Annotated in this window: 51 protein-coding genes and 1 riboswitch (2 of these 52 only partly in view); of the genes, 15 read left to right on the plus strand and 36 right to left on the minus strand. The window is 72.8% G+C overall.

All coding sequences use genetic code 11. The annotated features are described in order from the left end of the window. The 3 genes in view from macS to OHB09_RS08460 are tightly spaced (at most 55 nt apart) and all read right to left on the minus strand, a layout consistent with a single transcriptional unit that may run on beyond the window. A protein-coding gene (macS, locus tag OHB09_RS08450) for a MacS family sensor histidine kinase (RefSeq protein ID WP_191890254.1) crosses the window boundary here: on the minus strand, positions 1 to 551 show its start. It extends 718 nt beyond the left edge of the window; 551 of the gene's 1,269 nt are visible here — the first part of the coding sequence; it begins with the start codon at positions 549 to 551; the stop codon falls past the left edge of the window. 55 nt (positions 552 to 606) lie between these two features. After that, the gene (locus tag OHB09_RS08455) at positions 607 to 1,452 is read right to left on the minus strand and encodes a lysophospholipid acyltransferase family protein (RefSeq protein ID WP_328921792.1); all 846 of its coding nucleotides are present in this window, start codon (positions 1,450 to 1,452) and stop codon (positions 607 to 609) included. Between the two features lie 53 nt (positions 1,453 to 1,505). Beyond that, a complete protein-coding gene (locus OHB09_RS08460) occupies positions 1,506 to 3,002 on the minus strand; it encodes an FG-GAP and VCBS repeat-containing protein (protein ID WP_328919056.1) in 1,497 nt (498 codons plus the stop codon). A gap of 372 nt (positions 3,003 to 3,374) precedes the next feature. On the opposite strand from OHB09_RS08460, the gene OHB09_RS08465 reads away from it, so the two are divergent. Beyond that, positions 3,375 to 4,175, plus strand: coding sequence for an alpha/beta hydrolase (locus tag OHB09_RS08465; protein WP_093595921.1), 801 nt, complete (start codon positions 3,375 to 3,377; stop codon positions 4,173 to 4,175). Beyond that, positions 4,168 to 5,010 carry a hypothetical protein gene (locus tag OHB09_RS08470; protein WP_191852887.1) on the plus strand — a complete coding sequence of 281 codons (843 nt, stop codon included), beginning with the start codon at positions 4,168 to 4,170 and terminating at the stop codon, positions 5,008 to 5,010. The genes OHB09_RS08465 and OHB09_RS08470 overlap by 8 nt, the downstream gene beginning before the upstream one ends. 37 nt (positions 5,011 to 5,047) lie before the next feature. Here the strand turns inward: OHB09_RS08470 and OHB09_RS08475 are convergent, their stop codons facing one another. The 6 genes from OHB09_RS08475 to OHB09_RS08500 all read right to left on the minus strand — a co-directional run bounded on the left by OHB09_RS08475 (position 5,048) and on the right by OHB09_RS08500 (position 10,512). Then, positions 5,048 to 5,806 carry an endonuclease/exonuclease/phosphatase family protein gene (locus OHB09_RS08475; protein WP_191852888.1) on the minus strand — a complete coding sequence of 253 codons (759 nt, stop codon included), beginning with the start codon at positions 5,804 to 5,806 and terminating at the stop codon, positions 5,048 to 5,050. 123 nt (positions 5,807 to 5,929) lie between these two features. Continuing rightward, a complete protein-coding gene (locus OHB09_RS08480; protein WP_006143627.1) occupies positions 5,930 to 6,883 on the minus strand; it encodes an ROK family glucokinase in 954 nt (317 codons plus the stop codon). A 55-nt stretch (positions 6,884 to 6,938) separates the two neighbouring features. After that, the gene (locus tag OHB09_RS08485) at positions 6,939 to 7,361 is read right to left on the minus strand and encodes a DUF5304 domain-containing protein (protein WP_191853215.1); all 423 of its coding nucleotides are present in this window, start codon (positions 7,359 to 7,361) and stop codon (positions 6,939 to 6,941) included. Positions 7,362 to 7,674: 313 nt separating this feature from the next. Further along, on the minus strand, positions 7,675 to 8,889 hold the full coding sequence (locus tag OHB09_RS08490) for an ArsA family ATPase (RefSeq protein ID WP_191852889.1): 1,215 nt from the start codon (positions 8,887 to 8,889) through the stop codon (positions 7,675 to 7,677). Between the two features lie 220 nt (positions 8,890 to 9,109). After that, positions 9,110 to 9,550 carry an SRPBCC family protein gene (locus tag OHB09_RS08495; protein ID WP_006143630.1) on the minus strand — a complete coding sequence of 147 codons (441 nt, stop codon included), beginning with the start codon at positions 9,548 to 9,550 and terminating at the stop codon, positions 9,110 to 9,112. A gap of 155 nt (positions 9,551 to 9,705) precedes the next feature. Further along, positions 9,706 to 10,512 carry a metallophosphoesterase family protein gene (locus OHB09_RS08500; RefSeq protein WP_093596058.1) on the minus strand — a complete coding sequence of 269 codons (807 nt, stop codon included), beginning with the start codon at positions 10,510 to 10,512 and terminating at the stop codon, positions 9,706 to 9,708. Between the two features lie 301 nt (positions 10,513 to 10,813). On the opposite strand from OHB09_RS08500, the gene OHB09_RS08505 reads away from it, so the two are divergent. Then, on the plus strand, positions 10,814 to 12,610 hold the full coding sequence (locus OHB09_RS08505) for an AMP-dependent synthetase/ligase (protein WP_328921793.1): 1,797 nt from the start codon (positions 10,814 to 10,816) through the stop codon (positions 12,608 to 12,610). A 160-nt stretch (positions 12,611 to 12,770) separates the two neighbouring features. On the opposite strand, the gene OHB09_RS08510 is transcribed toward OHB09_RS08505, so the two are convergent. Further along, positions 12,771 to 13,913 (minus strand): glycosyltransferase family 4 protein, encoded by a 1,143-nt coding sequence (locus tag OHB09_RS08510; protein WP_006143634.1) that lies wholly within the window; start codon positions 13,911 to 13,913, stop codon positions 12,771 to 12,773. A 156-nt stretch (positions 13,914 to 14,069) separates the two neighbouring features. On the opposite strand from OHB09_RS08510, the gene OHB09_RS08515 reads away from it, so the two are divergent. Continuing rightward, positions 14,070 to 15,368: a glycosyltransferase family 87 protein gene (locus tag OHB09_RS08515; RefSeq protein ID WP_191852892.1), complete on the plus strand. Its 1,299-nt coding sequence runs from the start codon at positions 14,070 to 14,072 to the stop codon at positions 15,366 to 15,368. Between the two features lie 82 nt (positions 15,369 to 15,450). Here the strand turns inward: OHB09_RS08515 and OHB09_RS08520 are convergent, their stop codons facing one another. Genes OHB09_RS08520 through OHB09_RS08535 form a run of 4 tightly spaced genes read right to left on the minus strand, consistent with a single transcriptional unit; the run spans position 15,451 to position 20,921 of the window. Beyond that, positions 15,451 to 17,844, minus strand: a complete 2,394-nt coding sequence (locus tag OHB09_RS08520) for a beta-xylosidase/alpha-l-arabinosidase (protein ID WP_006143636.1) — start codon at positions 17,842 to 17,844, stop codon at positions 15,451 to 15,453. Next, positions 17,841 to 18,659 carry a carbohydrate ABC transporter permease gene (locus OHB09_RS08525; protein WP_006143637.1) on the minus strand — a complete coding sequence of 273 codons (819 nt, stop codon included), beginning with the start codon at positions 18,657 to 18,659 and terminating at the stop codon, positions 17,841 to 17,843. The genes OHB09_RS08520 and OHB09_RS08525 overlap by 4 nt, the downstream gene beginning before the upstream one ends. Continuing rightward, a complete protein-coding gene (locus OHB09_RS08530) occupies positions 18,656 to 19,612 on the minus strand; it encodes a carbohydrate ABC transporter permease (protein ID WP_040896880.1) in 957 nt (318 codons plus the stop codon). The genes OHB09_RS08525 and OHB09_RS08530 overlap by 4 nt, the downstream gene beginning before the upstream one ends. A gap of 7 nt (positions 19,613 to 19,619) precedes the next feature. Continuing rightward, the gene (locus tag OHB09_RS08535) at positions 19,620 to 20,921 is read right to left on the minus strand and encodes an ABC transporter substrate-binding protein (RefSeq protein ID WP_006143639.1); all 1,302 of its coding nucleotides are present in this window, start codon (positions 20,919 to 20,921) and stop codon (positions 19,620 to 19,622) included. A gap of 130 nt (positions 20,922 to 21,051) precedes the next feature. On the opposite strand from OHB09_RS08535, the gene OHB09_RS08540 reads away from it, so the two are divergent. Both OHB09_RS08540 and OHB09_RS08545 read left to right on the plus strand, forming a co-directional pair. Continuing rightward, on the plus strand, positions 21,052 to 22,089 hold the full coding sequence (locus OHB09_RS08540; RefSeq protein ID WP_006143640.1) for a LacI family DNA-binding transcriptional regulator: 1,038 nt from the start codon (positions 21,052 to 21,054) through the stop codon (positions 22,087 to 22,089). A gap of 205 nt (positions 22,090 to 22,294) precedes the next feature. Further along, positions 22,295 to 23,245, plus strand: a complete 951-nt coding sequence (locus tag OHB09_RS08545; protein WP_328729540.1) for an alpha/beta hydrolase — start codon at positions 22,295 to 22,297, stop codon at positions 23,243 to 23,245. On the opposite strand, the gene OHB09_RS08550 is transcribed toward OHB09_RS08545, so the two are convergent. From OHB09_RS08550 to OHB09_RS08575, 6 genes are all read right to left on the minus strand, one after another. Continuing rightward, positions 23,214 to 24,359: a PucR family transcriptional regulator gene (locus tag OHB09_RS08550; RefSeq protein WP_328921794.1), complete on the minus strand. Its 1,146-nt coding sequence runs from the start codon at positions 24,357 to 24,359 to the stop codon at positions 23,214 to 23,216. The two genes, OHB09_RS08545 and OHB09_RS08550, sit on opposite strands and share 32 nt — an antisense overlap. A gap of 256 nt (positions 24,360 to 24,615) precedes the next feature. Beyond that, positions 24,616 to 25,785, minus strand: coding sequence for a hypothetical protein (locus OHB09_RS08555; protein ID WP_328922997.1), 1,170 nt, complete (start codon positions 25,783 to 25,785; stop codon positions 24,616 to 24,618). Between the two features lie 188 nt (positions 25,786 to 25,973). Then, positions 25,974 to 27,005 carry a C40 family peptidase gene (locus OHB09_RS08560; RefSeq protein WP_328921795.1) on the minus strand — a complete coding sequence of 344 codons (1,032 nt, stop codon included), beginning with the start codon at positions 27,003 to 27,005 and terminating at the stop codon, positions 25,974 to 25,976. A 282-nt stretch (positions 27,006 to 27,287) separates the two neighbouring features. Further along, the gene (locus tag OHB09_RS08565) at positions 27,288 to 28,328 is read right to left on the minus strand and encodes a C40 family peptidase (protein WP_040896881.1); all 1,041 of its coding nucleotides are present in this window, start codon (positions 28,326 to 28,328) and stop codon (positions 27,288 to 27,290) included. Between the two features lie 351 nt (positions 28,329 to 28,679). Beyond that, positions 28,680 to 30,029: an NYN domain-containing protein gene (locus OHB09_RS08570; RefSeq protein WP_006143646.1), complete on the minus strand. Its 1,350-nt coding sequence runs from the start codon at positions 30,027 to 30,029 to the stop codon at positions 28,680 to 28,682. Between the two features lie 64 nt (positions 30,030 to 30,093). After that, positions 30,094 to 30,333 (minus strand): hypothetical protein, encoded by a 240-nt coding sequence (locus OHB09_RS08575; RefSeq protein ID WP_006143647.1) that lies wholly within the window; start codon positions 30,331 to 30,333, stop codon positions 30,094 to 30,096. Between the two features lie 155 nt (positions 30,334 to 30,488). On the opposite strand from OHB09_RS08575, the gene OHB09_RS08580 reads away from it, so the two are divergent. Together OHB09_RS08580 and OHB09_RS08585 are read left to right on the plus strand one after the other, a co-directional pair. Continuing rightward, positions 30,489 to 31,220 carry a rhomboid family intramembrane serine protease gene (locus OHB09_RS08580; RefSeq protein WP_328919051.1) on the plus strand — a complete coding sequence of 244 codons (732 nt, stop codon included), beginning with the start codon at positions 30,489 to 30,491 and terminating at the stop codon, positions 31,218 to 31,220. Continuing rightward, a complete protein-coding gene (locus OHB09_RS08585; RefSeq protein WP_006143649.1) occupies positions 31,217 to 31,498 on the plus strand; it encodes an Lrp/AsnC family transcriptional regulator in 282 nt (93 codons plus the stop codon). The genes OHB09_RS08580 and OHB09_RS08585 overlap by 4 nt, the downstream gene beginning before the upstream one ends. A gap of 34 nt (positions 31,499 to 31,532) precedes the next feature. Here OHB09_RS08585 and OHB09_RS08590 read toward each other — a convergent pair whose 3' ends face one another. From OHB09_RS08590 to ctaE, 6 genes are all read right to left on the minus strand, one after another. Further along, positions 31,533 to 32,918, minus strand: a complete 1,386-nt coding sequence (locus OHB09_RS08590) for an aminotransferase class V-fold PLP-dependent enzyme (protein ID WP_328921796.1) — start codon at positions 32,916 to 32,918, stop codon at positions 31,533 to 31,535. 203 nt (positions 32,919 to 33,121) lie between these two features. Further along, a riboswitch (SAM riboswitch) is annotated at positions 33,122 to 33,237 on the minus strand. 88 nt (positions 33,238 to 33,325) lie between these two features. Then, positions 33,326 to 34,393, minus strand: a complete 1,068-nt coding sequence (gene trpD / locus OHB09_RS08595) for an anthranilate phosphoribosyltransferase (RefSeq protein WP_328921797.1) — start codon at positions 34,391 to 34,393, stop codon at positions 33,326 to 33,328. A gap of 152 nt (positions 34,394 to 34,545) precedes the next feature. Further along, on the minus strand, positions 34,546 to 36,186 hold the full coding sequence (gene qcrB, locus OHB09_RS08600; protein WP_006143652.1) for a cytochrome bc1 complex cytochrome b subunit: 1,641 nt from the start codon (positions 36,184 to 36,186) through the stop codon (positions 34,546 to 34,548). After that, a complete protein-coding gene (gene qcrA, locus OHB09_RS08605; protein ID WP_006143653.1) occupies positions 36,183 to 37,250 on the minus strand; it encodes a cytochrome bc1 complex Rieske iron-sulfur subunit in 1,068 nt (355 codons plus the stop codon). The genes qcrB and qcrA overlap by 4 nt, the downstream gene beginning before the upstream one ends. Next, on the minus strand, positions 37,247 to 38,059 hold the full coding sequence (gene qcrC / locus OHB09_RS08610) for a cytochrome bc1 complex diheme cytochrome c subunit (protein ID WP_006143654.1): 813 nt from the start codon (positions 38,057 to 38,059) through the stop codon (positions 37,247 to 37,249). Before qcrC ends, qcrA begins: the two co-directional genes overlap by 4 nt. Positions 38,060 to 38,131: 72 nt before the next feature. Further along, entirely contained in the window at positions 38,132 to 38,752 is a 621-nt protein-coding gene (ctaE, locus tag OHB09_RS08615) for an aa3-type cytochrome oxidase subunit III (protein ID WP_040896884.1), read from the minus strand. A 181-nt stretch (positions 38,753 to 38,933) separates the two neighbouring features. On the opposite strand from ctaE, the gene OHB09_RS08620 reads away from it, so the two are divergent. Next, entirely contained in the window at positions 38,934 to 39,332 is a 399-nt protein-coding gene (locus OHB09_RS08620) for a DNA-binding transcriptional response regulator (protein WP_006143656.1), read from the plus strand. A gap of 216 nt (positions 39,333 to 39,548) precedes the next feature. Here the strand turns inward: OHB09_RS08620 and OHB09_RS08625 are convergent, their stop codons facing one another. From OHB09_RS08625 to ctaC, 4 genes are all read right to left on the minus strand, one after another. Next, positions 39,549 to 40,805 (minus strand): L,D-transpeptidase, encoded by a 1,257-nt coding sequence (locus tag OHB09_RS08625; RefSeq protein WP_328921798.1) that lies wholly within the window; start codon positions 40,803 to 40,805, stop codon positions 39,549 to 39,551. A gap of 131 nt (positions 40,806 to 40,936) precedes the next feature. Then, the gene (locus OHB09_RS08630; RefSeq protein WP_006143658.1) at positions 40,937 to 41,335 is read right to left on the minus strand and encodes a cytochrome c oxidase subunit 4; all 399 of its coding nucleotides are present in this window, start codon (positions 41,333 to 41,335) and stop codon (positions 40,937 to 40,939) included. Then, complete coding sequence (ctaD, locus tag OHB09_RS08635; RefSeq protein WP_006143659.1) at positions 41,332 to 43,068, minus strand: aa3-type cytochrome oxidase subunit I; 1,737 nt, start codon at positions 43,066 to 43,068, stop codon at positions 41,332 to 41,334. Before ctaD ends, OHB09_RS08630 begins: the two co-directional genes overlap by 4 nt. After that, entirely contained in the window at positions 43,065 to 44,024 is a 960-nt protein-coding gene (gene ctaC, locus OHB09_RS08640; protein ID WP_006143660.1) for an aa3-type cytochrome oxidase subunit II, read from the minus strand. The genes ctaD and ctaC overlap by 4 nt, the downstream gene beginning before the upstream one ends. A 292-nt stretch (positions 44,025 to 44,316) precedes the next feature. Here ctaC and OHB09_RS08645 point away from each other — a divergent pair, with 292 nt between their 5' ends. Beyond that, on the plus strand, positions 44,317 to 45,735 hold the full coding sequence (locus OHB09_RS08645; protein WP_328921799.1) for a cysteine desulfurase/sulfurtransferase TusA family protein: 1,419 nt from the start codon (positions 44,317 to 44,319) through the stop codon (positions 45,733 to 45,735). Between the two features lie 72 nt (positions 45,736 to 45,807). On the opposite strand, the gene OHB09_RS08650 is transcribed toward OHB09_RS08645, so the two are convergent. Continuing rightward, positions 45,808 to 46,782 (minus strand): carbohydrate kinase family protein, encoded by a 975-nt coding sequence (locus tag OHB09_RS08650; RefSeq protein ID WP_040896886.1) that lies wholly within the window; start codon positions 46,780 to 46,782, stop codon positions 45,808 to 45,810. Positions 46,783 to 46,920: 138 nt separating this feature from the next. Between OHB09_RS08650 and OHB09_RS08655 the strand changes: the two genes are divergently transcribed. Both OHB09_RS08655 and OHB09_RS08660 read left to right on the plus strand, forming a co-directional pair. Next, entirely contained in the window at positions 46,921 to 47,145 is a 225-nt protein-coding gene (locus tag OHB09_RS08655; protein WP_006143663.1) for a hypothetical protein, read from the plus strand. Positions 47,146 to 47,277: 132 nt separating this feature from the next. Beyond that, on the plus strand, positions 47,278 to 49,074 hold the full coding sequence (locus OHB09_RS08660) for a hypothetical protein (protein WP_328921800.1): 1,797 nt from the start codon (positions 47,278 to 47,280) through the stop codon (positions 49,072 to 49,074). Positions 49,075 to 49,140: 66 nt separating this feature from the next. Here OHB09_RS08660 and OHB09_RS08665 read toward each other — a convergent pair whose 3' ends face one another. Then, a complete protein-coding gene (locus OHB09_RS08665; protein ID WP_006143665.1) occupies positions 49,141 to 49,497 on the minus strand; it encodes a HesB/IscA family protein in 357 nt (118 codons plus the stop codon). Positions 49,498 to 49,842: 345 nt separating this feature from the next. Between OHB09_RS08665 and nadA the strand changes: the two genes are divergently transcribed. After that, a complete protein-coding gene (gene nadA / locus OHB09_RS08670; protein WP_006143666.1) occupies positions 49,843 to 51,039 on the plus strand; it encodes a quinolinate synthase NadA in 1,197 nt (398 codons plus the stop codon). A gap of 117 nt (positions 51,040 to 51,156) precedes the next feature. Here the strand turns inward: nadA and OHB09_RS08675 are convergent, their stop codons facing one another. The 4 genes from OHB09_RS08675 to OHB09_RS08690 all read right to left on the minus strand — a co-directional run bounded on the left by OHB09_RS08675 (position 51,157) and on the right by OHB09_RS08690 (position 54,499). Continuing rightward, complete coding sequence (locus OHB09_RS08675; RefSeq protein ID WP_006143667.1) at positions 51,157 to 51,840, minus strand: response regulator; 684 nt, start codon at positions 51,838 to 51,840, stop codon at positions 51,157 to 51,159. Next, the gene (locus tag OHB09_RS08680) at positions 51,837 to 53,126 is read right to left on the minus strand and encodes a sensor histidine kinase (protein WP_191853216.1); all 1,290 of its coding nucleotides are present in this window, start codon (positions 53,124 to 53,126) and stop codon (positions 51,837 to 51,839) included. The genes OHB09_RS08675 and OHB09_RS08680 overlap by 4 nt, the downstream gene beginning before the upstream one ends. A gap of 211 nt (positions 53,127 to 53,337) precedes the next feature. Next, a complete protein-coding gene (gene pspAA, locus OHB09_RS08685) occupies positions 53,338 to 53,616 on the minus strand; it encodes a PspA-associated protein PspAA (RefSeq protein ID WP_006143669.1) in 279 nt (92 codons plus the stop codon). 76 nt (positions 53,617 to 53,692) lie between these two features. Further along, on the minus strand, positions 53,693 to 54,499 hold the full coding sequence (locus OHB09_RS08690; RefSeq protein ID WP_191852901.1) for a PspA/IM30 family protein: 807 nt from the start codon (positions 54,497 to 54,499) through the stop codon (positions 53,693 to 53,695). A 274-nt stretch (positions 54,500 to 54,773) separates the two neighbouring features. On the opposite strand from OHB09_RS08690, the gene OHB09_RS08695 reads away from it, so the two are divergent. Together OHB09_RS08695 and OHB09_RS08700 are read left to right on the plus strand one after the other, a co-directional pair. Continuing rightward, the gene (locus tag OHB09_RS08695; protein WP_006143671.1) at positions 54,774 to 55,418 is read left to right on the plus strand and encodes a DUF3043 domain-containing protein; all 645 of its coding nucleotides are present in this window, start codon (positions 54,774 to 54,776) and stop codon (positions 55,416 to 55,418) included. A gap of 83 nt (positions 55,419 to 55,501) precedes the next feature. Further along, a protein-coding gene (locus OHB09_RS08700; protein WP_328922998.1) for a class I SAM-dependent methyltransferase crosses the window boundary here: on the plus strand, positions 55,502 to 55,633 show its start. Its footprint extends 579 nt past the window's final position; only the first 132 of its 711 coding nucleotides appear in the window; it begins with the start codon at positions 55,502 to 55,504; its stop codon lies beyond the right edge, outside the window.

Below are 55,633 nucleotides of genomic sequence, written 5' to 3' on the forward strand. Positions count from 1 at the left end.
ATCTCCAGGGCGCGGGCGAGGGTCCGCTCGGAGGCGCGGGCGACCTCGACGACGTAGCCGATGGCGATGGCGGCGACCCAGACGAGGACGACGTTGTGCAGGGTGTCCCGGGTCGGGGCCCCGCGTTCGACGAGGTTGGCGGCGGCCACCAGCGTGGAGGCGAAGGCCGCCCAGCGCCAGCCGCCCTTGACGGCGTACGCCAGGACGGAACCCGCGGTCCATATCGAGGGCAGCGTCGGGCCGCCCTCGACGACCCGCTGGTGGGCGTCGGCCACGGGGGTGAGCAGGATGCCGGTGAGCGCGATGCCCAGGTCGACGGCGAGGAACGGTTTGGTGCAGTGCGCCGCCCCCGCGACCTTGGGCAGGGTGGCCAGGGTCCACACGACCAGGACGGCGAAGTAGCCGATCGCCACGCCGGGCCGTCGGAAGTCGCCGTACGCGCCGAGGAAGAGCCCCAGGGCGTACAGCATCGTCAGGACGCGGTAGGCGGTGAGCGCGCGCCACAGCGGCTGCTCGACCGACATCCTCATGACCTTCACGCGTTTCGGCATGTTCCCCCCGCCTCCGCCGTGCTCTCCGGCCGCGCGCCCCCGCGCCGGCCCCCGGTTACGCCCCGGTGCCCGGTGCCCGCTTCTCCGCCCGTGACTGCTTCTCCGCCTGTGACTGCTTCTCGGCCTCTGCCTGCTTGTCCGCCTGTGCCTGCTTGTCCGCCTTGGCGGCGTCCGCGAGCCGCCGCTTGGCGGCCGTCGCGTAGATGTCGACGTACTCCTGACCGGAGAGCCGCATGATCTCGTACATGACCTCGTCGGTCACCGCCCGGAGCACGAAACGGTCGTGCTCCATGCCCTGGTAGCGGCTGAAGTCCAGGGGCCTGCCGATGCGGATGCCCGGGCGCATCAGCTTGGGCACCACCTTCCCCGGCGGCTGGATCTTCTCCGTGTCGATCATCGCGACCGGGAGGACGGGCGCGCCCGTGGCCAGCGCCACCCGGGCGAGCCCGCCGGGCTTGCCCCGGTAGAGGCGGCCGTCGGGCGAGCGGGTGCCCTCCGGGTAGATGCCGAACAGCTCGCCGCGCCGCAGCACCTCGATGCCGCTGCGCACGGCCGCCTCACCGGCGCCGCGCGCGCCCGAGCGGTCGACGGGGAGCTGGCCCGCGCCCTTGAAGAAGGCGGCGGTCATCCGTCCCTTGACGCCGGGGGTGGTGAAGTACTCGGCCTTGGCGATGAAGGTGACCTTGCGGTCGAGCACCGCGGGCAGGAAGAAGGAGTCCGAGAAGGACAGGTGGTTGCTGGCGAGGATCGCCGGACCCTCGGCGGGCACGTGCTCCAGGCCCTCCACCCAGGGGCGGAAGGCGAGCTTCAGCGTGCCCCCGACGGTGACCTTCATCGCGCCGTACAACAACCGAGTGCCTCCCGTGTCCTCGGACAGACCATAGACGATGTCCCCGGACATGGCGGTGGGGCGGCACCAGGCCGCCCCACCGCACGTCACCGCCGTGCCCCGGCTCAGCGCAGGTACGCCCCGAAGTGGGCCTTCGTGGCGGGCGCCGAGAGGTCACCGGCGCCGAAGGCGAGGGAGGAGGTGGCGGTGAGGCCGGCCGCCGTGCCGGGCAGCACCCACACCGCGCCCTTCTCCTCGTTCTCGGCGGTGGAGCCGGCCGCGAGGTCGAGGCGGCCGTCGCCGTTCACGTCGAGGAGCGCGCTGCTCACGCCGAAGCGGTCGCCGGCCTCGGCGACCCCGGGGACCTCGGCGGTGTTCTGGTGGAAGGTCTGCGCGCCGGTGCCCGTCACCCCGGAGGCGGTACCGGGCACGAGGGCGACCGAGCCGGCGTCCTCGACGTCGCCGACGTCCTCGCCGGGCAGGCCGAGGGCGATGTCGGCGTAGCCGTCGCCGTTGACGTCGCCGACCGACACCGTGGTGCCGATCCCGTCGCCCTCCTCCTCTGCGCCGGGGAAGCCGGGCAGGTCCTGGTCGAAGGACTGCACGCGGCTCTCGGAGAGGCCGGAGGCCGAGCCGAAGGCGATGCGGACCTTGTCGTTCCAGCCGTCGCGGCCGACGACGACGTCGTCGTAGCCGTCGCCGTTGACGTCGCCGATGCCGGTGCCCGTCTCGCGGCCGGTGTCCTCCCCGGGCACCCAGCCGCGGGTGAAGCCGGAGGCGCCGCCGCCGAGGAGCAGCCGGTTGCCCCAGACGCCGTCGCCCGCGTAGACCCACTGGACGATGTCGTCCTTGCCGTCCCCGTTGACGTCGCCGACCCGGCCGGAGTCGACGGGGCCGGTGATCGAGGAGGCGCCGTCCTCGCAGCCGCCGTTGGTGGCGCAGGAGGCGCCGTCCGCGTCGTAGCCCCACCACAGGGACTTGTCGAGGAGGGGCAGCTTGGCGGCGGGGGTGCCGGCCCGGGAGACGGGGCCCTTCCACAGGGCGGCGGGGGCGCCCTCGGGGTCGTCGCCGCCGACGGACTGGGCGGAGAAGAGGGCGAGGTCGGTCTTCCCGTCTCCGTCGAAGTCGCCGACCTGCGGGGCGGCGCCGTAGCCGGCGAGCGCGGTGCCGCCGGTGAGTCCGGAGGCGGAGCCCCACAGGACGACGGAGCCGGCCTTGCCGCCCGCGATCACCAGGTCGCTGAAGCCGTCGCCGTCCAGGTCGCCCTTGGTGAAGGTGGCGCCGAAGCGCTGTCCGGCCGTCGCGGAGCCGGGGACACCGCTGGTGGAACGGCTGATGACCTTCTTGTCGGTGAGGGAGACGCCCTCGGCGGAACCGTAGGTGACGGCCACGTAGCCGGCCTTGGCGGCGCCGGAGACCGTGGCGTCCGGGGCGCCCACGACGAGGTCGGCGTAGCCGTCGCCGTTGAAGTCGTCCTGTGCGGCGGCGGTGCCCGCCCGGGGGGCCGCCTGGGCGGCGCCCGCCGAGAGCGCGACGGCGCCGAGCCCGCCGGCGAGCAGCGCGGCGGCGGCGAGGGGTGCGGTGAGGCGCGCGGTGCGGGTGCGGCGGTGCGGTCGGGTCATGTGGGGGGCCTTTCGACTCGGTCGGTGCGCGGCGCGGAATGCCGCGTTCAGTCAGTTCGACACGGACCCGTGGCCATGAGTTGTACGGACGAATGTCATGGGACGGTAACTGTGACGATCACCGGCCCCGATCCGAACTCTCGGTGCCCGTGGGCGAGTTCGGGCCGGGCGGGACGAGCGGGGGCACCGCCGCGGTCTCCGGCGCGGGGCCCGACGGCCCTGGTCGGTGTCGGTGGGGTCGCGTACGGTGAAGTACGCCGTCCGACCGCCGATCCGAACGGCCGGTCGCCGGTTTCCGTACTGCTGGGCACAGTCCTCACCACTGGGCGCAGCTTCCCCGCCGTACCGACTACTGACGAACAGGAGACCGACGTGCCGGTCCTCCCTGGAGCCGAGCCGTACCGCCACGAGGGCGGCCCGGTCGGCGTGCTGCTGTGTCATGGCTTCACCGGTTCCCCGCAGTCGTTGCGCCCCTGGGCGGAGTACCTGGCGCGGCGGCATCTGACCGTCTCCCTGCCGCTGCTGCCCGGGCACGGCACCCGCTGGCAGGACATGCAGCTCACCGGCTGGCCGGACTGGTACGCGGAGGTCGACCGCGAGCTGCGCGTCCTGCGGGAGCGGTGCACGCACGTGTTCGTCTTCGGCCTGTCGATGGGCGGGGCGCTGGCGCTGCGGCTCGCCGCGAAGCACGGGGACGCGGTGACCGGGATCGTGGTCGTCAACCCCGCCAACAAGGTGCACGGGCTCGCCGCGCACGCCCTGCCGGTGGCCCGGCACCTCGTGCCGAGCACCCGGGGCATCGTCAGCGACATCGCGAAGGAGGGCGCCGAGGAGGTCGGCTACGACAGGGTGCCGCTGCACGCGGCGCACTCCCTGCGGTCCTTCCTGCGCCGGGTGGACGGCGAGCTGCCGCAGGTCACGCAGCCGCTGCTGGTGCTGCGCAGCACGCGGGACCACGTCGTACCGGCCGCCGACCCGGCACGGGTGCTGAGCCGGGTGTCCTCCACGGACGTCACCGAGGTCCTGCTGGAACAGAGCTACCACGTGGCGACGTTGGACCATGACGCGGACCGGATCTTCGAGGAGAGTCACGCCTTCGTCGCCCGTCTCGCACCCGAGTCCGCTCCCGGGGAGGGGCACGACCACGAGGAAGGGACGGCCGTAGGTGGCTGAGCACGACTCCGACCACGAGCCGGAGGAGCGAGGGCTCCCCCTCGACGAGGACGCCGCGTGGGCGGCGATCGTCGCGGGGTACGGCGAGGAGCCGCCGGACCCGCCCGGCGCGAAACCGTTCAAACCGTTCCGGCCGGTGAGACCGGTCCGCCCGGTGGAGAACGTCCCCCTGCCGGAGCCGCCGGGCCCGGCGGCCGGGGCGGGGGCTGCGGAGGGAACGGGCGGGGCCGACGCGGCCGGCGGGACCACGGCGGCGACTGGGCCCGGTGCCTCGGGTGAGACTGCGGAGTCCGGCGGGCCCGGCGGGCCCACCGGCCCCGGCGCGGTCACGACGCCCGGCGGGATCGGCACGCCCGGCGTGGCCGGCCTCCCCGCCGGCGCCGGTGCGGCCGGCCCCGCCGGTCCGGGTGCGGGAAACGGTGAGGAACCGGACGGACCGGACGGCCGCGAGGCCTCCGCGGCGGGGGACGGCGGGCCGTCGCGTACCGGTCGTCCCGGCGCACCGCTGGGCGGTTCGATCTCCTTCGCGCCCGGTGTCGGGCCGCGGGACTACTCCCCTCCGGAGGGGCCCGGCGGGGAGGACGACGAGGGGCACTTCGTGCCGCCGGAGCCGCCGCCGCTGCCCGCCTCCGACGCCACGGCGCGGTTCGCCTGGCTCGGCGCGATCGGCGGCCCGATCCTGCTCCTGATCGCCGTGCTGCTCGGCTGGGACATGACCTGGTGGCTCACCACCGCCTGCATCGGCGGCTTCCTCGGCGGCTGCGCCACGCTGGTGATGCGCATGCACCCCGGCGACGAGGACGAGGACGACCCCGGCCGGGGCGCGGTGGTCTGACGGCGGGAGCCCTCCGGACGGCCCTCGCGCCGGGGGCTCAGCCGGTGGGCGGGAGCCGCAGGGCGGCGAGGACCGGAAGGTGGTCGCTGGCCGCCCTCAGGTCCCGCTCGCTCACCCCCGGGTGACCGAGCGGCACGCCGCAGCCGAGGACCTCCACGCCCTTGCTGGTGAAGAGCGCGTCGATGCGGCCGTGCGGTTCCGTACGGGTCCAGGTGTGCTCCTCGCCCCACGGCGCGACGGTCCGGCAGTCCCGCAGCTCGGCCGCGATACGGCGGAAGGTGCGGCCGGCGGGGTCCTCGTTGAGGTCGCCGCCGGCCAGGACGTGCGGGGTGCCGAGGGCGGCGACCCGGTCGAGGAGCAGGCCGCCCTGCTCGTACCGCTCCCGCTCCTGGAGCGAGAGGTGGCAGCTCAGGACGCCGAGCCGGGTGCCGCCGAAACGGACGACCGCGGTGGCCAGGCCGCGGCGGTGCTGCCCGGGGGTGAGCGGCAGCAGGACGTCCTCGGTGCGCTCGACGGTGGCGCGCAGGGAGCACAGCAGGGCCGGTCCCGCGGCGGTGCCGCCGCCGGAGAGCATGACGAGCCCGGAGGCGGCGGCCACGCGGGCCAGTTTCTTGCGCCAGCGGAAGAAGCGGGGGGCCTCCTGGAGGAGGACGAGGTCCGGGGCGCAGGCGGTGAGGACGCGGGCGAGGGCGTCGGTGTCGTCCTTGAGGGAGCGGACGTTGTAGCTGAGGGCGCGGATGACGGCGGTGCCGTCGGGGTCCGTGCCGGAGGCGGGCAGCGGGGCTGTGGTCGGCATGGTGATCAAGATACGCCGCGCCGGTCCGGGGCCGGAGACGTTCTCGCCCCCGCCGCCCCTGCCCTCCCCGGTCCGGCCGGGAGGGCAGGGGCGGCGGGGGGGGGAAGCCCTGCCGACGGCCCGTCACATGACGGGGTCGGGCTCCCGGGCGAGGTCGGCCGCGCCGACGAGGCCCGCCTTGTTGCCCAGTTGGGCGGCGATCACGTCGGCGACGGGGCGCCAGTTGCCGCCGACCAGCCAGCGCTTGTACGACTTGCGGATCGGGTCGAGGACCAGGTCGCCCTCGTCCGACAGGCCGCCGCCCACGATGAACGCCGAGGGGTCGAACAGCGAGGCCAGGTCGGCCAGACCCGCGCCCACCCAGCGGGCCAGCTCGCGGTAGGAGTCCACCGCCACCGGGCAGCCCTGCCGCGCGGCCACCGAGACGTGCTTGCCCTCGATGCCGTCGGGGGTGCCGTCGCCGAGGGCGAGCAGGATGTCCGCGCGCTCCGGCGTCGCGTTGGCCCGCTGCTTCGCGTACCGCACGAGCGCCCGCCCGGAGGCGTACTGCTCCCAGCAGCCCTGGCTGCCGCAGCCGCACAGCAGCCCGTCGGGCACCATGCGGATGTGGCCGAACTCGGCCGCCACCCCGAAGTGCCCGCGACGCAGCTTGTTGCCGATGATGATGCCGCCACCGAGACCCGTGCCGAGCGTGATGCAGATGACGTTGCGGTGGCCCGCGCCCGCCCCGAACTTGTACTCGCCCCAGGCCGCCGCGTTCGCGTCGTTCTCCACGACGACCGGCAGCCCGACCCGGGCCTCGACCTTCTCCTTGAGCGGCTCCTGCCGCCAGTCGATGTTCGGCGCGAAGTAGACCGTCGACCGCTGCCGGTTGACGTAACCGGCGGCACCGATACCCACCCCGACGATCTCGTGCCCGGCCCGCGCGCCCTCCACCGAGGCGGCGATGGCGTCCACGATGGCCTCGGGTGTGGTGGGGGTCGGCACCTTGAAGGTGGAAAGGATGTTGCCTTCCTCATCGACCACGCCGGCCGCGATCTTCGTGCCGCCGATGTCGACGCCGATGGTGAGTCCCATGAATCCCTCAGTTCCGGTCGAGCCCCGCTAGGGCCAACCGTACCCGAGGGCGGTGTCACTCCACGTCGATGTGCTCGCCGGGGCCGGGCCCCTCGTCGTCCTTCCGGAGGTCGGTTGCCTGGTCACGGGCGGTCCAGCGGCTCTCCTGCGCCTGGACGGCGCTGCGGTAGGCGGCGAGCAGCTCGGTGCCCGCGGCGGCGAGGTGGTCGAAGACGTCGGGGTTGCGCTCGATGACCGGTTCCACGACCGCGCGGGCCTGCCGCACCACCTGGCCGACCACCTGCTGGGCCGCGCCGGAGGCTGCGGCGCCGAGCAGCGGCGACTGGAGGCCGGAGAGCTTGTCGGCGACGGTGTCGACGAGCCGGCGCAGTTCCTCGGCGGCCGATCCGGGCGGGGCCCCGTACCGCTCCTTGCGGCGGGCCTTCTCCTCGGCGAGGTCCTCGGCGACGGCGGTGGCCCAGGCGTCGGCGTCGCTCACGCGCGGCCGGCCCGTCCCGCCGCCTGGGGCCGGCTCCCGCTCGGCCTCGCGGGCGGTGCCGTCGGTGTCGGCGGTGTTGCCTGCGTCGGCGGTGCCGTCGGCGTCGGCGGTGTTGCCTGCGTCGGCGGTGCCGTCGGCGTCGGCGGTGTTGCCTGCGTTGGCGGTGCTGTCGGCGTTGGCGGTGCTGTCGGCGTTGCCGCCCTTGACACCCTCGTCCCCCTTGTTGCCGTTGCCCTTGTCGGCATCGTCGGCCTCGGGAGGGCGGCGCTCATCGCTCATGGCGGACTCCTGACTGCGTCTCGTCCCTTCGACGTTACCCGAACCGCCCCGGCCACAACGCCGGATCGGGGGCGAACCGGACGCGCAGCTCGCCCTCGCGCAGGGCCGCGCCCACGACGGTGCAGCGGCGCAGCGCGGAGGGGAGCGGAACGATGCGGTCAAGGCGGCCGACGGTGAGGATCAGTTCGTCGCCGCGCCGGACCAGATCCAGTTCCTCCCGCACGGCACCGGGCAGCGGGAGGTGCCAGACGAGGAGGGGGCCGGCACCGTCCCCGTCCACGCCGGCCGGCTCCTCGGTGACGGGCCACTCGACGGCGCCCGGCGGCGCTTCCCGCGGCGCGGGCACGGGGAGGTCCAGCGCGCTCAGGTCCTCGGTGCCGCGCGGATCGCGCCCGAGGTGCGGGACGGCGTGGACGGCGGCGGTGCCGTACGTGTCCCCCCACTCCTCCAGGGTCTTGCGCTGCTGTACGGCGGGGCCGGCCAGCCAGGTGTCCGAACCGGGCTCGGGCAGCACCCGGTTGGCGAGCACGGCGTCCAGGCGCAGGGCGCGCAGGGCGAGCCCGGTGGTCGCGGCGCGCACCGCCTCGGCGCCGGCCGGGCCGGGTTCGGCCACCAGCCAGGCGGTGGTGCCGGGGTCGGCGAGCACGGCCTCGGTCGCGCCGAGGGCCGTGTCCCAGCGGGCGGCGGCCTCGTAGAGCCGCTCGGTGGGCACGGGGACGCCCGCGAGCCGGCCGAGCAACGGCCTCAGCGCGCGGGCGGCCTGCCGCTCCGGCGGCAGCAGCCGGCGCAGATAGCGGCGGAGCTGTTCGGGCAGGGCGAGCAGGGCCAGGGCGTCGGGGGCGGGCGGCAGGTCGACGACGACCAGGTCGTGGTCGTCCGCGTGCGCGGCCTCGCGGAGCGCGCTCAGCAGGGCGAGCGCGGTGGCGCCCGGCAGCGGGGTGAGTTCCTCGGCGTCCAGGCGGGCGGCGCCGAGCAGGTCGAGGGCGGAGGCGGCCCGGGTCTGCAGGGCGAGGAGGTCCTCGCGGAAGCGGGTGTCGGCATCGGGCCGCAGGACGGTGAGGTGCGGCACCCCTGCGACGGGTCGGGGGCTGGCGCCGGTGGCGGTGCCGAGCACGGCACCGGGGGTGTCGGCGGGGTCGGCGGACAGCAGCAACGTGCGGACGCCGAGGCGGGCGGCGCGCAGTGCGGCGCCGGCGGCGACGGTGGTCCGGCCGGAGCCGCCGGGGCCGGTGACGAGGAGGGTGCGCAAAGTGGGGCCCTCGGGCTCGGGACGGATGCGGGTGGCGGGTGCGGAGGGCGGGTGCGGAGGGCGGCTGCCCGGGCGGGTGCGGATACGGGAAGCCTGCCTCGCGCGGCTGCCGCGCACCGCCGGCGGCGGCGGGCGGGCCGCGCGGCGCACCCGCCACCGCGCCGCCCCGCGCGCCCGGCTACCGGCTACCGGCTACCGGCTACCGGCTACCGGCTACCGGCTACCGGCTGGATTCCACCCGCTTCTTGAGGCCGGCCAGGGCCCGGTCGATGATGACCTTCTCCGCCTTGCGCTTGATCATGCCGAGCATCGGGATCTTGACGTCCACGGTGAGCTGGTACGTCACCTCCGTGGCCCCCGTGCCGGCGGGCTTGAGGAGGTAGGAGCCGTCCAGCGAGCGCAGCATCTGCGACTTCACCAGCGTCCAGGAGACCTCGTGCTCGGAGCCCCAGGTGTACGCGAGCACCTGGTCGTCCTTGATCGCGCCCGCGTCCATCACGAGGCGCACCTGCTCCGCGCGCCCCTGTCCGTCCGTCGCGAGGACCTCCGCCTCCTTCACCTCACCCGTCCAGTCCGGGTAGCGGGCGAAGTCGGCGATCACCCCCATGACGTCGGCCGGTGCCGCCTCGATCGTGATGCTCGAGCTGGTGTGTTCCGCCATCGACGTGGCTCCTCCAGATGCGGTCCGGTGAGGGAGGGTGTGCGCGAAAGCGCACGTATGTGCAGCGGAAGGCTACCGCGCGGCGGCGATCTCGTTGCCACCGCGCCTCACGACCGGCCGCACCACCGCTCCCGCTACCGCTCCCACCACCGTCTTCACCACTGAAGGGCCCAGGGCCGTCCGGTCCGCGCGAAGTGGCCCACGTTCACGCATTCCGTGCCGCCGATCCGCATCCGCCGGGCCAGCGGCTGGTGGACGTGGCCGAAGAGCGCGTACCGCGGCCGGGTGCGCCGGATCGCGTCGAGCAGGGCCCGGCTGCCGCGCTCGAAGCGGCGCGCGACCGTGTCGTAGACGAGTTCGGGCACCTCGGGCGGGATGTGGGTGCACAGCACGTCCACCTCGCCCAGGGCCTCGACCTTCGCCGCGTACTCCTCGTCGCCGATCTCGAAGGGCGTCCGCATGGGGGTGCGCAGTCCGCCACCGACGAAGCCGAAGACCCGCCCGCCGATCTCCACCCGCTCGCCGTCGAGGACGCGGGTGCCGGGACCGGCGTATTCCGGCCACAGCGCGGGCATGTCGACATTGCCGTAGGTGGCGTACGTGGGGGTCGGGAAGGCGGCGAAGAGTTCGGCGTACTGCCGCCGGACCGCCGACTCGATGGCAGTGGTTCGGTCGACGTCGAGCGCCTGCCAGAGCGAGGCGCCGAACTCGCGGGCCTCCTCGAAACGGCGGGCGGTGCGCAGCGCGACGACGCGGTCGGCGGCCTCGACGCCGAAGAGGTCGGGGAAGATGCCGCGCGAGTGGTCGGCGTAGTCCTGGAAGAGGATGAGGTCACCCAGGCACACCAGGGCGTCCGCGCCCTCCCCCGCCCGGGCCAGGTCGCGCGCGTTGCCGTGCACGTCGCTGACCACGTGGATCCTGGTCTTGGGGGTTCTGTCGTCACCGCCGGGAGTCCGTGCCATGGTGATCAAGGGTAGGCGGAGCGGAACGCTTGTGAACAGTCCGGGCCGAACCGGCGGTTACTGGCCGGTTCTCTCCCGGCTGCACTACCGTGACCCCGGTGACGCCACGGCGTGTGACACACCGAACATCTCCCCGGGACCCCTGTCCCGGAACCATACCGACGGGTAACGTCCAGGCGGTCCAGTCGTGCACAGGTTTCCGGCCATCGCGTTCGCCGGGTCCCGCGCACCCGCCCCAGCCTTGGACCGCACCGTCGCAGCACGACGTCGTGGCGTCGGTGCCCTATGAGGAGCAGCAGTCTTGCGCGAGTTCAGCCTTCCGGCTCTGTACGAGGTCCCCGCGGACGGCAATCTGACCGACATCGTCCGCAGAAACGCCGCGCAGCATCCCGACGTGGCGGTCATCGCCCGCCGGACGGACAGCGGCTGGCAGGACGTCACGGCGACCGTGTTCCTCGACGAGGTGCGGGCGGCGGCGAAGGGACTGATCGCCTCGGGCGTGCAGCCCGGCGACCGGGTGGGCCTGATGTCCCGTACGCGCTACGAGTGGACGCTGCTGGACTTCGCGATCTGGAGCGCGGGCGCGATCACCGTGCCGGTCTACGAGACCAGCTCCGCCGAGCAGGTGCAGTGGATCCTCGGCGACTCGGGCGCCACCGCCTGCCTCGTGGAGAGCGCGGCGCACGCGGCGGCCGTGGAGTCGGTGCGCGAGGCGCTGCCCGCGCTCAAGCACGTGTGGGGCATCGACGCCGGCGGAGTGGCGGAGCTGGAGCGCCTGGGCCGGGACGTCAGCGACGCCACGGTGGAGGAGCGCTCCTCGCTGGCCCGGGCGGACGACCCGGCGACCATCGTCTACACCAGCGGCACGACGGGCCGCCCCAAGGGCTGCGTCCTCACCCACCGCAGCTTCTTCGCCGAGTGCGGGAACGTGGTGGAGCGGCTGCGCCCGCTGTTCCGCACCGGTGAGTGCTCGGTGCTGCTGTTCCTGCCCCTCGCCCACGTCTTCGGGCGGCTGGTGCAGGTGGCGCCGATGATGGCGCCGATCAAGCTGGGCTGTCTCCCCGACATCAAGAACCTCACCGACGAACTGGCCTCGTTCCGGCCCACGCTGATCCTCGGTGTGCCGCGCGTCTTCGAGAAGGTCTACAACTCGGCGCGCGCCAAGGCACAGGCCGAGGGCAAGGGGAAGATCTTCGACCGGGCGGCCGACACGGCGATCGCCTACAGCCGGGCGCTGGACAGCGCTTCAGGGCCCTCCCTCGGGCTGCGCATCCGGCACGCGGTCTTCGACAAGCTGGTCTACCGCAAGCTGCGGGCGGTGCTCGGCGGGCGCGGCGAGTACGCCATCTCCGGCGGCGCCCCGCTGGGCGAGCGGCTCGGCCACTTCTTCCGCGGCATCGGCTTCACGGTCCTGGAGGGCTACGGCCTGACGGAGTCCTGCGCGGCGACCGCGTTCAACCCCTGGGACCGGCAGAAGATCGGCACGGTCGGACAGCCGCTGCCCGGTTCGGTCGTCCGCATAGCGGACGACGGCGAGGTGCTGCTGCACGGGGAGCACCTGTTCAAGGAGTACTGGAACAACGAGGCGGCGACCGCGGAGGCGCTGGCCGACGGCTGGTTCCACACAGGCGACGTCGGCACCCTCGACGAGGACGGCTATCTGCGGATCACCGGGCGCAAGAAGGAGATCATCGTCACCGCCGGCGGCAAGAACGTCGCCCCCGCGGTGATCGAGGACCGCATCCGGGCGCACGCGCTGGTCGCCGAGTGCATGGTCGTGGGCGACGGGCGGCCGTTCGTGGGCGCCCTGGTCACCCTGGACGAGGAGTTCCTCGGCCGGTGGGCCGCCGAGCACGGGAAGCCCGCCGGGTCCACGGCGTCCTCGCTACGGGAGGACCCGGATCTGCTCGCGGCGGTGCAGAGCGCGGTGGACGACGGGAACGCGGCGGTGTCCAAGGCCGAGTCGGTGCGCAGGTTCCGTGTGCTGCCGGGGCAGTTCACTGAGGAGTCGGGGCACCTGACGCCCTCGCTGAAGCTGAAGCGGGGCGTGGTCGCGAAGGACTTCGCGAGTGAGATCGAGGAGATTTACGCGCGGTGACCCCGGCGGGAGACCGGTCGCGGTGACCGCGGCCGGACCCCGTTCGTGAAGGCCGTGCCCTGGCCGGAAACGGACGGCGGTGACCGCCGCTCCGTGACCGCCGCTCCGTGACCGCCGCTCCGTGACCGCCGCTCCGTGACCGCGGCTCCGGAGAACGGCCCTACAGCAGGGCCCTCAGACGCTCCGCCAGCAGGTCCCAGCGCCACTTCTCCTCGACCCACCGGCGGCCCCGTTCGCCCATGCGGCGCCGCAGTTCCTCGTCGGCGAGGAGCGCGTTGATCCGCTCCGCCGCCTCCGCCGGGGCGCCGCCCCGCACCACCCAGCCCGTCTCGCCGTCGAGCACGGCGTCGGGGGCCCCACCGGAGTCCCCGGCGAGGACGGGCAGGCCCGTCGCGGAGGCCTCCAGGTAGACGATGCCGAGGCCCTCCACGTCCAGTCCGCCGCGCCGGGTCCTGCACGGCATGGCGAAGACGTCGCCGGCGCCGTAGTGCGCGGGCAGTTCCTCCCAGGGCACGGAGCCGGTGAAGCGCACGGAGCCGGCGACGCCCGTCTCGCGCGCGAGGCGGCGCAGGTCCCGTTCGTAGGGGCCGCCACCCACGATCAGCAGCACCGCGTCCGGGTGGGCGGCGAGAACGCGGGGCAGGGCGAGGATCAGCGTGTCCTGCCCCTTGCGCGGCACCAGCCGGGAGACGCACACCACCACGGGCCGGTCGCTCAGCCCCAGCCGGGCCCGGACCTCGGCGCCGCCGGAGCCGGGGTGGAAGGTCTTCTCGTCGACGCCGGGCGGCAGTTGTGTCATCCGCTCCGCGGCGGCAGGGGTGAGCGCGGGGGCGATGCGGGAGCGGGTGTACTCGCCGAGGTAGGTGACCGTGTCCACCGAGTCGCCGATGCGGCGCAGCAGTTGCCGGGAGGCGGGGAGCCTGGCCCAGCCCGCCTCGTGACCGTGCGTGGTGGCCACCAGGCGCTCCGCCCCGGCGCGGCGCAGCGCGGGCGCCATCAGGCCGAGCGGTGCCGCCGCCCCGAACCACACCGAGGTGCAGCCGTGTTCGCGGAGCAGTCCGGCGGCCCTGCGGGTGACGGCGGGCGTCGGGAGCAGCATCGTCGTGCGGTCGCGCACGACGGTGAAGGGCTGCTCGGCGTCGAAGGCGGCCGTCGCCTCCGCCCCTTCCCGGCTCCGCTTCCAGGTGGAGGCGTAGACGACCAGCCGTTCGGGGTCGAGCCGCAGCGCCATGTTGTGCAGGAAGGCCTGGATGCCGCCGGGCCGGGGCGGGAAGTCGTTGGTGACGATCAGGGTCTTGTGCATCGCCGACGACAGTACCGAACGGGCCGTGCGGGGCCCGCCGCCCGGTCGTTTTCCCGCGGCCCCCGGCCCTGCCTCACGGCCGCACCACCGCCCGCCGCGCGATCATGCCCCGGACGGCGGCGGTGACGGACGGACGGGGACGGTGTCTCGGTGGGCATGGCGGGTACGCGGCGGATCACGGTGGCACTGTTCCTCGTCTGGGGTGCGAGCCGTTCCGCCCTGCTGCTGTGCCTGCTGAAGGTGTGGGTGTTCCCGGGCCCGGACGTCACCGGCGATGTGTCGGTGATCTACCGGGGCTGGTACGACGTGCTGCTGACCGGCGGTTTCCCGAGCGGCGACGTCTCCTGGCAGTACCCGCCCGGGGCCGCCCTCGCGGTCCTCTCCCCCGCGCTGCTGCCGTTCCTGTCGTACGCGCACGCCTTCTTCGCCCTCGCGCTCCTGGCCGACCTGGCGGTGCTGGCCCTGCTCCTGTACGCCGGGGCGCGGGACGGCGGCGGGGCGCGCGGGCCGTGGCTGTGGACGCTGGGGCTCGCGCTGCTGGGTCCGACGGTGTACGCCCGCTACGACGTGATGGTGACGGCGGTGGCGGTGGCCGCGCTGGTCGCGGGCGCCCGGCATCCGCGCGCGCTGGGGGTGCTGGCGGCGTGCGGGGCGCTGCTGAAGGTGTGGCCGGCGCTGCTGCTCGCGGGGGCGGTGCGGCGGCGGGCCTGGGGCGCGGCGGCGGTGACGGCGGGCGGGCTCGCCCTGGTGTGCGCACTGGCGATGCCGGGCGCGTTCTCGTTCCTGCGCGCCCAGGGCGGGCGGGGCACGGAGGTGGAGTCGCTCGGGGCGCTCGTCCTGCACGTGGCCCGGCACTTCGGGTGGCAGGGGGAGGTGCTGCTCCATTACGGCTCGGTGGAGTTCCTCGGGCCGTGGGTGGGGACGGTGAGCGCGGGGGCGCTGGGGCTGAGCGTGGCGGGCCTCGGCTGGCTGGTGGTGTGGCGGCTGGCCGCCCGGAGGTTCTCCCCGGCCACGCTCGCGGACGCGGGGTTCGTGGCGGTGCTGGTCTTCACGGTGACGAGCCGGGTGATCAGCCCGCAGTACCTGGTGTGGCTGGTGGGGCTCGCGGCGGTGTGCCTGGGCCGGCGGGGCGCGCGGATGACGGTGCCGGCGGTGCTGGTGCTGCTGGCGTGCCCGGTGACGGTGCTGGAGTTCCCGGTGTACTTCGGGCACGTGGTGGCGAGTGACGGGCTGGGGGTCACCCTGCTGGTGGTGCGCAACGGGCTGCTGGTGTGCGCGACGGTGGGCGCGGCCCGGAGGCTGTGGCGGGACACGGTGCCGGCCGACGAGCGGGTGCTCCCGCCCGCGCCGCGCTTCCCCGCCCTGCCCTCGAGGGACTCGACGGATTCGAGGGGCGCGACGGAATCGAGGGACTCGAGGGACTCCGTCGCCTCGTCCCCTTCGGGCGTCCGCTAGCCCGGTGGGGGGGCGGGTACGGCAAAGGGGGCGGGAGCGAGGAACCGTCCTCGCGCCCGCCCCTCCCCCGCCGTGCCGGCCCCTACTCCGGCGCGATCTCGGCGTGCAGGCGGCGGGTGTGGTCCACCCTCCGCGGCTCGCCCGTCAGGTGGACCGTGGCCGTCAGGCGCGCGTCGGCCGAGGAGGCCGACAGGCGCAGCTCCAGCTCGCCCGGCTCGACGACCCGGTGTCCGTCCCGCCCCGTGAAGGAGGCCACGTCCGCCGGGACGAGGGCCGTCAGCCGCCGGGACTCGCCCGGTGCCAGCGGCACCCGCGCGTACCCGATCAGCCGCTGCACCGGCTGGACCACCGAGGCCACCGGGTCGTGCAGATAGAGCTGCACGACCTCGGTGCCCTCCCGGTCACCGGTGTTGCGCACGGTGAAGGAGAGCCGGAACTCCCCGTCCGTGCCGGTCTCCTCGTTCTCGACGGTGAGGTCGCTCCACGCGAAGTTCGTGTACGACAGCCCGTGGCCGAAGGCGAAGGCCGGGCCGGGGTCGATCGCGGAGACCTCGCTGGCCTGGGCGAGCTTCGCGGCGAGGTAGGTGGAGGGCTGGACGCCCGGTCCGGCGGGGACGCTGACCGGGAGCCGGCCCGAGGGGTTGGTGCGGCCGCTGAGGACGCGGGCGATCGCGGCGGTGCCCTCCTCGCCGGGGAAGAAGGACTGCACGAGGGCGTCGGCCTCCGTGGTGGCCCGGCCGAGCGCGTACGGGCGTCCCGCGAGCAGCGTCAGCACGAGCGGCGTGCCCACGTCGAGCAGCCGGTCGAGGAGGGCCTGCTGCACGCCCGGCAGAGCGAGCGATTCGGCGTCGCAGCCCTCGCCGCTGGTGCCGCGGCCGAACAGCCCGGCGCGGTCGCCGAGCGCGAGGACCACGACGTCGGCCTCGCGGGCGGCGCGCACGGCCGCGGTGAACCCGGAGGTGTCCTCGCCGTCGACGTCGGCGCCGCGCACGGTGACGATCTCGGCGTTCGGGAACTCCCGCACGAGCGCCTCGCGCAGCGTGGGCAGTTCGATGCCGACGGGGGTGTCGGGGTGGTGGACGCCGACGTGCGCCGGGAAGGAGTAGCAGCCGAGCACGGCGTTCGGCTGGTCGGCCTGGGGGCCGATCAGGGCGATCCGGCGGGGCGCGGACAGCGGCAGGACGCCGTTGTTGCCGAGCAGGACGACGGCCCGGTCGGCGATCTCCGCGGCCAGCCGGTGGTTCTCGGAGGAGTCGAGGTCGACCGTGCCGCGCAGTGCCTCGGTGTCGTCGAGGGCGGCCCCGGCGAGGGCCGGCGGCACCGGGTCCCAGTCGGCGTCGAGCAGACCGAGTTCACCCTTCTGGGTGAGCACGCGGCGCAGGGCGCGGTCGAGGAGTTCCTCGGGGAACCTGCCCTCGGCGACGGCCGCGCGCAGCGGCTCGCCGAAGGTCTTGATGCTGGGCAGTTCGACGTCGACGCCGGCCCGCAGCGCGGTGCCCGCGGCCTCGGCCCAGTCGCCGACCGCGCCGTGCAGGGTCTTGAGGAAGGCGATGCCGAAGTAGTCGGCGACGACGGTGCCCGTGAAGCCCCAGGTGTCCCGCAGCAGGCCGGTGAGGAGTTCCTCGTCGGCCGCGGAGGGGATGCCGTCGATGTCGGTGTAGGCGGACATGACGGACCGTGCGCCGCCCTCGCGCAGGGCCATCTCGAACGGCGGCAGCAGCACGTCGGCGCGCTCGCGCGGCCCGAGGGAGACGGGGGCGAGGTTGCGTCCGGCGCGGGAGGCCGAGTAGCCGACGAAGTGCTTGAGGGTGGCGACGATGCCCGCGGACTCCAGGCCCTGGACGTAGGCGGTGGCCACGGTGCCCACGAGGTAGGGGTCCTCGCCGATGGTCTCCTCCACGCGGCCCCAGCGGGCGTCGCGCACCACGTCGAGGACGGGGGCGAGGCCCTGGTGGATGCCGACGGAGGCCATGTCGCGGCCGATGGCGGCGGCCATCTCCCGGATCAGACCCGGGTCGAAGGTGGCGCCCCAGGACAGCGGCACCGGGTAGGCGGTGGCCCGCCAGGCGGCGAAGCCGGCCAGGCACTCCTCGTGGGCGAGGGCGGGGATGCCGAAGCGGTTGGCGGCGGCGATGCGCTGCTGGGTGCGCAGCAGGGAGAGCGCGCCGAGCGCCGGGTCGACGGGGGCGGTGCCGAAGGGGCGGGTGAGCTGCCCGAGACCCGAGGGGAGCAGCGCGTCGAGGTCGACGGCCTCCTCCATGTCGTGCTGGTGCGGGGCGACTTCACCTCCCTCGTTGGAGGCACCGACCCAGACGCCCACGAGCTGGGCGATCTTCTCCTCGACGGTCATGGCCTCGATCAGGGCGGTGACCCGGGTGTCGAGATCCTGACCGCTGTCCTGCCAGACCGGCGGGGTGGGGGTGGTGGGAGTGGTCGGGGTGACGGGGGTTGTCTCAACAGCCACGTTGGCGGTCACTTTCCTCCGACGCCCATGAGGCCCTGGACGAGGGCCCGGCGGGCGAACAGGTAGACGAGCAGGATCGGCACCATGGACATGAACACCGCGGCGAGCGTGCCGGGGACGTTGATGCCGTGCTCGGTTTGGAAGTTGTACAGACCCAGGGTGATGACCTTGGTGGAGTCGGACTGGGTCAGTACGAGGGGGAACAGGAAGCCGTTCCAGGCCTGCAGCGCGGAGAACACCACGATGGTGGAGATGCCGCCCTTGGACAGGGGCAGCACCAGTTGCAGGAACATCCGGCGCGGCGAGGCGCCGTCCACGGCCATGGCCTCGAAGAGTTCGTGCCCGATGTCGCGCATCGCACCGCTGAGGATCAGCGTGGAGATGGGCAGGCAGAACGCGGCGGTGGGCAGGATGACACCGATCAGGTTGTCGTACAGCCCGGCCTCGCTGATCAGGTAGAACATCGGCACGATCACCGCCTGGGCGGGGATGGCGAGGCCCAGCAGGAACAGCCGGAAGACCCCCGAGGCGACGCGCGACCGGCTGCGGACGACGGCGTACGCGAGCGGCGGCACCAGCACGACGACGATGCCGACCACGGCCACGGTGACGATCAGCGTGTTGACGAAGAACTGTCCGAAGCCCTCGTCGAAGGCGCCCGAGTAGTTCTCGAAGGTGAAGTGCTCCGGCCAGGAGAGCGGGCTGCCCTTGGCGTAGTCGCCCTTGCTCTGCACGGTCGCGGACAGCATGACGTACAGCGGCAGGGCGACGATGATCAGCCATGCGACGGCGGCCACGCCGGCCAGGTAGTTGGGGCGTCGCCTCATGACACACCCTCCATGGTGGAGCGCATCTTGTCGTAGCCGGAGAGGCGCACGACGATCAGCGAGATGATCGTGGCCGCGACGACCAGGAGAAGCGCGATGACGGCGCCCGCACCGAAGTCGAAGCTCTTGAAGGCCTTTTGGTACATGTAGTAGGCACTGATGGTGGTGTCGGTGCCGGGTCCGCCCTGGGTCAGGATGAGGACGGTCTCGAAGGTGGTGAGGCCGCCGACGACCATGAGGATCATCGAGGTGATGATCGAGTTGCGCAGCTGGGGCAGCGTGATGTGGAAGAACTGCCGCACCCGGCCGGCGCCGTCGATCTCGGCGGCCTGGTAGAGCACCTGCGGGATGGCCCGTGCGGCGCCCTGGTAGATCAGGCTGTGCAGCGGGGTGAACTGCCAGGTGCTGACGAAGGCGAGGACACCGATGGCGGTGGTCTGCTTGCCGAACAGGTTGCCGTCGCCGAACAGCCAGGTCGCCTCGGAGGGGATGCCGAAGTTCGGGTCGAGCAGCGCCCGCCACAGCACCGAGACGGCGGTGGAGGACAGCAGCAGCGGCACGAAGTAGACGGCGGAGATCACGGCGCGGTTGCGCTGCGTGCCGGCCGCCCAGACGCCGATCAAAATGCTGAGCGGGGTCTGCAGGACCACGCCGAGCACGGTGAGCAGCAGGGTCAGCCAGATGCTCTTGATCATGACCGGGTCGTCGAAGACCCGGTTCCAGTTGTCGAGGCCGACCCACTCGGGGTCGCCGATGCCGCCCCAGCTCATGAAGGACAGGGCCGCCACGGCGAGCAGCGGGAGGATGGCGAAGAGGACGAAGAAGATCGTGGCGGGGACCGCCCAGGCGAAGCCCGGGCGGCCCACGTCCGCGCTCTGCGCGCCCCGGGCCCGGCCGCTCTTGCGGCCGGAGCTCTTCACGGGGGCGGCTGCGCGTGTCAGCTGTGTCGTCATGGTGTGCTCAGGCGGTCGGCAGGGCCTGCATGGCCTTGATGAATCCGTCGACGTCCAGCGATCCGTTGAAGAACTGCTGCACGGCCTGGTGCATCTGCTCGCTCGCCGACTGCGGGTACGCCTGGTCCCACGAGAGCTGGAAGGACGGGGCCTTCTTCACCAGGTCGAACTGGTAGCGCGCGTACTTCGGGTCGGCCGCGGTGTCGAGGAACTTCTCGGTGTTCGTCGTCGTCGGCAGGTTGCCGATGGCGAGCTGCTGCTTGATGAACTTGTCGGAGTACATCAGCTTGAGGAACTTGGCGACGGCCTCGGGATGCTTGGTCTTCTTCATCACCGAGTAGTAGTTGTTCGTGTTGCCGACGACGTTCGCCGGGTCGCCCTTGCCGCCGTCGATCGTCGGGAAGGAGTTGTAGCCGAGGTCCTTCTCGGCGAACTCCTTGGCGTTCTCCTGCTGCTGGGAGTAGTACCAGGAGCCCATCAGCTCGTAGCCGGCCTTGCCGCGCGCGACCAGCGCGGGCGAACCGCCGTCGGTGTACTTCACCGAGTCGTAGTTGGTGCCGAAGGCGCCGGTGTCGACGAGCTCCTTGAGCTTGTTGAGGGCCTTCTTGCTGTCCTCGCTCGCCCAGGCGTCCTTGTCGCCGCCGACGGCCTTCTCCAGCAGGTCGGGGCCGGCGATGCGGTCGTAGAGGTACTCGAACCACATCAGGGTCGGCCACTGGTCACCGCCGCCGAGGGCGATCGGGGTGACGCCCGACTTCTTCAGCTTCTTGACCGAGTCGATCAGCTCGTCCCAGGTCTTGGGGGCCTTCGTGCCGGCGTCCTTCAGCACCTTGTCGTTGCTGAAGAGCAGCACGGGCTGGGTGCCGCGCATCGGGACGCCGTAGGACTTGCCGTCGACCTGCGCGGCGTTGAAGACGCTCGGCAGGAAGGCCGACTTCAGCTTGGGGTCGTCCTTGATGAAGTCGTCCAGCGGCATCAGCAGGCCGGCCTTGACGAAGGGCTGGATGCTGCCGGCGCCCCAGTTGTAGAAGACGTCGGGGGCCTGCGGGGTGTTGATGATGGTCTGGAGCTTCTGCTGGTACGTCGCACCGGGGATGGTGTCGAGGACCGCCTTGACCTTGGAGGTCTTGTTGAATTCGGCGACGACCGCCTTCTCCACCTTGTTGGTGGCGTCCCCGTAGACCAGTACGTGGATCTTCCCGTCACTGGAACCCGAACCGCCGTCGTCCCCGCACGCGGAGAGTGAAAGCGCCATGCCCAAGGTCACACCGCCGACGAGCATGCGGGAGAACCGAGTACGTGTCCGCATCACCCACCCCTTTTCGAAAGTTTCGATTGAGCTACCGAAATTCGCTGTTGCCGGGACATTAGGCGAGTGTTTCCGCGCGGTCAACGGGGGTGTGCGGCCGCGACCGAACCGTTACCGGCCCCGTTGCCTTATGCTGCTGCCCATGCGCGTGACAGACGAGGACAACACGACCGGCAGGGTGACCCTCGCGGAGGTGGCCACACAGGCCGGTGTGTCCCTTTCGACGGTTTCGAAAGTCCTCAACGGACGGTCGGACGTGTCGGCGGCCACCCGGACCCGTGTCGAGCAACTCCTGGAGAACCACGGGTACCGGCGCCGGGCGGCGACGTCCTCCCACGCGCCGCTCATCGAGCTCGTCTTCCCCGAGCTGGAGAGCGTCTGGGCGATGGAGCTGATCCGCGGCGTGGAGAACGTGGCGAAGCAGCACAAGGCCAGCGTCGTGCTGAGCGAGAGCGGCGACCGGCACGCGCCCGGACGCGAGTGGATCGAGGGCGTGCTGCAGCGCCGCCCGCTCGGCGTGGTGCTGGTCTTCTCCTCGCTGCCCGACAAGGTCAAGCGCCAACTGCGCTCCCGTGCCGTGCCGTTCGTCATCATCGACCCGGCCGGGGACCCCGAGGCCGACGTGCCCTCGGTGGGCTCGGCCAACTGGGCCGGCGGCATGGCCGCCACCCGGCACCTGACCGAACTCGGCCACCGGCGCATCGCCATCATCACCGGCCCCACCGACATGATGTGCTCGCTCGCCCGGCTGGACGGCTTCCGCTCCGCGATGACGATGGCGGGCCTGGAGACCGACGAACGTCTGGTGCGCTACGGCGACTTCCACGTCCAGGGCGGCTTCGAGCAGGCCATGGACCTGCTGACCCTGCCCGACCGCCCCACCGCGATCTTCGCGGGCAGCGACCTCCAGGCGCTGGGCGTCCTGGAGGCGGCGCGCCGGCAGGGCCTGAGCGTGCCGGAGGACCTCTCGGTGGTGGGCTACGACGACGTGCCCCTCGCCCAGTGGTCGAGCCCGCCGCTGACCACCGTGCACCAGCCGCTGCGGCAGATGGCCGAGGAGGCGGCGCGCATGCTCCTCCAGCCCGCCGAGGCCGACCGCCCCGCCCTGCGGATGGAACTGGCGACGCGCCTGGTCGTCCGCCAGAGCAGCGCGACGCCCTCCGCGTAGGGGTACGCGGGGCGCCGTCGGGGGCGCGCGGAACCGCGCGACCGGCCACCGCGCGCCCGCACCCGCCGACGCACGCGCACCCCGGGCGCTCCCGCGCGCCACCACCCCGGCTCCGCCGCGACCCGCGCACCCGTCGGACAGCCACCCCCCGCCCCCCGACGCCTGTCGGCTGCCCCCGCCGCGCGAGCGGTGTCACCGTGTCCCCATGACGCACCCCCACCCCGGCCCCCACCCCCTCGACCCCGAGCTCGCCGCCGCGCTGGCGATGATGCCGCCCGTCGACATCTCCGACCTCGCGGCCGCCCGCGCCGCCCAGAAGGCCGAGACCTTCCTCCGCGTCACCGACACGGACACCACCGGTGTGACGGTGATGGACGTGCAGCAGGCCGGCGTCTCCCTGCGCGTCTACCGCCCGGAGGGCGCCACCCACCCCCTGCCCGCCGTGTTCCGCATCCACGGCGGCGGCTTCGTCCTCGGCAGCCCCGACGTCGACCACGAGGCCAACCTCCGCCTGTGCCGCGAACTGCCGTGCGTGGTCGTCTCCCCCGGCTACCGGCTCGCCCCGGAACACCCCTACCCGACCGGCCTGGAGGACTGCTACGCCGCCCTGTGCTGGACCGGGGAGAACGCGGTCGGACTCGGCATCCGGGCCGACCGCCTCGCCGTGGCCGGCGACAGCGCCGGCGCCTGTCTCGCGACGGCCGTCGCGATGCTGGCCCGGGACCGCGGCGGCCCGGAGCTCCGGCTGCAGTACCTGGACAGCCCGGCGCTCGACGACCGGCTGTCCACCCTCAGCGCCCGCCGCTTCACCGACACCCCGGTCTGGAACCGCCGCAACGCCCGGCTGAGCTGGACCGCCTACCTCGGCGAGGGCGTCCCCGGCTCGGCCGGTGTGCCGGTCACCGCCGCGCCCTCCCGGGCCGGCACCACCGACCTCGCCGGGCTGCCCCCGGCGCACGTGGTCGTCATGGCCTACGACCCGCTGCGCGACGAGGGCGTCGACTACGCCCGCGCGCTGCTGGACGCCGGGGTGGCCGCCGAACTGCACCTGTTCCCGGGCACGTTCCACGGCGCCGCGATGGTGCGGCACGCCGCGGTGGCACAGCGGATGACCGCGGAGGAGCTCACGGTGCTGCGCCGCGCCCTGGCGTGGTGAGCGCTTCACCCTCCTCCGCCCCGGCCAGCCGCCAGGCGTACAGCGCGAGCCGGGCCCGGAACCGGTCGCCGCAGTCGCGCAGCCGCCAGCCGGTGGCGGCCTCGACCCGCTCCAGCCGGGTCGCCACCGAGCTGTGGTGGAGGTGGAGTTCGGCGGCGGCCTGACGCAGCGAGCCGGTGCGGCAGAACGCGGACAGCGCCTCGATCCCCGCCGCGCCGCCCTCGCGTGCGGCGACCGCCGCGAGGAGCGCCACGTCGGGCAGCTCCCGCAGCCGGGCCGCCGGCAGCTCGGCCAGGACCGCGGCGGTGCCCAGTTCCTCGTGGTCCGCGACGGCCTCGGCCGGCACCCCGGGCACCGCGAACCGGAGGGCCACCACGGCCTGCTGCCAGGACTCCGCCGCCCGCAGGGCCCCGACGGCGCCGCCCACCCCGACCCGCGCGGTCCCGCGCAGCACCTCCCGCAGCTCCCCGGCCGGCGAGTCACCGCCGCCCGCGGCGGGCGGGGCGCCGGGCACCCGGGCCCGTTGCAGGAGCACGACCCCGTGCCCGCCGAGCCGGGCGGCGCGCACGGTGCCGGGCGCCCCGCCCCGGGCCAGCAGGGCCGGGGCGAGCGCCTCCGGTTCGCCGGGCGCGGCGACGACGACGGCGCGCAGCGGTGCCAGCGGGGCGAAGCCGAGCAGCCGCAGCGCCCGGGTGCGGTCGGCGACGGTCTCGCGGCCGGAGAGCACCACCTCGAGCAGTCCCGGATCGGCGGCGGGCGAGGGCTGCGCGAGGGTGCGGGCGGCGACGGCCAGCCATTCCAGGACCAGGTCGTCGAAGGGGCCCGGGGGTCCCGGCCGTTCCAGCCAGACCCGGCCCGCCGTGCCGAGGTCGGCGGCGCCCGACATCCGTCCGGGGCGGCCCGCCAGGGCGGTGCCGTCCGGTCCCGCGCGCAGCACGCGGCCGTCGGCCAGTTCCCATCCGGCCGGGCACTCGGCCAGGGCCGCGGTGGACCGCAGCAGGGCCGCCGGGTCGACGCGGTCGGCGGCGAGCAGCGCCTGGAAGTGCGCGATCACCCGTACCGCGGCGGTCGCGTCGGCGTCGAGCGAGGACAGCCGCAGCAGCAAACCCTTCACAGCCGCAAGTTTAGGAAACTTCCCCGAAACGAGCACCCCCTCGGAGGCCGGCCGGACGCTTCCCCCGGAAACATGTCCGAAAGGCGCCCGGCGCACGGACCACCCCGTGCCTCTCGGCCGATTCCGGATTCCCGGCCTCGCGCCGGTCGGCCGTCGTCAGGGGCGGTGAGGCACACCGCAGGACACCTCCGGACAGACCGAAACTTTCGGTTCGCAATCACGCCGGAGCGAGCCCTCTGCCCCACCCCGGAGGCGCTCAGCCCAGCCGGTCGCGGAGGGAGGCCCGCCAGTCCCGGGTGAACGTGGCGAGGTCGGTGTGCAGGACGTCCCGCAGCGCGTCCTCGACCGCGCCCGCCCGCGTGCCGTGGGCGCCCACCGCCCGGTAGAACGCGCGCAGCCGCTCCTCGCCCCACCGTTCGGCGATCATCCGGCAGGCCAGCCAGCCGCCCTCGTAGGCCCGCGCCAGCCGCTCCGCGTTCTGCCCGAACCCGAAGTCCGCGTCGGCGGGCAGCGCGGCCGGCACCCGGCCCGCGGCCACCTCCTCGCGCAGCTCGGGCGCCACCTCCGCCGCCGTGCGGTCGCTGCCGCGGTAGCCGACGAAGTCCGCGTAGCCCTCCGAGAGCCACAGCGGGGTGGCGGCGGTGGTGTGGGCGCGGGTGGCGACGTGGGTGGTCTCGTGGGTGAGCACGACCTGCCGGCCGAAGTCGCCGAGGAGGCCGTAGGCGTCGGGGTTGACGATGACCCGGTCGGCGGGAGCCGCCCCCGCGCCGCCCGCCTCGCCGGTGGTGACGGCCGCGATGCCCCGGTAGTCGCCGTCCGTGGAGCCGAGCAGCCCGGCCATCCCCTTCACCGAGCGGGGCACGTAGACCACGACCCGCCCCGCCCAGCCGGTGCCCCAGGCCCGGGAGACGGCCGGCACGGCCTCGTCGGCGAGCCGGGCGTAGGCCCGCAGCCCCGCCGTCGACTGGCCCACGCCGAGGACCAGGCTGCGCCGGCCCTTCACGGCGCGCACCGGGCCCTGTTCCCAGAGCTGCTGCCCCGACTTCCGCGCGGGCTCGTCGGAGGCCACGTACCAGTGCCGGCCGCGGTGCACCAGGCGCAGCTCCCGCCCGGAGGTGACCGGCGCGCGGTCCTGCCCGCGCACCCGGTAGCGCAGCTCGGCCCCGGCGGTGGCGTGCTCCCCGGTGCGGCGGAAGGAGGTGATGCGGTAGGACCAGGAGGCCAGCGGAACGTTTCTGAGGTTGGCGAACTCGGCGGCGCCGGTGGCGAGCTGCTTGCGGGGGTCGGCGGTCGGCGACTCGGTGCCGAGGAACGCCTCGCGGTCCCGTTCCAGCACGGCCCCGGCCCTGCGGTCCAGCATGCGCTGGGCGTCCCCGCGTCCGGAGTCCCCCACCACCGCGCTCCCGCACCCCGCGAGCGCCCCCATCACGAGGAGGCACCCCAGTACCCGTCCGAACCCAGCCACGGGACGATCGTACGTGCCCCGCACCCACCGGCGGACGAGGGCTTTCCCCGCCGGAAGACGCACCGGAGGGCACTCACGGCACCCGGGGCCCCCTGGACGGCGCCCGGGGCACCATCGGATCGGGGCACCCGGAGCGGGTGCCCCCGTCCTCACGGCCGGGTGACGGCGGAGACCGGCATCATCCCGACGGGGTCGTACCGCACCACGGCCCCCGGGTACGGCGCGTGGATCACCTGCCCGCCCCCCACGTACATCGCCACGTGGCTCGCGTCGGAGCGGTACAGCACGAGGTCTCCGGGCCGCGCCTCGGACAACGGGACCTGCCGCCCCGCGTACCGCTGCTCCTGCGAGGTCCGCGGCAGCCCCACCCCGGCCTGCGCGTACGCCCACTGCATGAGCCCCGAGCAGTCGAACCCGTTGGGGCCGGTGGCTCCCCACACGTACGGCCGGCCGAGCGCGGACCGTGCCGCCGCCACCGCCGCGGCCGCCCGTGCGCCGATCGCGGCCTCGTCGCCGGGAGCGGTGGACGTCCCGGGCAGCGGGGCCGTCGGGCGGCCGGCGGAACGGGACGCCCGCGCGTAGGCGGCCCGCTCCCCGGCGGGCAGGGCGTTCAGCACCTGCCGGGCCCGCGCGAGCTTGCGTTCCACCGCGTGCTTGTGGCGGGCCACCGCCTTGCGGCTCTCCTCCAGTTCGGCGAGCTTGCCCCCGGCCTCGGTGCGCTGCTGGTCCAGTTCCCGCAGCGCCGACCGCAGTTGCCTGAGCCGGGTGGCCTGGCCCTCGCCGACGCGGTCGAGGGCGGCGGCCCGGTCGAGGTAGTTCTCGGGGTCGGAGGAGAGCAGCAGGGCGAGCGAGGGATCGATCCCGCCGGAGCGGTACTGGGCGCCCGCGAGCGAACCGAGGCTCTCCCGCAGGGTGTTGACCCGCTCCTGGGTGCGGGCGATCCGGTCCCGCGCGCGGTGGACCTCACCGCGCAGGGTGTCGGCGCGCTCGTCGGCCTCGTTGTACGCCTCGGTGGCGCGCTCGGCCTCCTGGTACAGCCGGTCCACCTCCGCGCGGCCCTCGCGCGGCGCGGCACCGGCCGGTACGGCGCCCAGTGCCGCGGCCGCGGCGGACAGCACGGCGAGCGTGGCGCCACGCCCCCGGCCGAGTCCGTGTGGTGCAGGACGCTGATGGGACCCCACGACCGGCGCACTCCCTTCCGCTGACGAACCCCCGTCCACGGGGGCACGGCGGCAGACAGTAGCCGGGTCGGTCACCGTCCGGCTACGGGCAGTGACCGGCGGACAGCGGTGCGCCCCGCCGCTGACGCAGGTCACCGGCGGGGCGCGGGGTCAGCGCGGGGTGCGGGAATTCGCCCGTTCGGGCGGCATGAGGGGCGGATGGGGAGGCGGTGGCCGGCGGGCCCGGCACCCGGGATGCGGGTGCCGGTGCGCGTGCCGCCCCGGACACGGAGTCCGGGGTCCTCAGACGCGGACGCCGAACATGAAGGGGCCGCCGATCGTGCTCATCGACTCGTAGCGGACGACCGTGCCGGTCCGGGGCGCGTGCAGGACCTGGCCGTTGCCGGCGTAGAGGCCCACGTGGTGGAGGTCGCTGAAGAAGAACACCAGGTCGCCGACCTGGAGGTCGCTCTGCGAGCCGATGCGGGTGCCGATGTTCGCCTGCGCCTGGGAGGTGCGCGGGATGGAGACGCCGGCCTGGGCGTAGGCCCAGGAGGTCAGGCCCGAGCAGTCGAAGGAGGAGGGGCCGGTGGCGCCGTAGACGTACGGCGAGCCGATCTTGCTCTGGGCGGCGGCGAAGGCGGCGGCCGCGCGCCCGGAGGCGGGGGTGGAGTTGCCGAGGTCGACACGCGACTCGGAGGAGCGGCTGGAGCGCGTCTGCTCGTCCTTGAGCTCCTGCCGCTCCTTGGCCGTCAGGCTGTTGAGCAGCCGCTGCGCCTCGGCGAGCTTGCCCTGGACCTCTTTCTTCTTCTTGCCGAGCTCGGTGCGGGTGTCGGCGAGGTCCTTGAGCTTGTCGGAGGCTTCCTTGCGCTCCTGGGCCAGTTCGCGCTGCTTCTCCTGGATCTTCTTCAGCGCGTCGACCTGCTGGCCGCTGAGCTGGTCCAGGGTGGCGGCCTTGTCCAGGTAGTCGTCCGGGTCGGCGGAGAGGAAGAGCTGCACGGAGGGGTCGATGCTGCCGGTGCGGTACTGGGCGCTGGCCATCGTGCCGATGCCCTCGCGCAGTTCGTTGAGGTCGGCCTGGCCGCGGGCGACCTTGTCCTGCAGGGTGCTGATCTGCTTCTGCAGCTTCTCCTGCTTCTCCTTGGCCCCGTTGTACTTCTCGGTGGCCTGCTCGGCCTGCTCGTAGAGCTTGTCGACCTTCGCCTTGACCTCGCTCTTGCTGGGCTTCTCGCTCGGCGCGGCGTTGGCGGCCTGCGCGCTCAGGGCGACGGCGGCGGCCGCGACGGTGGTGAGCGCGGTCACCCGCGTGCGGCTCGGCTGCTTGGGTCGACGGTGGGACGCCACGGAGGCGAGCTCCTTCTTCCTCCAGCCGCCTACCGACACACCGGTGGGCGGTGCCCCTCCACCGTCACTTCCCATAAGTGATCAACCGAGTGGAGGTTGGGGCTGACCCTAGTGACCCTCTTGTGATCAGTTCAAATCCTCATCAGAAAAAACACGGCTCTCGCGGGCATATTTTGCACACAACACACAACCAGTGACCCAGTGTTGACGCTACGTTGCGTGACGAGGCGGTCAATTGGGGCATGCGGCGCGGATGTTGCGGTTGGCGCGTACGGCCCGCTTCGGGCACGGCCTCCAACGGCCGAGCCCCACGGAAGTACCGGGAAAGGGCCGGCGGAACGGGGGAAAGGGTCAGCCGCGCGAGAAACGCTTCAGGAGCACCGCGGAGGCGACCGGACGGGCTCCGGCCCGTGCCACCCCGTCGGCGACCTCGCGGTCCGTGGAGACGACGATCACGGGCCGTCCCGGGGGCTCCGCGCGCACCAGCCGGCGGATCAACTCGTCCGCGGTCACGCCCGGCTTGGAGAACAGCACCCGCACCCCGCGCGGCGGCGCGAGCAGCACGGGGGCGGCGAGTTCGGCGCCGTCGAAGACGCACGTGGTCTCGGCCCCGGTCTGCGCGGCGAGCTGGGCGAGCTGCCCGAGCAGCCGCAGCCGCTGCTTCTCCAGCGGCATCTGCGGATAGCCGGTCTTGGTGACGTTGTAGCCGTCGACGACGAGGTGCGCCTGCGGCAGCGCGAGCAACTGGTCGACGATGGCCGGATCGTCCTCGGACAGCGCCCGGTTGGCGATGTCCTTCGGGGTCATCCGGCCCGGTTCCACGGCGTCCACGGTCTCGGCGGGCCGCACGGACACCGGCGGCAGCGCCAGCTCCCTGCGCAGCCCCTGCGAGGCCTCCAGGACCGTGTCGAGGAGCAGCCGGATCCGCATGTCCTCGACGCTGCGGCCCTCGCGGGCGGCCTTGCGGCTCGCCTCCAGGGCGGCCTCGGACTCCCCGAGCCGCGCCTTGAGCCGCCGGGACTCGCTCTCGGCGGCGGACAGCCGGACCTGTGCCTCCGCGCGTTCGGCCTCCCGCTCGGCCCGCGCCTTGCGCAGCGCCGCCTCGCCCCGCTTGACGTCGCTGAGGGCGGCCCGCAGCTTGCGGTGCAGCGACTCGGACTCCTTCTTGGCCGTCTCCAGCTCGCCGCGCAGCCGCTCGGTCTCCGTGCGGACCTGGCCGCGGGCGGCGGCCAGCTCGGCGCGCAGCCGCTCCAGCTCGGCACGGCTCTCCTCACCGGCCCGCTCGGCGTCCGCCCGCTGGGCCTCCTCGCCGGCCGCGGTCACGAGCTTGACCCAGCCGGCCGGGCGCAGCACGTAGGCCGCGGCCGCCACGTCCAGCGGATCGGCGGCCGGGGGCGGGGAGCCCGCGTCGAGGGCACCGGTCAGCTCGGGCTGGGCCTCCCTGAGCTTCTCGGCGATGCGCTGGCGGAACAGCGGGTCGGCCTCCACCGCGGCCGCCATCGCGTTCCCCGCGAACTTGGCCCGCCGGGTGGGCGTGAACCGCGCGTACTGCCGGAGCTGGGTGGGCAGCTCGGCCACGGTCAGCCCGCCGAAGCCGTCGGAGACGATCCCCACCACGCGTCTGCGGACGCCGTCGGGCAGCGGACGGTCGAGCACCTCGGCGGCGCCGTCGCCCGGCTCCCCGCCTTGTGTCTGAGCCATCCGTCACCCCTATGCCTGTACGGGAGCCCCGCAGCGGGCTCCCTGCGGCGGGTACCCGCTCCGCTCAGGAGCCGGCGCCCGGCCTGTCCACGAGTTCCACCTGATCCACGGCGTTGCACCACCGGCAGCGCACCGACTCGATGGTCTCACTGACCACCTCCCGCTCCTCCACCTTCGGCGTGCCGGACAGGTCCAGGTGGACGTACTCGACCGTCTTGGACGAGCGGGTCACGTCGAAGCGCGTGAGGTTGCCGCACAGGGTGCAGCGCCACCGGGTCGTGTCGGTCGGCAGGGGAACCGTCATCGTGGCTGCTCTTCCTTCTTCCGGTCTCCGTGATGCCCCAGTTTCCCTGGTGCGTGTGGGTCGTAACCCTACGGCCTGCGCGGGATCCGCCGCCGACGTGTCCACAGCGGCGGGGCACTCCGCACCGGTCCGCCCGGTACGTCATGCTTTTTCACATGATCCGCGACAGGGCCGCGTCGGCCGTACGGGCGCTGCGCCGGCAGCCGGCACCGGTGACGTACGGCCTGATCGCCGTGTGCTTCGTGCTCTTCCTGCTGAGCCCCGCCTCGGGGTTCGACCCGGCGTACGGCACCGGGGACAGGCTGCTGCTGGCCCAGCAGACCTACTTCGCCCGCTGGGGGGTGATCCCCGTCGAACTGTTCGGGGGCTCCGCCCGCGCCGCCCTCTCCCCGGTCACCGCCCTGTTCGTGCACGGCACCTGGGTGCACCTGCTGGGCAACATGCTGTTCCTCCACGTCTTCGGCCCGATGGTCGAGGAACGGCTCGGGCACGTGGAGTTCGCCCTGTTCCACCTGGGCTGCGGCGCCCTGGCGCTGCTCGGCTACGCGGCGGCGCGGGCCGACTCGGCGCAGAGCCTGGTGGGCGCCTCGGGGGCGATCTCCGCCGTCCTCGGGGCGTTCCTGTTCCTGTTCCCCCGGGCGCGGGTGACCAGCATCTTCCCGTTCCTGTTCTTCCTGCCGCTGCGCTTCCCCGCCTGGGTGGTGCTGCCGTTCTGGGCGGTCCTGCAGTGGGTGGCGGCGGGCCGGGAGGGCGAGGGCCCGGGCGTGGCCTACCTGGCGCACGTGGTGGGGTTCGCGCTCGGCCTCGGGTACGCGTGGGTGCGCCACGGCCCGATGGCTACAGTGAGGGGCACAAGCCCGGCCGCCGAGGGAGAGAACCAGCCGTGATCACCGCGATCGTGCTCATCAAGACCAGCGTGGACCGGATCCCCGAGATCGCCGAGTCGATCGCCGCGCTGGAGTCCGTCAGCGAGGTGTTCTCCGTGACGGGGACGTACGACCTGATCGCGATGGTCCGGGTCGGGGCGCACGACGAGCTCGCGGACGTCATCCCGGGCCGCATCAGCAAGATCCCCGGCGTCGAGGGCACCGACACGCACGTCGCCTTCCGTACGTACTCGCAGCACGATCTGGAGGCGGCGTTCTCCATCGGGCTGGAGTCGTAGGGACTCCAGCCCTCCGGGGCGGCGGGGCGGCCGGTCAGACGGCGGGGACGCAGCGGCCGTCCCGCGTGCGGTACTCCCACTTCGCGCCCTCGGACACCAGCTCCCGCACCGCGCGCACGAAGCGGTCGACGTGCTCGTCGGGAGTGCCCGCGCCGAAGCTCACCCGGATCGCGTTGAGGGACTTCTCGCCCGGCGCGGCCTCCGGCGCCCCGCACTCGCCCTGGGACTCCGGGTCGCCGCCGAGCAGCGTGCGCACCAGCGGGTGGGCGCAGAACAGCCCGTCGCGGACGCCGATGCCGTACTCGGCGGAGAGCGCGGCGGCGAAGTGCGAGCTGTTCCAGCCCTCGACGACGAAGGAGAGCACGCCCACGCGGGGGGCGTCCTCACCGAACAGGGAGAGGACGCGCACCTCGGGCACGTCGGCGAGGCCCGCACGGACCCGGTCGATCAGGTGGTTCTCCCGGGTGACCAGGGTGTCCCAGCCGGCCTCGGTGAGCGCCTTGCAGGCGGAGGCGAGGGCGTGCACACCGATCACGTTGGGCGAGCCGGCCTCGTGGCGGGCGGCTCCCTCGTGCCATTCCACGTCGACGCCGCCGTCGGCGCGCCTGGCGACCCTGCGGCTGGCGCCGCCGCCCGCGAGGTAGGGCTCGGCGGCGGTCAGCCAGTCGGCGCGGCCGGCCAGGACGCCCGAGCCGAAGGGGGCGTAGAGCTTGTGCCCGGAGAAGGCGACCCAGTCGACGCCCAGGTCCTGCACGGAGACGGGGTGGTGCGGGGCGAGCTGGGCGGCGTCCAGGACGATGCGGGCACCGTGCGCGTGCGCGGCCGCCGCCAGCCCGCGCACGGGCCACAGCTCTCCGGTGACGTTGGAGGCGCCGGTGACGCAGACCAGGGCCGGGGCATCGGTGTCGCGGGCGGCGAGGGCGCGCTCCAGGGTGTCGACGGCCTCGTAGGGGGTGCGGGGGGCGTCCAGGAAGGTCACGCGCGCCCCGCGCCAGGGCAGCAGCGCGGCGTGGTGCTCGGTCTCGAAGACGAACACCTCGCAGCCGGCGGGCAGCGCGGCGGCCAGCAGGTTGAGGGAGTCGGTCGTGGACCGGGTGAAGACGACCTGGTCCTCGGCCCGACAGTCGAGGAACTCCGCGACGGTCAGGCGGGCGTTCTCGAACAGGTCGGTGGAGAGCTGGGAGAGGTAGCCGGCGCCGCGGTGGACGCTGCCGTAGTAGGGGGCGTACGCGGCGACGTCGTCCCAGACCCGCTGGAGGGCGGGGGCGCTGGCGGCGTAGTCGAGGGCGGCGTAGGTGACCTCGCCGCCGGTCACGAGGGGCACGGTGACGTCGCGGCCGAGGACGGGCAGGGGGGCGGGGACGCCTGCCGGGGCGGCGGCGGGGGAGGTGGCGGCGGGCGTGGCGGTGGTGACGGACATGGGTGAACTCCCGTGGAAGCAGCCGGGATCACCACGCGGGCAGGGGCGGCCGAGGGCCGGCGCCGGCGCGTGGGTGAACGCGGGGGTGAAGGTGAGAGGGGTGTGCGGAGGCGGGGCTCTGCGGCCCTATCGCATTCGCTTGCTCACGGGAGACTCCTCGAGACCAGGACCCCTGGCCCCACACGTGCCACACGTGTGCGAGGGGTCCGCGCTTGCCGCGCGCCTTGTGGGCGCGGCCTGGTCTTCACCCGGGGCACCCCGCCACGGACGGAGGGTTGCCGGACAGTCGGCCGGGGCCTCATGACTGTCACTCATGACCTGGCGACGACGCTACGGGACCGCCGCCCGCCCCCGCAACCCGGTGTCCCACATCCCGGGACACCCGCGCCGCGGGGGCGAAGCCGTACCTACTCGCGGCGCGTGGCCCGTACCCAGCGGTCGAGGACGTCCCGTGCCGCGCCGCTGTCGATGGACTCGGCCGCGCGGTCCATGCCCTCGCGGATCCGGTCCTCCAGCGGGCCCTCCTCGCCGCGCAGCGCCACCAGCGCCGCCGCCGAGTTCAGCAGCACCGCGTCCCGGACCGGCCCCCGCTCCCCGTCGAGCAGCCGCCGGGCGACGTCGGCGTTGTAGGAGGGGTCCCCGCCCCGCAGCGCCTCCACCGGCACCAGCGGGATGCCCACCGACCGCGGGTCGAAGGCCTCCTCGGTCACCGTGCCGTCCCGTACCACCCACACCCGTGACGTGGCCGTGGTCGTCAGCTCGTCGAGTCCGTCGTCGCCGCGGAAGACCAGTGAGGAGTTGCCGCGCTCGGCGAAGACGCCGGCGATGATCGGCGCGATCCGCGCGTCGGCCACGCCGATCGCCTGGGCCCGTACCTTCGCGGGGTTGGTCAGCGGCCCGAGGAAGTTGAACGTCGTGCGGATGCCGAGTTGTCCGCGCGCCGCGGCCACGTGCCGCAGCGCCGGGTGGAACCTGGCCGCGAAGCAGAAGGTGATGCCGGCCTCCTCGGCGACCTCCGCCACCCGTCGCGGGGTGAGGTTGAGGTCGACGCCGAGCTTCTCCAGGACGTCCGAGGCCCCGGAGGCCGAGGAGGCGGCCCGGTTGCCGTGCTTGACGACCTTGGCGCCCGTTCCGGCGACGACGATCGCGGACATCGTGGAGATGTTGACGGTCTTCGCGCCGTCCCCGCCCGTGCCGACGATGTCGACGGTCTCCCCCGGCACGTCGATGACGTGCGCGTGCTCGTACATCGCGCGCACGAACCCGGTGATCTCCTGGACCGTCTCGCCCTTGGCGCGCAGTGCCACCGCGAAGCCGGCGATCTGGGCGTCGGTCGCCTCGCCGCGCATGATGAGGTTCATCGCCCAGGCGGTGTCGTCCGCCGACAGGTCGCGCCCGTCGAGCAGGCCGTTGAGGAGGGCGGGCCAGGAACGGCCCGCCGCGGTGTCGCCTCCAGCGGGGGTCACAGCAGTCATACGCCGCTCCTGGGTCGTTGCTGAGGGAAGTTCCGGCACGTCGGCGGGGCGTGCCCCGGCCGGACTCCACCCTATCCAGCCCCGGGCACGGGGAAGGGCCCCGTCCGATGCTCGGACGGGGCCCTTCCGCGTGGCGTGGCGACAGCGGGTGATCAGTGGTGGCCGTGGCCGCTGGTGATCTCCTTGTACTCCTCGACAGTGGGCTTGGGGACCTGGTTGTGCTCCCCGTAGTACGCCTTGCTGAGCTTGGCGCGCAGCTTCTGCGGAGCCTTGATCTTGCGCTCGACACCGTTCTCGTCGACCGTCGGGCCGAGCTCGAGCGGGCTGTACTGCTCGTGCGCGGTGAGGGTGTGGAGCTGCTCCTGGCTGAGCGGCTCGTGCACCTCGATGAACTCACCGTGCGGCAGGCGCTTGATGATGCCGGACTCGCGCCCGTGCAGCACCTTCTCCTTGTCCCGGCGCTGGAGGCCGAGGCAGATCCGCTTGGTGATGATGAACGCGAGCACCGGGGCGACGAAGAACGCGATCCGCACGAACCAGGTGATGGCGTTGATCGACAGGCTGAAGTGCGTGGCGAACAGGTCGTTGCCGCCGCCGATCAGCAGGACGAAGTACCACGTCATCCAGGCGACACCGAACGCGGTCCGGGTCGGGGCGTTGCGCGGGCGGTCCAGGATGTGGTGCTCGCGCTTGTCGCCGGTGACCCAGGACTCGATGAACGGGTAGACGGCGATGGCCACCAGGACCAGCGGGAAGATCATCAGCGGGATGAACACGCCCAGGACGAGCGTGTGGCCCCAGAAGTTGATCTCCCAGCCGGGCATGACACGGATCAGGCCCTCGGAGAAGCCCATGTACCAGTCGGGCTGGGCGCCTGTGGAGACCTGGTCCGGCCGGTAGGGGCCGATCGCCCAGATCGGGTTGATCTGCGCGATCGCGGCGACGACCGCGATGACACCGAAGACCAGGAAGAAGAAGCCTCCGGCCTTGGCCATGTACACCGGCAGCAGGGGCATGCCGACGACGTTGTTGTTCGTCTTGCCGGGACCCGCGTACTGCGTGTGCTTGTGGTAGAAGACCAGGATCAGGTGCGCCACCATCAGGCCGAGCATGATGCCCGGCAGCAGCAGGATGTGGATCGAGTAGAACCGGGCCACGAAGTCGCCGCCGGGGAACTCGCCGCCGAAGAGGAAGAACGACAGGTACGTGCCGACGATCGGCACGGACAGGATCGCGCCCTCCATGAAGCGGACACCGGTGCCGGAGAGCAGGTCGTCCGGGAGCGAGTAGCCGGTGAAGCCGGTGAACATGCCCAGGACGAACAGCAGGAAGCCGAACAGCCAGTTGACCTCGCGCGGCTTGCGGAAGGCGCCCGTGAAGAACACGCGCATCATGTGCACGAACATGCCGGCGAGGAAGATCAGCGCCGCCCAGTGGTGGATCTGCCGGATCAGCAGACCGCCGCGCACCTCGAAGGAGATGTGCAGGGTGGAGTTGAACGCCTCCGACATCATCTGGCCCTGCAACGGCACGTAACTGCCGTGGTACTGGACCTCGTTCATCGACGGGTGGAAGAACAGCGTCAGATAGACACCGGTCAGGATGATGATGATGAAGCTGTACATGCAGACTTCACCGAGCATGAACGACCAGTGGTCGGGGAAGATCTTCCGCATGTTGGCCTTGGCCAGGGAGTAGATCCCCAGGCGGCCGTCGGCCCAGTCGGCGACCCGCTCACCGGCGGGCGCCTTGCCGCGCCTGCGCGGCTCGTTGCTGGCTGATGCAGTACTCATCCGCGCTCCCAGAATGCAGGACCGACGGGCTCCGCGAAGTCGCCGAGCGCCTCGAGGTAACCGTCCTCGCTCACACCGATGCGCAGCTGCGGCAGGGCGTGACCGGCCGGACCGAAGATGACCCGGGCGCCGTCGGAGAGGTCGAAGGTGGACTGGTGGCACGGGCACAGGACGTGGTGCGTCTGCTGCTCGTACAGCGAGATCGGGCACCCGACGTGGGTGCAGATCTTGGAGTAGGCCACGATGCCCTCGTGGCTCCAGTCGAGCTCCTTCTTGTCCTTGATGTTCTCCGGCTGGAGCCGGACGATCATCAGGGCCGCCTTGGCGATCTCGGTCTGGAACTCCTCGTCGTGCTCCTCGAGCCCCTCGGGCTTGGCGAAGGTCAGCGAACCCACGGCCACGTCCGAGGGACGGATCGGCTCGTTGGTGTTCATGTTGACCAGCAGCTTGCCCTTGGCCCACGCCGTGTGGCGGAGCTTGGTGTGGGGCAGCGGACCGAGGTCGCGCAGCAGCATGACGCCGGACAGCGGCACCAGGGTGAGCGCGCCGAACATGGTGTTGCGGATCAGCTTGCGCCGGCCGAGCGCGGACTCCTTGGCGCCCTGCTTGAAGTCGGCGAGGACCTTCGAGCGGGTCTCCGGGGGAGCCTCGATCGGGTGACGCTCGTCGGCGATCTCCACGTCCGACATCAGCGTGCGGGCCCAGTGGACCGCGCCGGCGCCGATCGCGAACAGCGCCACGCCGAGGGTCAGGCCCAGCGCGAAGTTGAGCGCGCTGGTGTGCCCCACCGGGAAGACGTAGATCGACTTGTCCGGCGAGATGGCCACGTAGGACGCGATGAAGCCGATCGTGGCCAGCATCGAGAGCGTGAACAGCAGGGCCACCGTGCGCTCGGAGTGCTTGGCGGCCTTCTCGTCCACGTCCTGGCGACGGTGCTCGTGCGGCGGCAGACCGGGGTCCGCGAACGGGTTCTCCTCGTCCGCGACGGCCATGGCGCCGGCGGCCCCGTGCTCCTGGTCCCGCCCGGCGGGCAGCTTCTCTTCTGGAATGTCTTGGCTACTCATGACTTCTTGGCCTTTGCGGTCCGAGCGGCGACCCAGACGGCGACCGCGATCAGCGCGCCGAGTCCGAAGATCCAGGCGAACAGGCCCTCACTGACCGGGCCGAGCCCGCCGAGCTCGAGACCGCCGGGGTTGGTCGTTTCGTCGCCGTCGACTGCCTTCAGGTACGCGATGATGTCCTGCTTGTTCTGCGACGTCAGCGTGGTGTCCGGGAAGGACGGCATGTTCTGCGGGCCGGTCTGCATGGCCTCGTAGATGTGCTTGGGGTCGACACCCTCCAGGCTCGGCGCGAACTTGCCGTCCGTCAGCGCTCCGCCCTTGCCGGTGAAGTTGTGGCACTGCGAGCAGTTGGTGCGGAACAGCTCCCCGCCCTTGGCCGCGTCCGCGCCCTCCGGGCTGTACTCGTCCTTGGTCGGCTTGGCCGGACCGGCGCCGAGGGAGGCGATGTACGCGGCGAGCTGGTCGATCTGCGCCTGCGAGTAGATGTTCTTCTTCTTCTCGACCTGCGCCTGCTGCGAGGTGGAGGCCGGCATGCGGCCGGTGCCGACCTGGAAGTCGACCGCCGCGGCGCCCACGCCGACCAGGGAGGGACCGTCGGAGCTGCCCTTACCACCGGTGCCGTGGCAGCTGGCGCAGCCCACCTCGTAGAGCTTCTTGCCCTCCTCGATGGCGAGGGACTGGGCGGTGGAGTCGGCCTGTGCCTTGTCCGCGGGCGCGAACGCGGTGTACAGCCCCCCGGTGGCCGCCAGCGCGAAGAGTAGGACGACGATCGCCGCCAGCGGATGGCGTCGTCGTTCGGAGAGCTTTTTCACGGATTACCCCGGTGTCAGGATCTTCTGCGTCGATGCTTCGGAAGGGTCGGGTGGCCGGTCTCGGCGCTTCGACTACTTGATCAAGTAGATCGTGGCGAAGAGGCCGATCCAGACGACATCGACGAAGTGCCAGTAGTAGGACACGACAATCGCCGCCGTCGCCTGGTCGTGCGTGAACCTCTTCGCCGCGTACGTACGGCCGAGGACGAAGAGGAAGGCGAGGAGACCGCCCGTCACGTGCAGGCCGTGGAAGCCGGTGGTCAGGTAGAACACCGAGCCGTACGGGTCGGAGGAGAGCGAGATGCCGTCCTTCTTCACCAGCTCGGTGTACTCGTAGATCTGACCGCCGATGAAGATCGCGCCCATGATGAAGGTGACGATGAACCAGCCCCGGAGCTTCTTCACGTCCCCGCGCTCGGCCGCGAACACGCCGAGCTGGCAGGTGAGTGAGGAGAGCACCAGGATCGTGGTGTTCGTCGCCGAGAAGGGGACGTTGAGCGCACTCGCCATCTCCTTCCAGTGATCGGGGCCGGTCACCGATCGCAGGGTGAAGTACATCGCGAAGAGGGCCGCGAAGAACATCAGCTCGGAACTCAGCCAGATGATGGTTCCGACGCTGGTGAGGTTCGGCCGATTGACCGACGGGTGTGCGTGCCCGGTATCTACTGTCGTTGCTGTCGCCACGACCGACATTATGTCGGTCGCTTATCCCGCCCTCACCCCGGGGGGTGCCGTTCGGAGTGTCCGCACCCCGTGCGCTGCTCGTATGGCGCATCGCCGGGCCGTTCCGACCGCTGCCGGGGGCGGGTGCGAGGGAGTAGCATCCGGCCCAACGGTCCATGTCCGCGCGACGACGAGGTCTTCCGGAGGAAGCATGCAGCCGACCGCCACCGTGCTGGTCTACAGCGACGACTCCACCACCCGCGAACAGGTGCGGCTCGCGTCCGGCCGGCGGCCCGTCCCGGACGGTCCGGAGGTGGAGTTCCTGGAGTGCGCCACGCCGGAGGCGGTCCTGCGGGAGCTGGACCGCGGCGGGATCGACGTGTGCGTCCTGGACGGCGAGTCCGTGCCGATGGGCGGCATGGGGCTGTGCCGCCAGATCAAGGACGAGGTGTTCCAGAGCCCGCCGGTGCTGGTCCTGATGGGCCGCCCGCAGGACGCGTGGCTGGCGACGTGGAGCCGGGCGGACGCGGCGGTGACGCTGCCGGTCGACCCGGTCGACCTCGCCACGACGCTGGGCACGCTCCTGAAGAGGGTCGCCCTCAGCGCCTGACGGCTCCGCCGGGAGCCCGGCAGCGCGGGGGTACTCGTGCTGCCGCGGGTGCGGGCGCGTCGTGGCTTGTCACGCGGTTCCCCGCGCCCCTTGTCGGCGGGGGGGCGCCCCCCGCTTCTCAGGGGCGCGGGGAACCGCGCGAGCAACCGAGGCCTCACCCCGCAGCCGCCGACGGACCGGAAGCCACCGAGCTCTCGCGCACCCCCGGCGGGCCCGCTACGCGCCCTGCGGGCGCAGGCGGGCCTGGTCGAGGAGGCCGGCGGGTTTCGCCGGCTTCGCCGGGCTCAGGGCGCTGCCCTTCCGCCAGTCCTCCCAGGACAGGTTCCAGTCGCCGTACCCGTTGCCGAACGCCGCCATCGGGTCCCCCTCGGAGTTGACGACGGTCACCACGTCCCCGGGGCGCACCGTCTCGTAGAACCACTCCGCGTTGCTGGTGCTCATGCCCGTGCAGCCGTGGCTGACGTTGGCCGAGCCCTGGGAGTCGACGGACCACGGGGCCGCGTGCACGTACTCGCCGCTCAACGTCAGCTGTGTGGCGTAGTAGACGGGCAGGTCGTAGGACTCGGTGGAGCCCTCGGCGATGCCGATGCTGGTGCTGCGCATACGTACGAAGTACTGCTTTCCGAGCACGACCTTGACGCCGTTGCGGGTCTCGAAGCCGGACTTGCCCGTGGTGACGGGGATCGCGTTGATCTCCTCGTCGTTGCGGTAGACCGTCATCGTGTGCGTGGCGGCGTCCGTCGCCGCGACTATCTTGTCGCCGGTGGTGAGCTTCAGCGGCCTGGCCTCGCCGCCGCGCAGGCGGTCGGCCACCTTCAGGCCCCGCAGGTCGCTGGAGACCTCGACGGTGGCGTGGGCGGGCCAGTACTCCTTGGGGCGGTAGTGGAGCGTGGTGTCGTCCACCCAGTACCAGGAGCCCTCGACCGCGGGCTTGGCGCTCACGTGCAGGGAGCGTTCCACGACGGCCCTGGCGGCCTTGCCCTTGACCGGCTCGCTGAGCGTGGCGGTGACGGGCTGTCCGACGCCGTACGTGCCCGCGTCCGGGCCGAAGGCGACGTTCACCCTCTTGGCCGACCCGGCACCGGTGTCGAACTCGACGACCTTGCGCCCGGGGGCGCCGTCCTCGTCCTCGGTGCTGACCCGGACCGTGTAGTGGGCGCCCGAGGCCAGCGGTGAGGTGCTGCGCCAGCGACTGCCGTCGGCGGTGAGTTCGCCCGGCACACGGCGTCCGGCGGCGTCGGTGACGGTGACGTCGGTGAGGCGTCCGCCGGAGTCCCGTGAGGTGACTTCCAGGGGCTTGTCCGGGTCGGCCTTCTTGCCGTCGCCGACCGGCGCGCTGAGGGCGATCCGGTCCCCCGCGTCGTACGGCCTGGCCGCGAGGGGGTGGCTGCCGCTGCAGGAGGTGAGCCCCGCGGCGACGGCGGCCAGCAGGCTGCAGCCGACGACCGTGCGGCTGCGCGGTGAGGTACTCATGGCCTCAACGTAGGGACGCCCCACGGCGGCGGCACGGTGAGTGGGCCGTACGGGGGACGCGGGGTGGGCCGAACGAAGGAGCCCGGACGCTCCTGACGGAGTGTCCGGGCTCCCGGTGGTGCGAGGGCGTGCTACTGGGTGCGGTTCTCACCGCGGTAGTACTCGAAGACCCAGCCCCACAGGCCGATCAGGATGATCGGGAGGGAGAAGAACAGCAGCCACCAGCCGAAGACGACACCCATGAAGGCGAGGGCGCCACCGAAGGCCAGGGAGAGCGGCTGCCAGCTGTGCGGGCTGAAGAAGCCCAGCTCGCCGGCGTCGTCCGCGACGTCCGCGTCCTTGTTGTCCTGTGCGCCCGCGTCGACCCGCCGGGCCGTGAAGGCCAGGTAGTAGCCGATCATCAGGCTCAGGCCGAAGGCCAGGAACAGCGCCGTCGTACCGGCGGGCTCCTTGGACCACAGGCCGTAGATGATGGCCATGGCGACCAGGAAGGCCGCCAGCCACAGGAACATCTTGCCCTGGACCTTCACTTGCCGGCCTCCTTGCTGCCCGCGAGGGTCTTCTCGCCGTGACCGCTGTTCTCGAGCTGGTCGAGCGCCGCGATCTCCGGGTGGTGCAGGTCGAAGGCCGGGGACTCACTGCGGATCTTCGGCAGCGTGAGGAAGTTGTGCCGGGGCGGCGGGCAGGAGGTCGCCCACTCCAGCGAGCGGCCGTAGCCCCACGGGTCGTCGACCTCGACCGGCTTGCCGTACTTGGCGGTCTTCCACACGTTGTAGAGGAACGGCAGGATCGACAGGCCGAGCAGGAAGGAGAAGATCGTCGACAGCGTGTTCAGCGTGGTGAAGCCGTCGGCCGCGAGATAGTCCGCGTACCGGCGCGGCATGCCCTCGACACCCAGCCAGTGCTGGATGAGGAACGTGCCGTGGAAGCCGATGAACAGCGTCCAGAAGGTGATCTTGCCGAGCCGCTCGTCGAGCATCTTGCCGGTGAACTTCGGCCACCAGAAGTGGAATCCGGAGAACATCGCGAAGACGACGGTGCCGAAGACGACGTAGTGGAAGTGCGCCACCACGAAGTACGAGTCCGAGATGTGGAAGTCCATCGGCGGCGAGGCCAGGATGACACCGGTCAGACCACCGAAGGTGAAGGTGATCAGGAAGCCGGTGGCCCACAGCATCGGTGTCTCGAAGCTGAGTGAGCCCTTCCACATCGTGCCGATCCAGTTGAAGAACTTCACGCCGGTCGGGACGGCGATGAGGAACGTCATGAAGGAGAAGAACGGCAGCAGCACACCGCCGGTGACGTACATGTGGTGCGCCCACACCGTCACCGAGAGGCCGGCGATCGAGATGGTCGCGCCGATCAGGCCCATGTAGCCGAACATCGGCTTGCGGGAGAAGACCGGGATGACCTCGCTGATGATGCCGAAGAACGGCAGGGCGATGATGTACACCTCTGGATGGCCGAAGAACCAGAAGAGGTGTTGCCAGAGCAACGCGCCGCCGTTGGTGGCGTCGAAGACGTGTGCCCCGAATTTTCGGTCCGCCTCCAGGGCGAACAGCGCGGCGGCCAGCACGGGGAAGGCGAGCAGCACCAGAACACCGGTGAGCAGCACGTTCCAGGTGAAGATCGGCATCCGGAACATCGTCATGCCGGGGGCGCGCATGCAGATGATCGTGGTGATGAAGTTGACCGCGCCGAGGATCGTGCCGAAGCCGGAGAAGGCCAGACCCATGATCCACATGTCGGCGCCGACGCCCGGCGAGCGGACCGCGTCCGACAGCGGGGAGTAGGCGAACCAGCCGAAGTCGGCCGCGCCCTGCGGGGTGAGGAAGCCACCGACCGCGATGGTCGAGCCGAACAGGTAGAGCCAGTAGGCGAACATGTTCAGCCGCGGGAACGCCACGTCGGGCGCGCCGATCTGCAGCGGCATGATCCAGTTCGTGAAGCCGGCGAACAGCGGCGTCGCGAACATCAGCAGCATGATCGTGCCGTGCATCGTGAACGCCTGGTTGAACTGCTCGTTCGACATGATCTGCAGGCCGGGACGGGCGAGTTCGGCGCGCATGAAGAGCGCCATGACGCCGCCGATGCAGAAGAACACGAACGACGTGATCAGGTACAGCGAACCGATCGTCTTGTGGTCAGTGGTGGTGAGCCACTTGACGACGACGTTGCCGCGATTCTGGCGCCGGACCGGCAGCTCGTCCTCGTAGTGGGATCCTGCTGCCGCGGCACCCTGGGGTTGATTGAGGATGCTCACAGGTTGTTCGTCTCCCGGTTCTTCTCGTGGCTCGTCTGCGCGATGCCGGCGGGAATGTAACCGGTCTGCCCCTTCTTGGCGAGGTCCTTGAGATGCTGCTGGTAGCGCTCAGGCGAAACGATCTTCACGTTGAACAGCATCCGGGAGTGGTCGACGCCACAGAGCTCGGCGCACTTGCCGCGGTAGGTGCCCTCCTTGTTGGGAGTCACCTGGAACGCGTTGGTGTGGCCGGGGATGACGTCCTGCTTCATCAGGAACGGCAGCACCCAGAAGGAGTGGATGACGTCGCGGGAGGTGAGAACGAAGCGGACGGTCTGGCCCTTGGGCAGCCACAGGGTGGGGCCGGGGTTGCCGTTCTGCGGGTTCTTCGAGGCGGGCGTGCCGATGTCGTAGACACCGCCGGCGTTGGCCGGGAAGGCGTTCTTGAACCGGTCCGGGATGGGCGCCAGGTTCTTGTCGGTCTTCGCGTCACCGGTCGAGCCGTCGACGTTCTCGATGTAGTTGAAGCCCCAGCTCCACTGGAAGCCGACGACGTTGATGGTCACGTCGGGCTTCTTGGAGGTGTCGAGGAGCTTCGACTCGTCCCGGGCGGTGAAGTAGAACAGCACCGAGACGATGATCAGGGGGACCACGGTGTACAGCGCCTCGATGGGCATGTTGTACCGGGTCTGAGGGGGAACCTCGACCTTGGTGCGGCTGCGCCGGTGGAAGAAAGCACTCCACAGGATCAGGCCCCAGACCAGGCAGCCGACCGCGAGCGCGGCCGCCCAGGATCCCTGCCACAGGGAGAGGATCCGCGGAGCCTCTTCCGTGGTCGGGGTGGGCATACCAAGGCGAGGGAAGTCCTTGTATGTGCAACCGGTGGCGGTCACCAGGACCAGGCCCGCAGTCAGTGCCTGCAGCAGCTTCCGCCGCATCGGGCGCCGCGGCGAGCGGTCGGAGCCGTTGGGACTCACGTAGCGCCTTCCCGAGAGTCTCGCCCGCGCTGGTTGGCTGCGGCCTTCTCGCTGGTCGGTCGCCGCCCTGCGTCGGGCAGGGGTTTGATGTTTATGCGGACCAAACCCTAGCCGACGCCCCTTCGGGGGTCGCGGGGAGGGTGGCATACGCGTCACGGGTCACCCCGATGGGGCGGAACCCGGGTGCGCGGCGGGGCGCGGAGGGCGGAACGGCGGCGCGACGGGGGCGGGCTGAGGCCGGGTCCGGGCGGCCGGGCGCCCTCCCGCCGCCGTGTGCGCCTAGCGTGGGGCCATGCCCTACTTCGACGCCGCCTCCGCCGCTCCCCTCCATCCCGTGGCCCGCCAGGCGCTGTTGGCCTCCCTGGACGAGGGCTGGGCCGATCCCGCGCGGCTGTACCGCGAGGGCCGCCGGGCCCGGCTGCTGCTCGACGCGGCGCGGGAGGCGGCCGCGGAGGCGGTGGGGTGCCGGCCGGACGAGCTGGTCTTCACCTCCTCCGGCACCCGGGCGGTGCACTCCGGGATCGCGGGGGCGCTCGGCGGTCGGCGGCGCCTCGGACGCCACCTGATCGTGTCAGCGGTCGAACACTCTTCGGTACTGCACGCGGCCGAGTCGCACGAGGCGGCGGGCGGGACGGTCACCCGGGTCGGGGTGGACCGCACGGGTGCGGTGGACCCGGGGGCGTACGCCGCCGCGCTGCGTCCGGACACCGCGCTGGCCTGTCTGCAGTCCGCCAACCACGAGGTGGGCACGGAACAGCCGGTGGGCGAGGTCGCGGCGGCCTGCCGGGCGGCCGGGGTGCCGCTGCTGGTGGACGCGGCGCAGTCGCTGGGGTGGGGGCCGGTGGCCGGGGACTGGTCGCTGCTCACCGCCAGTGCGCACAAGTGGGGCGGGCCTGCCGGGGTCGGGCTGCTGGCGGTGCGCAAGGGGACGCGGTTCGCGCCGGCCGGGCCGGGGGACGAACGGGAGTCGGGGCGGGCGCCCGGCTTCGAGAACCTGCCCGCGATCGTGGCGGCGGCGGCCTCGCTGCGGGCGGTGCGCGCCGAGGCGGCCCGGGAGGCGGAACGGCTGCGGGAGTTGACGGCGCGGATCCGGGCCGGGGTGCCGGAGCTGGTGCCGGACGTGGAGGTCGTCGGCGATCCCGAGCGGCGGCTGCCCGGCATCGTCACCTTCTCCTGTCTCTATGTCGACGGGGAGACCCTGCTGCACGAGCTGGACCGGGCGGGCTACTCGGTCTCCTCCGGCTCCTCCTGCACGAGCAGCACGCTGACGCCGAGCCATGTGCTGGTGGCGATGGGAGTGCTGAGCGAGGGCAATGTGCGGGTGTCGCTGCCGGCGGGCCCGGCGGGCGAGGCGGGCGGGGTCTCGGCCGAGGACGTGGACGGCTTCCTTGCCGTGCTGCCGGAGGTGGTACGGGGCGTCCGGGAGAAGCTCGGGGTGCCGGTGGCCTCCGGGCCGGCCGCGGCCGAGGAACCGGAGGCCGGGACCGTGGTGGTCGACGCGCTGGGGAAGCGCTGCCCGATCCCGGTGATCGAGCTGGCGAAGGTGTGGGAGCGGGTGCCCGTGGGCGCGGTGGTGCGGGTGCTCTCGGACGACGAGGCGGCCCGGCTGGACATCCCGGCGTGGTGCGAGATGCGGGGGCAGCGCTACGAGGGCGAGGAGGCGGTGGAGGGGGGCGCCGGGGTCGCGTACCTGGTCCGGCGCGTCTCGTGAGGGAGGGCGGAGTCCTTCCGTGAGGGGCGGCGGACTCCCCCGCCGCCCCCGGCGTGCCCCTTTCCCCGGAGGTCAGCGCAGGTGCGCCTTGACCTCCAGGCCGGCCTCCTCGCCGTAGGCCTTGGTGAAGCGGTCCATGAAGTGGGCCCGGCTCAGCCGGTACTCCTGCGTGCCGACCGTCTCGATGACGAGCGTGGCGAGCATGCAGCCGACCTGGGCCGCGCGCTCCAGGGAGACGCCCCACGCCAGCCCGGACAGGAAGCCCGCCCGGAAGGCGTCGCCGACGCCGGTCGGGTCGGCCTTGCGCTCCTCCTCGGGGCAGCCCACCTCGATCGGCTCGGCCCCGACCCGCTCCACCCGCACGCCCCGCGCGCCGAGCGTGGTCACCCGGTGCCCGACCCGCTCCAGGATCTCCGCGTCCGTCCAGCCGGTCTTGGACTCGATCAGGCCCTTCTCGTACTCGTTGGAGAAGAGGTAGGTCGCCCCGTCCAGCAGTATCCGGATCTCGTCGCCGTTCATCCGGGCGATCTGCTGCGAGAAGTCGGCGGCGAAGGGGATGCCGCGCGAACGGCATTCCTCGGTGTGCCGGAGCATGCCCTCCGGGTCGTCCGCGCCGATCAGCACGAGGTCGAGGCCGCCCACCCGGTCGGCGACCGTCTTCAGCTCGATCAGCCGGGCCTCGCTCATCGCGCCGGTGTAGAAGGAGCCGATCTGGTTGTGGTCGGCGTCGGTGGTGCACACGAAGCGCGCGGTGTGCAGGGTCTCGGAGATCCGGACCGAGTCCGTGTCGACGCCGTGCCGGTCCAGCCACGCCCGGTACTCGTCGAAGTCCGCGCCGGCCGCGCCGACCAGCACGGGACGGGTGCCGAGCTGGCCCATGCCGAACGCGATGTTCGCCCCGACACCGCCCCGGCGCACGTCGAGGTTGTCGACCAGGAAGGACAGGGAGACCGTGTGCAGCTGGTCCGCGACGAGCTGATCGGTGAAGCGGCCGGGGAAGGTCATCAGATGGTCGGTGGCGATGGAGCCGGTGACTGCGATACGCACGGCGAGGGCACGCTCCTCGAAGGAGAAGGAGGGGGATTGACAGTTCACGCTACCCGGTCGGCACCCGCCACTGAAGCAGCCGAAACTACCCGATAGTAGGTCTTTCTTCGCAGGGGTGCCCGTGCCTACGGTGCGAGCATGACGAACCTCGAGTTCCACGGCAGCGCCCCGGCCGCCGGCCCGGTCGACCTGGAGGGCGACCTGGTGTCGCTGCCCGGCGACGGCGCCCGGATGGCCCCGCGCTGGACGTCCGCCCCCGCCGGGCGGGCTCCCCTTCCGGTCTCCCCCTCCCGCATCCACGGGGTGCGGGTGCCGGCGGGCTCCGCCCGGCTGCTGGAGGCGATGTCCGACTACGGCGACTGAGCGGCACCCGTCACCCGTCACCCGTCACCCGGGGGGAACCGTGCGCTCCCCCGCTGCGTCCCATCGCCGTCCCCCGTGCGGGGGAGGCGAGCTACGACTCGCGGACAGCAGCGGAGCGGAAGGAGCGATGCGGTGACCACCGAGCCCCCCACCGACGACGACCCGAACGGCCCCCGGGACACGACGGGCACGCCCGCCTCCCCCCGCGCCGCGGACTCCGGGAGCGCTCCGGGAGCGGCGGGCCCGCCGGGCAGCGCGGACGCCGCCGAGGGCTCCGCCGCCGAAGGCGGCCCGTCCGGCCCGTCCGGCGGGCGCGCACCGGACGCGGCCGCGGGGCGGCGCCCGACGGACGCCTCCGAGGGGCGGGGCGCGCACGATGCCTCCGGCGATCCGGGGCCGGCCGACCGCTCCGGAGCCGCGGCAGACGGCTCACCCGGAGGCGGGAGGGTCGGCGGGCCGGGCGCACCCCGTGCGGGAACGGACGGACCCGGCGGCCCCGATGCGCACCGTCCCCGCCGGGCGCGGGGCGTCGTCGGCGGTGTCGTGGCCGCGGTCGTGCTGGTCGCGGGCGGCGGGGCCTACCTTGCCGCGACCGCGTCCGGCGGCGACGGCGGCGCCTCCCCCGGTGACGGCGGCGGTTCGGCTCCGCCCGCGCTCGCACTCGACGGGTACGGCGCCGCGGGGCGGGCCGGCATCGCGGTCGGGGAGCCGAATCCGTACGGGGCGGTCTACCGGGCGAGCGGTGAGCTGCCCGAGGGGCCGGACACGGCGCCGGTGTACTGGGCGAAGGGCCGGGTGTCCGAGGAGGACGTGGCCCGGCTGGCGAAGGCGCTGGACCTGACCGGCGCCCCGCGCCCGGTCGCCGGCCACTGGCAGGTGGGCAACGGCAAGGGCGGGGCCGAGCCCCTGCTGCGGGTGGACCGTGAGGCGCCCGGTACCTGGACGTTCAGCGCGCTGAAGCCCGGGGGCGACGACTGCGCGCGGGGCCGCCCGTGCAAGCCCGGCGGCGCCGGGTCCTTCGACCCGGCCGCGACCGACCCGGTCGGCGAGGCCGCGGCGAGGAAGGCGGCCGCCCCGGTGCTCGAGGCCCTCGGCCAGGGCGACGCGAAGCTGGACGCGCACCAGGTCCTGGGAGGAGCGCGGGTCGTCAACGCCGAACCCCGGGTGGGCGGGCTGCCCACCTCCGGGTGGACGACGGGGTTGCAGATCGGCGCCGGGGGCGAGGTTCTCGGCGGCAGCGGCAGGCTGACCCCGCCCGTCGAGGGGACCGAGTACCCCGTGATCGGGGCCGGGAAGGCGCTGGACCTGATGAACGGCGCACCGGCGTGGTCCGGCCGCAAGGGCATCGGCGGCTGCGCGAGCCCCGTTCCGCTGAAGGACCGGGACGAGAAGCCGTGCTCCGCCCCGGGCACGGCGGGCGCGCGGCCGACCGTACGGGTGGAGCGCGCGGAGTTCGGCCTGGCGGCGCGCACCTCGGCGGGCCGTCCGGTGCTGGTGCCGTCCTGGTTGTTCCAGGTGCGGCCGGCGGGCGAGGAGGAGACGTCCACCGTCGCCCACCCCGCGATCGACCCCGCGCACCTGACCGGCCCCGAGGCCCCCGGCTCCCCCACCCCCTCGGCCTCCTCCTCCCCCGCGCGCGAGGCCCGTGTCACCGGCCACCGCGCCCGGGGCACGGATCTCACCGTCGTCTACGAGGGCGGGGTGTGCACCGACTACGCGGCGAGCGCGCGTGAGGACGCGAAGAAGGTGACGGTGACCGTCCGCGGGACGACGGCGCATCCGGAGCGCCCGTGCCTCGCGGTCGCCCGGGTGTACCGCGCCACCGTGCACCTGGACGCGCCGCTCGGCGACCGCGCGGTGGTGGACTCGCGCGGCGAGGCCGTGCCGCGGGCCACCGCTCCCCTGCCGGCGGGGAGTCCCTCCCGCTGACGCACCCCCGCACACGACGACGGCGCCCCCCTCGAGAAAGGGGGGCGCCGTCGTCGTCAGCGTCGGTCAGCTGAAGGAGTCGCCGCAGGCGCAGGAGCCCGTCGCGTTCGGGTTGTCGATCGTGAAGCCCTGCTTCTCGATCGTGTCCACGAAGTCGACGGTGGCCCCGCCCAGGTACGGCGCGCTCATGCGGTCGGTGACGACCGCGACCCCGCCGAAGTCCTTCTTCACGTCGCCGTCGAGCGAGCGCTCGTCGAAGAAGAGCTGGTAGCGCAGGCCGGAGCAGCCGCCGGGCTGGACGGCCACGCGCAGCGCGAGGTCGTCACGGCCTTCCTGGTCGAGCAGGGCCTTGACCTTGGACGCGGCGGCGTCCGTCAGGATGATGCCGTCGGTGACGGTGGTGGTCTCGTCCGATACGGACATCTACATCTCTCCCGGGTTGTACGGAGACTGCTTGCCGACGAGTGCAACCCGCGGGGCCGTGGATTCATTCCGGGCCGGGCGTGTGCTTCTCGTTTCGTCCCGCTTCCTTCTTCCCCTTCATGCTCGCACACACGTCGCCGGTGGGGACAGGCGCCGCATTCCCGCTTCCGGGCGACCGGGATTCACGTCACATGGACGCGAGGGCCGTCGTCAAACTGACGCGAAGCGGATATGATAATAGCGTCAATCCGACGAGAAGTCGGTTTCGCTCATCCCGTTCGCCCCGCATGCCCCGTCGGTCCGGTGCCCCGGCCGGCGAGCCGCAGAACAGAAAGGGTGCGTGTCGTGACCACCGCCCAGACCACCGAGCTCGACGTACAGCCCTCACCCCTCGCGCTGCTGCTGCTCGGCCGGGAGGCCGACCCGAGGAGCGAGCGCGGTGTGGAGTGCCCCGGCGACCTGCCCTCGCCGTCCGACCCGGACCTGGTCGAGCGCGCCCGTGCGGCCAAGGAGAAGCTCGGGGACAAGGTCTTCGTGCTCGGCCACCACTACCAGCGCGACGAGGTCATCCAGTTCGCGGACGTCACCGGCGACTCCTTCAAGCTGGCCCGGGACGCCGCCGCCCGCCCGGAGGCGGAGTACATCGTCTTCTGCGGCGTGCACTTCATGGCCGAGTCCGCCGACATCCTGACCTCCGCCGAGCAGAAGGTCGTCCTGCCCGACCTGGCCGCCGGCTGCTCCATGGCCGACATGGCGACGGCCGAGCAGGTCGCCGAGTGCTGGGACGTGCTGACCGAGGCGGGCATCGCCGAGCAGGTGGTGCCGGTCTCGTACATGAACTCCTCCGCCGACATCAAGGCGTTCACCGGCAAGCACGGCGGCACCATCTGCACCTCCTCCAACGCCCGCCGCGCCCTGGAGTGGGCCTTCGGCCAGGGGGACCCGGCCTCGACGAAGGTGCTCTTCCTGCCCGACCAGCACCTCGGGCGCAACACCGCCGTGCGCGACATGGGGATGTCCCTGGAGGACTGCGTCGTCTACAACCCGCACAAGCCGAACGGCGGGCTGACGACGGAGGAGCTGCGGGCCGCCAAGATGATCCTGTGGCGCGGGCACTGCTCGGTGCACGGCCGCTTCAGCCTGGAGTCGGTGAACGACGTGCGGGCCCGGATCCCCGGCGTCAACGTGCTGGTGCACCCCGAGTGCCGGCACGAGGTCGTCGCCGCGGCCGATCACGTGGGCTCGACGGAGTACATCATCAAGGCTCTGGAGGAGGCCCCGGCCGGCTCCAAGTGGGCGATCGGCACGGAGCTGAACCTGGTCCGGCGGCTGGCGAACCGTTTCGCCCCGGAGGGCAAGGAGATCGTCTTCCTCGACCGCACGGTCTGCTTCTGCTCCACGATGAACCGGATCGACCTGCCCCACCTGGTGTGGACCCTGGAGTCGCTGGCGGAGGGCACGCTGGTGAACCGCATCGAGGTGGACGCGGAGACCGAGGCCTTCGCCAAGCTGGCCCTGGAGCGGATGCTGGCCCTCCCGTAGGCCCTCGCCCCGCCTCGCGCTTCCCGCCGGCCCGTTCCGCCCGCCCCGCCGTTCGCGGGGCGGGCGGGGCGGGCCGGACGCGTCCGGCGGCAGCGGGCCGGTCCGTCCCGGGCGGGCTCAGTCCGTCCGGGGGCGGACCAGGCCGGACTCGTAGGCGATGAAGACCAGTTGGGCCCGGTCCCGGGCGCCGAGCTTGCTCATGGCCCGGTTGACGTGCGTCTTCACCGTCAGCGGACTCACCTCGAGACGCTCGGCGATCTCGTCGTTGGAGTGGCCGCCCGCGACCTGCACCAGCACCTCGCGCTCGCGGCCGGTGAGCGCGGCCAGCCGTTCCGCGTGCACCCGGTCGCGGCCGTCCTCGTCCGCGTCGCCCTGTGCCAGGAACCGGGCGATCAGGCCCTTCGTGGCGGCCGGCGAGAGCAGGGCCTCGCCGCCGGCGGCGACCCGGATCGCGTTCAGCAGCTCCTCCGGCTCCGAGCCCTTGCCCAGGAACCCGGAGGCACCGGCCCGCAGGGACTGCACCACGTACTCGTCGACCTCGAAGGTCGTCAGCATGACCACCCGGACCTGGGCGAGTGCGGGGTCCGCGCTGATCAGGCGGGTGGCGGCGAGGCCGTCGGTGCCGGGCATGCGGATGTCCATGAGGACGACGTCGGCCGCGCGCTCACCGGCCAGGCGCACCGCCTCCGCGCCCTCCGAGGCCTCCCCGACGACCTCCATGTCCGGCTCGGAGTCCACGAGCACGCGGAACGCGCTCCGCAGCAGCGCCTGGTCGTCGGCGAGCAGCACGCGGATCGTCATGGGCTGTCCTTCGTGGTGGCGGCGGCACGGCGGTCGAGCGGCAGGATCGCATGGACGCGGAAGCCGCCCCCGTACCGGGGTCCCGCGGTGAGGCTCCCGGCGAGCGCGGTGACCCGCTCGCGCATGCCGAGCAGACCGTGCCCGCCCCTGTCCCCGGGGTGGCCGTCCTCGCTCTCGCCTCCGTCCCCGGGCCGGCCGTGATCGCCGTCGCCCCCGTCCTCGGAGCCGTGGGCCCCGCCGGCCCCGCCGTCGAGGACGGTGATCTCCACGCGCCCGTCCACACGCACCACGCTGACCTCGGCCTTGGCCCCCTCGCCCGCGTGCTTCTGCACGTTGGTGAGGGCCTCCTGGATGACGCGGTAGGCGGCGAGGTCGACGGCGGCGGGCAGGATCGTGCCGTGGTCGGCGCGGGCCACCTCCACGGGCAGGCCCGCGTGCCGGAAGGTGTCGGCGAGTTCGTCGAGCCGGGCCAGTCCGGGGGCGGGCTCGGTGGGGGCCTCCGGGTCGCCGGACTGGCGCAGCAGGCCGACGGTGGCGCGCAGTTCGTTCAGCGCGGAGCGGCTGGCCTCCCGTACGTGGGAGAGGGCCTCCTTGGCCTGGTCGGGCCGCCGGTCCATGACGTGCGCGGCGACTCCGGCCTGGACGTTGACCAGGGCGATGTGGTGGGCGACGACGTCGTGCAGGTCCCTTGCGATGCGCAGCCGCTCCTCGGCGACCCGGCGCCGGGCCTCCTCCTCGCGGGTGCGTTCGGCGCGTTCGGCGCGCTCCTGTATGGCGTGCACGAAGCCGCGATGGCTGCGGACGGCGTCCCCGGCCGCCGCGGCCATGCCCGTCCAGGCGAACAGGCCGAGGTTCTCCTGGGTGTACCAGGGCAGCGGCCCGCTGAGCATCGCGGTGCCGGTCAGCACGGTCATCGTGAGCACGCCGACCCGCCAGGTGGTGGGGCGGTCGGTGGCGACGGCGACGGTGAACAGCGCGATGACGGCGGCCATCGAGACGGGGGCGCGGGGGTCGCCGGTGATCAGCTCGACGAGGGCGAGGGCGGTGGTGACGCCCAGCACGGGCAGCGGGGCGAGCCGGCGCAGCACCAGGGCGGCGGCGGCCGGGAGCATCAGGGCGAGGCTGAGGGTGGAGGGGCCGCGCAGCACCCAGCTCACGCCGTGCGCGCCGTGCGGATCCACGAAGGAACCGGCGATCATGCAGACGAAGACGCCGACGGCGAGCCCCGCGTCGAGCGTCAGCGGGTGCCTCGCCAGCCAGCACCGTATCTGCGACAGGTTGTCCACGGCCGGATTGCCCACGGCTCAAAGGTACGGGGCGCCGCGACGGGGGCGCCCCGGCGGGGGCGCCCCACTTCGTCTCCGGAGATGCCGCGGCCCGCCGTCCCGAGGCGTGTGGCGCAACACGCCCGGGGCCTCTCGTTCGGATCCTCCCGGTGTCGCGGGGTGGCCGAAGACGCACCGCGCCCCCCAGCCGGCCCGATCCGAACGAAGGACCCTAGCCCGGCAGCAGCCCGTCCTCCGCCAGCATCTCCCGGACCTCGTCCAGCGTCGCCTCGGGCGAGGGCAGGATCAGGTCGGACGGCTCCAGCGAGTCGGCAGGCAGCGGCTCGCCGAGCGCGCGCACGGCGTCGAGCAGGGCCGTCAGCGTGCGCCGGAAGCCCGCCTCGTCGCCGCCCTCCAGCTCCGCCGTCAGTTCCTCGTCCAGCTTGTTGAGCTCGGTGAGCCGGGAGTCGTCCAGCCTCACCTGGCCCTCCCCCATGATCCGTACGATCATGTCGCCCTCCTCAGGCGCGCGTGGGACCCGGTCGGGCCGCACCGGCCCGTGACCGCATTCTGGGCGATGCCCGCTCTCACTGCTTGTCGAAGCGCGGGGTGTCCTGCGGCTGTGCCTGGGACTGCGACTGGGCCTGGTCCTGTCCCTCGCCGCCCTCGATCGCCTGCCGCTGCTCGGCGGGGCCGGCCAGCTCCGCCTTCATGCGCTGCAGTTCCAGCTCCACGTCCGTGCCGCCGGACAGGCGGTCCAGCTCGGCCTGGATGTCGTCCTTGGCCATGCCGGAGGGGTCGTCCAGGGCACCGGAGGCGAGGAGTTCGTCGATGGCGCCGGCGCGGGCCTGCATCTGCTGCGTCTTGTCCTCGGCGCGCTGGATGGCCAGGCCGACGTCACCCATCTCCTCGGAGATGCCGGAGAAGGCCTCGCCGATCCGGGTCTGCGCCTGGGCGGCGGTGTACGTGGCCTTGATGGTCTCCTTCTTCGTGCGGAAGGCGTCCACCTTGGCCTGGAGGCGCTGGGCCGCGAGGGTGAGCTTCTCCTCCTCGCCCTGGAGGGTCTGGTGCTGCGTCTCCAGGTCCGTGACCTGCTGCTGGAGCGCGGCGCGGCGGGAGAGCGCCTCGCGGGCGAGGTCCTCCCGGCCGAGCGCGAGCGCCTTGCGGCCCTGGTCCTCCAGCTTCCCGGACTGCGACTGGAGCTGGTTGAGCTGGAGCTCCAGGCGCTTGCGCGAGGTCGCCACGTCGGCGACGCCGCGGCGCACCTTCTGCAGCAGCTCCAACTGCTTCTGATACGAGTAATCGAGGGTTTCGCGCGGGTCCTCGGCCCGGTCAAGGGCCTTGTTCGCCTTCGCGCGGAAGATCATCCCCATACGCTTCATGACACCGCTCATGGGCTTCGCGCGCCCCCTTCTGACGGACTCCGGCTCCTGCGACTGCGACAGAACCCACAGTACGGGCCCTGCCTCCATTACCGCACTGTTCGGGGACCGATGCGCTCATCCCCAAGGACGACTGCGGGCCATCCCGCTCCCGCCCAGGGAGTAGGTGCCTCCCCGAAGCGGCGGGAATTCACTGACGGGTCCCGCCGGAGCACCCGCGGCGCAACCATCAGAAACCCCCGCATCCCTCCCCCTGTAGACGAATGGTGTTGCGGGATCGTTCCCCATGCGACTGCCGTCCATGCCGATGCACCCCGTACCCTTGGGCTTTGTGTTCCGTAGCCGTGCCAAGGACGAGAAGGTCGCCGTCGCCGACAAGGTGAACGCGACCGGCTCCAAGCAGCCCCGTGACCCGCAGGCCCCGAAGGGCCGGCCGACCCCCAAGCGCAGCGAGGCGCAGTCGCAGCGCCGCAGCGTCGCCAACACGTCGCTGACGCGCAAGGACGCCGCCCGGCGGCAGCGCGACGAGCGCCGTGCCGCGATGGAGCGCCAGCGCCAGGCGCTGGCCAGCGGCGACGAGCGGTACCTGCCCGCGCGCGACAAGGGACCGGTGCGCAAGTTCGCCCGGGACTTCATCGACTCGCGGTTCAGCGTCGCCGAGTTCTTCCTGCCGATGGCCGTCGTCATCCTGGCGCTCAGCCTGGTGCGGGTGGGCTCGCTGCAGAACATCGCGCTGCTGCTGTGGCTCGTCGTGATCGTGCTGATCGTGCTCGACTCGATCGTCTCCGGGTTCCGCCTGCGCAAGGGGCTCGCCGCCCGCTTCCCGGACGAGAACCGGCGGGGCGCCGTGGCCTACGCGCTGATGCGTTCGCTGCAGATGCGGCGGCTGCGGCTGCCCAAGGCGCAGGTCAAGCGCGGAGAGCGGCCCTGAGTACGGAGGAGTTCTCGGGGGGTGCGGCCGACGCCTGGCTGGACAAGCTGGGCGCGCTGCGTGACGTGGTCCGCCAGGAGCTGGTGACCCGGCAGCTCGACGAACAGATAGCCGGCCGGTTCCCGGTCGGGCAGCGGCTGCGGGTCCTGGACGTCGGCATGGGTCAGGGCACGCAGGCGCTGCGGCTGCTGCGGGCCGGGCACCGGGTGACCGGG

Source organism: Streptomyces griseoaurantiacus (assembly GCF_036189845.1).
Taxonomy (GTDB): domain Bacteria; phylum Actinomycetota; class Actinomycetes; order Streptomycetales; family Streptomycetaceae; genus Streptomyces; species Streptomyces griseoaurantiacus.

What these genes read in the sequence shown, in the direction of transcription:
- OHB09_RS08690 (WP_191852901.1), bottom strand. Translation starts at nt 54,499, where the DNA reads ATGAGCGGTGTCATGAAGCGTATGGGGATGATCTTCCGCGCGAAGGCG.
- pspAA (WP_006143669.1), bottom strand. Translation starts at nt 53,616, where the DNA reads ATGATCGTACGGATCATGGGGGAGGGCCAGGTGAGGCTGGACGACTCC.
- ctaE (WP_040896884.1), bottom strand. Translation starts at nt 38,752, where the DNA reads ATGTCGGTCGTGGCGACAGCAACGACAGTAGATACCGGGCACGCACAC.
- OHB09_RS08530 (WP_040896880.1), bottom strand. Translation starts at nt 19,612, where the DNA reads ATGACGACACAGCTGACACGCGCAGCCGCCCCCGTGAAGAGCTCCGGC.
- qcrB (WP_006143652.1), bottom strand. Translation starts at nt 36,186, where the DNA reads ATGAGTACTGCATCAGCCAGCAACGAGCCGCGCAGGCGCGGCAAGGCG.
- OHB09_RS08495 (WP_006143630.1), bottom strand. Translation starts at nt 9,550, where the DNA reads ATGGCGGAACACACCAGCTCGAGCATCACGATCGAGGCGGCACCGGCC.
- trpD (WP_328921797.1), bottom strand. Translation starts at nt 34,393, where the DNA reads ATGACTGCTGTGACCCCCGCTGGAGGCGACACCGCGGCGGGCCGTTCC.
- OHB09_RS08525 (WP_006143637.1), bottom strand. Translation starts at nt 18,659, where the DNA reads ATGAGGCGACGCCCCAACTACCTGGCCGGCGTGGCCGCCGTCGCATGG.
- OHB09_RS08645 (WP_328921799.1), top strand. Translation starts at nt 44,317, where the DNA reads ATGCCCTACTTCGACGCCGCCTCCGCCGCTCCCCTCCATCCCGTGGCC.
- OHB09_RS08625 (WP_328921798.1), bottom strand. Translation starts at nt 40,805, where the DNA reads ATGAGTACCTCACCGCGCAGCCGCACGGTCGTCGGCTGCAGCCTGCTG.
- OHB09_RS08575 (WP_006143647.1), bottom strand. Translation starts at nt 30,333, where the DNA reads ATGACGGTTCCCCTGCCGACCGACACGACCCGGTGGCGCTGCACCCTG.
- OHB09_RS08515 (WP_191852892.1), top strand. Translation starts at nt 14,070, where the DNA reads ATGGCGGGTACGCGGCGGATCACGGTGGCACTGTTCCTCGTCTGGGGT.
- OHB09_RS08480 (WP_006143627.1), bottom strand. Translation starts at nt 6,883, where the DNA reads ATGGGACTCACCATCGGCGTCGACATCGGCGGCACGAAGATCGCGGCC.
- OHB09_RS08695 (WP_006143671.1), top strand. Translation starts at nt 54,774, where the DNA reads ATGCGACTGCCGTCCATGCCGATGCACCCCGTACCCTTGGGCTTTGTG.
- OHB09_RS08540 (WP_006143640.1), top strand. Translation starts at nt 21,052, where the DNA reads ATGCTGCTGCCCATGCGCGTGACAGACGAGGACAACACGACCGGCAGG.
- OHB09_RS08510 (WP_006143634.1), bottom strand. Translation starts at nt 13,913, where the DNA reads ATGCACAAGACCCTGATCGTCACCAACGACTTCCCGCCCCGGCCCGGC.
- OHB09_RS08460 (WP_328919056.1), bottom strand. Translation starts at nt 3,002, where the DNA reads ATGACCCGACCGCACCGCCGCACCCGCACCGCGCGCCTCACCGCACCC.
- OHB09_RS08455 (WP_328921792.1), bottom strand. Translation starts at nt 1,452, where the DNA reads ATGTCCGGGGACATCGTCTATGGTCTGTCCGAGGACACGGGAGGCACT.
- OHB09_RS08590 (WP_328921796.1), bottom strand. Translation starts at nt 32,918, where the DNA reads ATGTCCGTCACCACCGCCACGCCCGCCGCCACCTCCCCCGCCGCCGCC.
- OHB09_RS08655 (WP_006143663.1), top strand. Translation starts at nt 46,921, where the DNA reads ATGACGAACCTCGAGTTCCACGGCAGCGCCCCGGCCGCCGGCCCGGTC.
- OHB09_RS08570 (WP_006143646.1), bottom strand. Translation starts at nt 30,029, where the DNA reads ATGGCTCAGACACAAGGCGGGGAGCCGGGCGACGGCGCCGCCGAGGTG.
- OHB09_RS08580 (WP_328919051.1), top strand. Translation starts at nt 30,489, where the DNA reads ATGATCCGCGACAGGGCCGCGTCGGCCGTACGGGCGCTGCGCCGGCAG.
- OHB09_RS08545 (WP_328729540.1), top strand. Translation starts at nt 22,295, where the DNA reads ATGACGCACCCCCACCCCGGCCCCCACCCCCTCGACCCCGAGCTCGCC.
- OHB09_RS08555 (WP_328922997.1), bottom strand. Translation starts at nt 25,785, where the DNA reads ATGGGGGCGCTCGCGGGGTGCGGGAGCGCGGTGGTGGGGGACTCCGGA.
- qcrA (WP_006143653.1), bottom strand. Translation starts at nt 37,250, where the DNA reads ATGAGTAGCCAAGACATTCCAGAAGAGAAGCTGCCCGCCGGGCGGGAC.
- OHB09_RS08665 (WP_006143665.1), bottom strand. Translation starts at nt 49,497, where the DNA reads ATGTCCGTATCGGACGAGACCACCACCGTCACCGACGGCATCATCCTG.
- OHB09_RS08475 (WP_191852888.1), bottom strand. Translation starts at nt 5,806, where the DNA reads ATGCCGACCACAGCCCCGCTGCCCGCCTCCGGCACGGACCCCGACGGC.
- OHB09_RS08675 (WP_006143667.1), bottom strand. Translation starts at nt 51,840, where the DNA reads ATGACGATCCGCGTGCTGCTCGCCGACGACCAGGCGCTGCTGCGGAGC.
- OHB09_RS08535 (WP_006143639.1), bottom strand. Translation starts at nt 20,921, where the DNA reads ATGCGGACACGTACTCGGTTCTCCCGCATGCTCGTCGGCGGTGTGACC.
- OHB09_RS08500 (WP_093596058.1), bottom strand. Translation starts at nt 10,512, where the DNA reads ATGGCACGGACTCCCGGCGGTGACGACAGAACCCCCAAGACCAGGATC.
- OHB09_RS08620 (WP_006143656.1), top strand. Translation starts at nt 38,934, where the DNA reads ATGCAGCCGACCGCCACCGTGCTGGTCTACAGCGACGACTCCACCACC.